Genomic DNA, 55161 nt, shown 5'->3' on the forward strand with positions numbered 1-55161 from the left:
GAAGGGCGCGCCCTTCCCCCGTGGGCGCGAACCCCCAGAGTAAGGTGAACAGAATGAAGAGGACCGTTCGTGGCTGAGTCGATGTCGCGGTTCCTGCTGCGCCTTGCCCCAATGATTTATGGGCCGACGCTGCTCTTCGCTCTTGGGCAGGGCGCGATCATCCCGCTCATTCCGACAATGGCTACGCAGCTCGGCGCTGACCTCGCGACGTCCGGCCTTGTCGCTTCCGCGCTGGTCGTCGGCCAACTCTGCGGGAACATTCCCGCAGGCTGGTTGGTCGCGAAGGTTGGTGAGCGCTTCGCGATGGTCATTGCGGGGGTGCTCGCGTTGGCCGGTGCGATCATGCTGCCGTTCGCTGGGAGCATCGCCGTGCTCACGGTTGCGATCTTCACCAACGGGTTTTGCGCCGCGGTCTTTGGGCTCGCACGGCACTCGTTTATGGCGTCGAACGTGCCGTTTCACTTCCGCGCTAGGGCGCTTGCGCTGCTTGGCGGGAGCTACCGGTTCGGGATCTTCCTCGGCCCGTTCATCGCGGCGCTACTGCTGTCGGCGACCGGTAGCGCGGCCGCCGTCATCTGGTTCCTTATCATCTGTGTCGCTGCGACGGTGCTGCTCGTGTGGCTCGGCCCTGATCCGGAGCGCGAGTACGGCGCTGGCGAGCGTCCCGCCGAAGCTGGGGGCACCGCAACTGCCGGCATGAGCCTCCCCGACGCTGAGGGTGCGCGCGAGGGCGTCTTCCGCACGATGGTGCGTTTTCGTTCGGTGCTTGCGCGCCTCGGGCTCGCAGCTTCGTCGCTCTCAGCCCTGCGTGCCGCACGGCAGGTCGTGCTGCCGCTGTGGGGAGTTGCCATCGGTCTTGACGCGCAGACCATCGCGCTGGTCGTCGGCATCTCAGGCGCCCTCGACTTTGCGCTGTTCTACGCGAGCGGCCAGGTCATGGACCGCTTCGGCAGGCTCTGGGCGGTGATGCCGTCGATGCTCATGATGAGCTTCAGTTTCCTCGCGCTCGCCCTCACCGGCGGCCTCAACTCTGCGACAACCTGGTTTGTTGTGCTTGCCGCGGTGATCGGCGTCGGCAATGGGCTGTCGAGTGGTCTCCTGATGACCCTCGGGGCCGACCTCGCGCCCAGGCAGAACCCCGCACCGTTCCTCGGCTCCTGGCGGACTCTCACCAGCGCGGGTGCGGCAGCCGCGCCACTCATCTTCTCGGGCCTTGCCGCCATCGCGCCGATCGCTGTCGCTACCGGCGCGATGGGCGCGATTGGTCTGCTCGGCACCGCAGCGTTTCTGCGTTGGATGCCGCGCAAGGGGAGTGAACGCTAGCGCGCGTAGTTCGCGTCAGGCACGTCGGTGACGAACATGTAGCCGGGGGCGTGGGTGAGTGCGAACGGCGGCTTCGACGCCATGATCGCGGCCTGCGGCGTGACTCCGCACGCCCAGAACACGGGAACCTCGCCGTCGCGCAGTTCGGGGGCGTCCCCGAATTCCGGTGCCAGCAGGTCGGTGATGCCGAGGCCAGCGGGGGATCCAATGTGCACCGGCGCGCCGTGCACTGCTGGATACCGCCCGGAGATTTGGACGGCGTCCGCGACGCGATCGGCCGCGATGGGGCGCATCGAGACGACGAGCTCCCCGCTCAGCCTGCCCGCCGGGACGCAATCGCGGTTTGTGCGGTACATCGGCACGTTCCTGCCGAGGGTTTGGTGGCGGATCTCGATTCCCGCGTCAACCAAGCCTGCCTCGAACGTGAAGCTGCACCCAATGAGGAACGACACAAGGTCGGGGTGCTCCTCCCATGCTGACGAGGCGTCACTGACCTCCTCGGTGAGCTCCCCGTGGCGCCACACTCGGTACTTGGGGATGTCGGTGCGGAGGTCTGAGCCAGGAGCGAGACGAGATTCGGTTGCCCCAGCGTCGAGCACTTCGAGTACCGGGCACGGTTGCGGGTTTCGCTGCGAGTAGAGCAGCACGTCGTATGCCCAGTCGGCTGGGACGGAGATGAGGTTTGCCTGTACGAGGCCGTGCGCCAGGCCACTCGTTGGCGCGATTACGCCGGCCCTCGCCGCTGCGCGAACTTCCCGTGCGCTGGCGAGCTGAGTGTCGGTTGCTGTGATGTGCTGCATGAGCGTCTCCTCCTTGAGAATGCTGTGGCTGTGTCCTGTGGTGTGCCGGCGGGCGTCGGCGTTGGGGCCGGTCCGGCGGGGCCTGCGCGCTGCGCGGCCCCGCCGCACCAGGCGGTTAGGGTTCGATCGTGCCGATGGTCTGGCTCGCTGCGAGCGCGGTTCCTGCCTGCGCTGCCTGCCTGAGCGTGCCTGCCTGTTGGGCTTTGACCGGGATTTCCATCTTCATGGCTTCGATGATGGCGACGGTCTCGCCGGCCGCGACAGTCGTACCATCGGTCACCTGCCACTTCGTGAGCGTACCGGCGAAGGGCGCGAGCAGAGTGAATTCGCCGGCGGTGTGCTCCGTGTCGCGTGCGGAGTCGTCGAGGCGAGCGCCGCCGCCTGCCCCTGCCCCTGCCGCAACGCTGGCGAGGAGGGCGTCTGGCAGGCCCAGCTCGACGCGCCGACCGTCGACTTCGATGGCGAGCCTGGTGAGGGTCGCTGTCTGCGGGGCCGCAATCGCCGGTGCTGGCGTGAAAGTGGCAGTGCACTCCTCTTCGATCCACCGCGTGTGCACGGAGAAGGTGCCGTCGGGTGCGGTGAACGCCGGATCGGTGACGATGTGGCGATCGAACGGGAGAACCGTCGCGACACCCTCGATCGCGAACTCCTGCAGCGCACGCCGCGAGCGGGCGATTGCTTCGTCGCGATCCTTGCCCCACACGATAAGTTTTGCGAGCATCGAGTCGAAGCTCCCCGGCACCGCGTACCCTGCGTAGACGCCGGAGTCGACGCGGATTCCCGCACCGCCTGGCTGCTCGAAGCGTGCGATGGTGCCGGGCGTCGGGAGGTAGCCGAGCGCAGGGTCCTCTGCGTTGATGCGGAACTCGATCGCGTGCCCAAACGTCGGAACCGTTTCGGGCACGGTCATCGGGTTCCCGGCGGCGATGCGGAACTGTTCCTGCACGAGATCGACGCCCGTGACCATCTCGGTCACGGGGTGCTCGACCTGGAGCCGCGTGTTCACCTCGAGGAAGGTCAGCGTGCCGTCCTCACCTAGGAGAAATTCGACGGTGCCGGCCCCGACGTAGCCCGCCGCGCCACAGACGTCGGCTGCTGCCGCCTCGATGCGCGCACGCGTTGCTTCGTCGATGAACGGCGCTGGCGCCTCCTCCACGAGTTTTTGGTTTCGGCGCTGCAGTGAGCAATCCCGGGTGCCGAGCACGACGATCCGCCCGTGTCGATCGCCGAGCACCTGGGCCTCGATGTGGCGCGGCCTGTCGAGGAAGCGCTCGACGAGGCAGTCGCCCTGGCCGAACGCTGCGGTAGCTTCGCGCACAGCCGACTCATACGCCTCGGCGATCTCGGCGCGGTCGCGCACGACACGCATTCCGCGCCCCCCGCCTCCGAAGATCGCTTTGATGACGATCGGCATCCCGTGCTTGTCTGCGAAGGCGATCGCTTCGTCGGCGCTGTGCACCGCGCCGGGTGTGCCCGGCACGAGCGGCGCGCCGACCTCGGCAGCGAGTGCGCGGGCTTTGGCCTTGTCGCCGAGCATTTCGATGGTCTCGGGGTCGGGCCCGATCCACTTCAGGCCGGCTGCGATGACCGCTGCCGCAAAGTCGGCGCGCTCGGAGAGGAAGCCGTATCCCGGGTGAATCGCGTCTGCACCTGCGTGCGCTGCTGCTGCGAGGAGTTTCGCGGTGTCGAGGTAGCTCTCTGTTGGGGTGACCCCGTTGAGTGCGTAGGCTTCGTCGGCGAGCCGCACGTGGAGAGCGTCGATGTCCTCGTCGGAGTACACGGCGACGCTCGCGATCCCGGCCTCGGCCGCCGCCCGGATGATCCGCACCGCGATTTCGCCACGGTTCGCGATCAGGATCTTCTTCAGCTTCACTTGCTCTTCTCCTGGGTGTGCGGCGGGGCTTCCGCCTGGTCGGGTGTTGTCGCAGCTGGTGGGGTCACTGGCACGAGTTTGACGAGAGTTCCTGGGGTGAGTTGCGCGGCGAGTTCGAGGTCGTCGTCGTGAACGACAGCGATGACCGGGTAGCCGCCGGTGAGCGGTCTGTCCGTGAGGAACAGTACGGGTTGGCCGTCAGGTGGGATCTGGAGCGAGCCGATCGCGACGCCCTCGCTCGGGAGTTCGCGCCCCACCCATGCGGCGTCCCTGGCAAGCGGCTGCCCCGCGAGGCGCACGCCAACACGGTCGCTGCGCGGCGACACCTCCCATTGGCCGGCTGTGAGCTGCTCGACCGCGTCGGTGAACCAGTTGTCGCGTGGCCCGAGGAGGACGCGAAGGTGGGTCGTTTCCCCGGCGCGTGGTAGCGCCTGCTCCGCGAGCGCAGCGGGCTCCGGTGCGCCGACGGCGCGTGTGGTCTCGTTCGCGTTCGCGACCGTGTCGCCGGCCGCGAGGGGTGCTGGGCCGAGCTGCGCGAGCGTGTCGCGAGAGCGGCTACCGAGGAACGGGGGTGCAGCGATGCCGCCGCGCAGCGCAAGCATGGTGCGGAGGCCACGTTCGGGTGCGCCGAGGGTGAGCTGCTCTCCCTCGCTCAGCCTGAACGGGGTGCCGTGCGGTGCTGGCCTGCTGCCGTGTTGGCCGGTGATCCGTCCGTGTCGTTGCGCCCCGGTGAGCGCGAGTACCGCGTCGGTGACGGCGACGGCGGCGAAGTCGCCGTGTCCGAGCTCGAGTGCGGCGGCCGCCGTGCGGTTGCCGACGAGGCGGTTCGCCTGGTGATAGGCCAGCGGGATCGCGGTGCCTGACTCGCCGACGCCCATGCCGGCGACGCCGCGTCGCCCGGCGTCCTCGATGAGTGTTTGCAGGCCGGGGCTAACGATCGTGAGCGTTGGGGTTCCGGCCGCGGCGGTGGTGCGCTCCTGGGGCGCTGCCGCCGCACGCGCGCGGATCTGCTCACGTTCGGCGACAAACCGCACCCGTTCGCCGGCGAGCAGCGCGGCTGGACGTTCCCTGTCCGAATCCCACATGCGTTCAGCTGTGGTTCCGATGAGCTGCCAGCCGCCCGGGCTTTCGCGGGGATAGACGCCCGAGAAGGCGCCTGCGAGGCCGACTGATCCGGCGAGGATGCGCGGTCGCGGGGTTGCCCGGCGAGGCACGTTGAGCGCTGGATCGCCGCCGGCGAGGTACGCGAAGCCCGGCGCGAACCCGGTGAACGCGACCGTGTACGTGGCCGCGGTGTGTCTCGTGATCACTTCGTCGATGCTCATGCCCGCGATGCTGGCGACCTCAGCGAGATCTTCTCCGGTGTAGCTCACGGCAACCGTGCGTTCTGGCGTTGCGGATCCGTCAGCGCGGACCGTTGCGTGCAGGTCTGCGAGCTGGCGCAGGCGCGGGCCGATGCTGAGGCCGCGTTTGGCCTCGCCGCCGCGGACGAGCACGGTCTCCGCTGCGGGTACGAGCTCGTCAACGGTGAGTTCCCCGAGCTCCGCCGCGATGCGCAGCGCCGCGAAGACCCCGAGCGCACGCTCGAGGTCGCCGCAGTCGATGAGCACGGCGGAGCTTCCCGCCTGGCGGATGCGGAGATCGTGAGTCATCTTGCGTTGTCCGCGCCGCTGAAGTTTTGGAGGGTGACCCCCGCACCGAGAAGGGCGGCGCGGACGGCGCGGGCCATGTTCACGGCGTCCGGGCTGTCGCCGTGAACGCAAATCGACTCGGCATGCACGGCGACCTCACTGCCGTCCCGTGCCGTCACTGTTCCGTGCTGGGCGAGGCGCAGCATGCGTTCTGCGACGAGATCCGGGTCGTGGAGCACAGCGCCGGGCTCGCTGCGGGACACGAGCGCGCCGGTTGGCTCGTACGCCCGGTCGGCGAAGGCCTCGGTCACCGCGCGCAGACCGGCGGCTCGCGCCTGCTCGACGAGCGGTGAGCCTGCGAGGCAGACGAGCGCGAACTCCGGGTTGATCTGCTTGATCGCGGAGATCACGGTTGCGGCTTCCGCCTCGTTGAACGCGATGCTGTTGTAGAGCGCACCGTGTGGCTTGACGTAGCGAACCTCGGTGCCCGCAGCGCGCGCGAGTCCTTGGAGAGCTCCGATCTGGTAGATCAGCCCCGCCTCGAGTTCGTCTGCGGGGAGGGTCATGGGGCGGCGCCCAAAACCCGCGAGGTCGGGGTAGGCGACGTGCGCACCTACCGCTACGCCGCGCGCCGCCGCGCCGCGGAGGGTGACGAAAGCAGTCTTCGGGTCGCCGGCGTGGAAGCCGCAGGCGATGTTTGCGCTGGTGACGGTTTCGAGCATGCTCTCGTCGTCGCCCATGCGCCAGGAACCGTAGTGTTCGCCCAGGTCACTGTTGAGATCGATCTGCATAATTGCTATCCCTTCTCTTTAGGTTGAGCGCCTACGCGCCGAGGAACTTGAAGATCGTGCTGAACGAGACGACCCCCATGTACCAGGTGAGTATGGTCATGAGCGTACCGAGCCAGAGCAGCCATGGGCTGATCCTGTGGCCGTGCAGGAGGTCGCGACGGAACCAGGCAATGTACATGAACACGGTGAAGCCGATGGGCAAGATGAGCCCGTTGAACCCGCCCGCGAAGACGAGAAGCGCGACGGGGGTTGTGCCGAGCAGGAGGTAGGCGGTGAGGCCTACAGCGATGAAGATCACGGTAGCCCAGCTTCGGCGACGGTGGTCGAGCTTCGCACTGAAGACGGTCATAAAGGACACCGATGTGAAGGCAGCGCCGATCACGCTCGAGAGTGCAGCAGCCCAGAGCACGAGGCCGAACGCACGCATGCCCCATTCGCCGGCAGCCGACTCGAATGCCTGCGCTGCAGGGTTTGCCGAGATGTCGAGCATCACGCCACTTGCGGTGACGCCGAGGAACGCGAGGAAGAGAACGTAGCGCATGACGCCGGTGACGGCGATGCCCATGAACGCTGAGCGGGTGACCTGCTTGATGTTCTCTGGGCCGGCGGTGCCGGAGTCGAGGAGCTTGTGTGCGCCGGCGTAGGTGATGTAGCCGCCAACGGTTCCGCCGACGATGGTCGTGATCGCGGCGAAGTTGATGCTGTCGGGCAGGACGGTCTGACGGAGCGCCTCGCCGACGGGCGGACTCGCGACGATCGCGACGGCGATGGTGAGGAGGATCATGACGATCCCGAGCACGATGATCGCCCGGTCCATGATGAGCCCCGCGCGGTGCGATAGGAAGATGCCGATCGCGAGGATGGCGCTGATCGCACCGCCAATCTTCGAGTCGAGGCCGAAGAGCGCGTTCAGGCCGAGCCCGGCGCCGGCGATGTTGCCGATGTTGAATACGAGGCCGCCGACGATCACGAGGACCGAAAGAATGAAGCCCGAGTAGGGGATTGCGGCGTTCGCGAGCTCCGCTGCCCGCTTCCCCGAGAGGGTGATGATCTGCCAAATGTTGGCCTGCACGATGAAGTCGATGAGGATCGACACGAGGATGCCGAAGGCGAAGGAGGCGCCGAGTGTCGCGGTGAAGGTCGCGGTTTGGGTGATGAAGCCGGGGCCGATGGCCGAGGTCGCCATGAGGAAGATCGCGCCGATGAGGGAGGCGCGGCGCGACTTCGCGAAGCCGACGGTTCCGCTGGCGACGGTCGCGGGGCCGGGGACTGTGACCCGCCCGCCTTCGTCCTGTTGGCTGTCTGGGGAGTGTTGCGTGCTCATTGTGGGGCCTTTCGCGTCGTTGCGGCTCGGAGGGGACAGGGTGTGGCCAACACGAGACTGACCGTTCCATCAGAATACTGGTTCAGTCGAACAATGCAAGTCAGATTGCTCAACAATCTTAGGCATAGTCCGTGCGCTTGCTACACTTCGAGCATGTCGTCAGTTCTTGGTTCGGCGCCCGCTGGCGAAGGCGGAGCAGTCGTCTCGCGGACGATGGAAGCTGCCGCGGAGATCAGGTCACGCATCTCGCACGGTGAGCTCAAGCCCGGCGACCGCGTGCCCGAGGCAAAGCTCGCCGAATCGCTCGGCGTCTCCAGAAACACGCTGCGCGAAGCGTTCCGCTCCTTGAATCAAGAGGGGCTCATCACCCAGGTGCCCAATCGCGGGGCGTACGTCGCGATCCCCAACATCAACACGATCATCGATATCTACCGCGTGCGCCGGCTCATCGAGTGCCAAGCGGTCGCCGATGCACTCCCACGCCACCCGGCATTCACCGACATGCGCAGCGCCGTCGAGGCGGCCCTGGAACAGCGTGACCTCGACGATTGGGCCGGGGTTGCTGGCTCGAACATTCGGTTCCACCGAGCAATCTTCGAGCTCGCGGACAGTCCACGGCTCAACCGACTGTACGTACAACTCACTACCGAGCTGCGGCTCGCATTCGGCCTCATCGATGACCCGGAGTACCTTCACGCACCGTTTCTCGAACGCAACCTGGAGATCCTCGAACTCATCGAAGCAGGAGAAACAGCGAAGGCGTCTGAGCTGTTGCGGGAATACCTATTCCTCGCCGAACGAATTCTGCTCGCAGGCTACGAGCGCCTCAGCACTACCTGAGCGCTTCCCGCCACCAGGCAAACTTGGCGGGAGCGGCAAACGGGGCGCGGCCGCGAGCGTCATGGGTTAGCTGTCGACGCGTTCGAGCAGCCAGGTGGCAATGTCGCTGTAGACCGCGTCGCGGTGCGTTTCGTTGAGGATCTCGTGGCGCGCGCCGGGGTAGATCTTCAGCGCGACGTCACGCACGCCGCGCGCCCGGTAGGCGTCGGCAAGACGGCGCAGGCCATCACCCCTGGAGAGCGGGTCATCGCCGCCGGAGACGATGAGGAGCGGGACGCCGCCCGCGAGCTTCTCCCCGGGAACACCGAACAGCCTGAGCCCGTCACTCAGGCCGAAGAGCTTGATGATGTTCGCCTCGAAGCACAGCGGATCCGCCAGGAAGGCAGCGGCGGTCGCCGGGTCACGGCTGAGCCACTCGAATCCGGTCGCCCCATCATCGGCCGCCCACTTCGCGTTGAGCTTGCCGCTCTCCATGTACCGCGGAGTTCGGTACGCGCTGCCCGAAAGCACAACGGCATCCCACTGGCGTGGGTGCTCGTTAATGATCCGCTGCGTCATGAGCGACCCCCACGAATGGCCGAACTGCGCGACCCGCATGCCCGGATGCTCCGCGCGGATGATGCCCGTGAGCTGCCGAATCGCCGCCTCGGCTGCCCGCAGGCCACCGGGGCCGAGCTTGCCAAGCAACGTCAGTTCGCCGCCGTGCTGCTTCCTCCCGGTTTCGCCGTGGCCGCGGTGGTCGTTCGCGTACACGACGAAGCCAGCCTCGGTAAGGAATCGCGCAAACGCCTCGTAACGGAGCGCGTGCTCGCCGATGCCGTGCGATATCTGGACCGCAGCGTGCGGTTCAGGTGTGGCTGCCGGGTTCGGTGCCCACGCGTATGCGCTGATCTCGATACCGTGCTCATCGGTGTAGGTGAAGTCGCGGCGTGCCGACGTGTGCTGGGCGTTCATAGCTCCATTGTCGCGCACTGCGCGCAAATATACTGGGGCAATGCGGCGATCGTTCCTGTGGGTTGCGCCTCTTGCTCTTGGGGCGCTACTCGCGGTGTCGGCGTGCACGCCAAGCGAGGCTGAGGGAGAAGAACTAGTGGCTGGAGACCTGCAGATCACGGCGTTCACGGTGCCCGGACCCGGCGCTGCAACCGGACACGGCGAGCACGCCGTTGGCTCCGCCACAGTCCCCGTTCGAGGGTATGAGCCGAGCGTTGGCGTGGACCCGTGGGCAACGCTGGTGTGGGCGCACGGCGGGTCCTTCGTGCGCGGCACGCTCGACTGGCCGGAAGCCGACTGGGTATCTCGCAGCTTCGCGGCCGCGGGGATCAGGGTGATTTCCGTTGATTACGTGCTCGCAAGCGACACGGTCAAGGCCCCAGCCCCGTCAAATGACGTCGCGGCGGTCGTTGCCTGGGCTGGAGCGGAGTACGACGGCCCGCTCGTCGTTGGCGGTGCAAGCGCGGGCGCGCACCTCGCAGTGCTTGCCACGCTTCACCAGCGTGACAGCGCTCCAACACAGGCCGCAGCAGCGCTGCTTCTGGAATACCCCACCCTCCACCGAGAGCAGCGGGCAGACCCGCGGATCGCTGACGCGGTGGCCGCGCTCCCGGAGGCACGTCGTTTCCGGGCAGACCGGATCGCCGAAATGTATGACTTCTATCTCGGTGAGGGCACCGCTGGAGCCGGCCCCGCGATCGTTGCAGGCGAGCTGCCGACGGAGCGGCTCGCATTGCTACCGCCGACCATCATGGTGAACGCCGACGCGGATGAGCTTCGAGCATCTGGAGAGGAGTTCGCTGAGCAGCTCAGGGCGGCAGGTGTCACTGTCGTGGAGGCTGTCGAGCCCGACACCGTGCACGGGTATCTCAACCGCCCTGACGAGTCGGAGACTGCGCGTGCCCAGGCGGCCGCCACGATCGAGCGCTTCGTCACCGAGCTGCGGGTGCTGCTCGAAGCCTGACCGTCTCCTAGAGCGCGGCGAGCGCGTCGATCTCGACGAGCATCTCAGGGTGCGGCAGGCCAACGAACACTGTCGTTCGGCACGGGAGGTTTCCGCTCGGCACGTTGGCGGAAATGAACTCGCCGTACGCCTCGTTCATCGCCGGGAACAGGCTCTGGTCCGTGAGGTAGACGCGAAACATGAGGACGTCCTCGACCGAGGCGTCGCCCGCTTCGAGGATCGCGCGGATGTTTTCGAGCGTGCGGAGCGTCTGCGCATGGACGTCGCCTGGAGCGATGTAGGTGTTCGTATCCGGGTCCATCGGGCCCTGCCCGGAGACCTGCAGCAGATTGCCTTTTCGGATGCCCTGCGAGAAGACGTGAGCGGGCGCTGGCGCCTGTGAGGTGCGGATAACGGTCGTGTGTGGCATGAGAATCCTTCTGGGTTAGCGGAGAATATCGGCGGTACGTGGGGCGAGATCGGTCGCGCGAGGGAGGCCCTCCCAGTCGCCGATGATCGTGACGGAGTGCGCCGCTACTCGACCGGCGAAGTCAAGTCGTTCCTGCGGGTCCGTCGCGTGCAGCACGCCGGAGAGGTAGCCGGCGGCGAAGGCGTCGCCCGCCCCAACCGGGTCTCGCTCGACGACGTGGGTGACGTTCTGATCGAACTCCCCTGTTTCGGCGACCGAGACGGCGCCGTCGGCGCCGCGCTTCACGACGACTTCCCGCGGGCCGAGCGCACGGATGCCGCGGGCAAGCTCGAGGTCGCGAGCAACGTCGACGGTATGCGCGGCAGCGGCATCGCCCTCGCTCCCGAGCAAGATGCGCGCCTCTGCGGTCGTCGCGAACACAATGTCGCTTGCGCCGTGAATTCGAGGAGGACCCGGCGGGCGTCGTCGGTGTCCCAGAGGCCTGCCCGGTAGTTGAGATCGAGGGAGATCGGCACGCCGGCGCTCTCCGCGCTCTCAACTGCGAGACGCATTGCGTCGCGCGGTTCCTGTCCGAGCGCGGCTGTGATCCCTGTCAGGTGGAGCAGCCTGGCGGCCCTGATCTCGTCAACGGGAATGTCGGCAGGGCTGAGCCGCGAGCCTGCGCTGTTCGCCCGCGCGTATTGGACGCGGAGCCTGTCGAACCCCTGCTGGCTGCGCACCATGAGGCCGGTGTGGCCTGGCCCGCTTAGGCCGAGCGTGCGAACGCCCTCGGCCTGCAACTCGCGTTCGATGAACTCACCGACGCTGTCGTTGCCGAGGCGGCCGACCCACGTCGTTGCGTGACCGAGGCGCGTGAGGCCGATAGCGACGTTCGTCTCCGCGCCCCCAAACGAGAGGTGGAACTGTGGATGCGACTCGAGGAGGAGCGATGCCTGGGCGGAGAACAGGCCCATCGTCTCGCCGAGGGTGACGGTGCGGCCAGAGGGGGGAATCATGAGAAATATAGTCCGATCAGTTCACGAATGCGGTGATCGTCGTCGATCACCGGAACAAGGCTCCACCTATCGAGGGTTGTGCATGGGTGGGAGATGCCTAGTTCGACGAGATCGCCAACGGCGATCTTGGTGGCGGCCTCGGGGTCGAAACGGATGAAGGCATGCTGATCTGCGAGATCGGTCACGGTTGCGTCAAACGCCCGAGCGTCGGTGCCGCTGCGCGAGCGCGCCCCCAAAACAACGGGCAGGCCCTGGTCGAAGCCGACGTCTCTGCGGCCGCACAGCAGCAGCGCGAAGCCGGGCTCGGGCACGCTGAGCACCGGTGCCCAGACGCTGATTGCCGGGGAGAAGCGCGGCCCGGCGGAGTTGCCGCGCGCAGCGGGGCTTACCCGCGAGTAGAGGCCGCTGTCGTGGGTGAGGTAGGCCCCGCTTCGCAGGATGACACGCTCGGCCGTAGCGCCGCCGGCGATGAGCCCCGCGAATGCCGCGTCGAAGTAAGCGCTGCCGCCGATGCTCACGAGCGGCTCGGCTGGGAGCAGTTCTGCGGCAGCAAGCTCGCCGAGCGAGGCAGCGAGGTTCGTAGCGAACACGGTGACAGCGGCTGCGATTTCGTCAGGCGAATCGCCGGGGAGCGTGCCCTCGTACGCCGTGAGCCCGAGCACCCGGACGCCGGGTGTTGCCGCCGCGGCGCGTGCGAGCCCGGCGAGTTCGACGTCGGTGCGGGTGCCGGTGCGGCCGCCGGCGTGCCCGACTTCGAGCATGACCGCGATCTCCCGCTTCCCGTCCGCAGTGCTCCTGTCGCGGAGCACCTCGAGGCCTGCCAGCGAATCGACAGTGACGACGCACTCGAAGTCGGCGTCGCGATCGAGCTCCGCACGGAGCCACTCGACGGCCGAGGGTTCGACGAGTTGGTTTGCGAGCAGCAGCCGCGAGATGCCACCGTCGCGGAAGACGCGCAGTTGGGCCGGCGTCGCTGCCGTTATCGCCCAGGCCCCGGCCCGCATCTGCTCGCGCGCGAGCTGCGGTGACATCGCCGTCTTGCCGTGCGGGGCGAGCTGTGCGCCGAGCGACCGCACATAGGCCATCATTGCGGCGATGTTCGCGTCAAGGGCTGGCCCGTTGAGGCTCAGCTGGGGAAACTCCCGGTCGGCTGCAAACAGCGACGAACCAACGAGGTCGTCGGGGGTGCCAGCGCGCGCGAGAGCGGGGCCGAGCCCTTTCACCAGGCTCAGCTGGTCGCGTGGAATCATGACGGGAGTCTCCGATCTTGCGGCAATGCGCCCATCCTTCTGGAGATGTCGGTTGCCGCAGCAATAACGAGTGGGACAAGTTCTGGGACTCGTTCGCGCGGCACGCGCGACACGGGGCCCGAAACGCTCACTGCGTGAGAGCAGCCGCCCGAGGCGTCGAAAATTGGGGCGGCGACGCAGCGAATACCGTCCTCGTTTTCGACGTCGTCGATCGCCCACCCCTGTTCGCGGATCGTTGCGAGTTCCGCGCGGAGGCCCGCGGCGGTGGTGATCGTCGTTGCGGTGCGCGCCGGCATCCCTGCGTCGATCACCGTCTGTATCGTCTCGTCGTCGGCGAAGGCGAGGATGCACTTCCCTACGCTCGTCGAGTACATGGGCTGCGTGTTGCCGACTCGCGAGATCATGCGCACGGCGTGTGGGCTGTCGACCTTGTCGATGTACACGACGCTGGGGGTCGCCGAACGTACGAGGTGCGCGGTCTCCATCGTGCTCTCGCTGAGTGTCGCGAGCGCCTCGTGCATGTCTCGATCTGGGCGCACGCCTGAGAGATAGGCCTGGCCAAGGCGCGCGGTTTCCCAACTCAAGCGGTACGAACCCGATCCCGGGGCCTGCTCGAGGAACGACGTCTCGAGCATTGGTTGGAGCAGTCGTGTCACCGTGCTCTTGTTGAGGTCGAGCTCGGTCGCGATCTGGGTGATGGTGCGGCCATCCCCATTGAGGTCGTCACCGAGAAGCTGGAGTATCGAGAGCGCGCGGCGAAGCGAGGCTGAATTGTTCCGCGGAGCGGAGTCTGAGGTCGTTGTCATGAGGTTGGTGTCCACATCGGTCGGCGGAGGCCGTGTCCCGGATAGCGGTCGGTCAGAGTTCCTTGGGAAAGCACCGGGACGCCGGCGATGAATACTTCCATGATGCCCCGTGCCGGCCGAGTGGGGGCGTCGTAGTCCGCGCCGTCCGCGATCTCATCGGGGTGCACGAGGCAAAAGTCGGCGATGGATCCGGGTCGTGCGCGACCGCGGTCGCCGAGGCTGAAGCGGGCGGCGGCGCGGTAGGACAGGTGGTCTGCGGCCTCGGCCCAGCTCCAGTCTCTCCAGTCGACCACGTGGCGCCGAAGCATACGGGCGAAGCTTCCCCAGCCCCTGGGATGCGGATGGGAGCCGAGGTAGATTCCGTCGGAGCCGCCGAGGTGGGCAGGATGGTTAGCGATTGCGCGCACATCCGCTATTTGATTGCTCGCCGGCTGTTGCACGATTGCGCCGACGCCGAGACCCGTTGCGAGAAGCAACTCGCAGACGAACTCGCCGAGTTCTTGCCCCGTAGCGGCAGCGGCAGCGGGTAGCAGCTGCCCCTCAACCCAGCGCCAGTCGGGGTGCGCCGCACTCGCGACCGTGACGCGCGAGAGGAGCTCTGCGATGCTGGGGAACCAGTCGCGTCTGAGCTCCTCGAGGGTTGCCCGATCGGCGAGCGCGGCGAGGGTTGCGGCGGGGCCGCCCTCCTGGAGGCGCGCGGGGAGCGCCAGCATTGTCAGGATCGTGTTCCCTCTTCTGTATGGGTACGAATCGAACGTGACGCTGATCCCGCTGTCAATGGCCTCGTCTATCGCGGGGAGCACGAGCGCCGCAGGAGCGTGCAGGTGCGAGATGTGGATCGGTGCTCCGGCTTCGCGTGCAAGCCCAAAGAACTCGGCGAGACCCTGAGGCGCAGACTGCTCGTAGCCCCTGAGATGGGCGACGAGGGGCGCGCCCGATGCTGCCGCGATGCCTGCGTAACGCAACAGCTCACGGCGGTCGGCGAACCCGTTCGGCACATACTCAAGCCCGAGGGAGATGCCGCAGGCGCCCGCATCCAGTGACGCGACCGCAAGTTCGGTGGCGGCCTCAAGCTGCGATTCTGTCAGCGGCTCGGCCGTGAAGCCGGCGACGGCGGAGCGGAGCGTGCCGGCCGGCAGCAGCATTGCCGCGTTAATCCGAGACTGCGAGGAAAAGTGGGTGAGCACATCGTCGACCGAGCAGTCTCCTGAGAGTGCGGGCGGAACCGGGCCGTTGATCGCCGAGAAGTAGCGTTCGTTCATGGGTGCCGATTCGGCGGTCGCCGGGGCGAAGGAAACACCGTCTTGGCCGATGATCGCTGTGGTAATGCCCTGACGAAGCAGGCCGAGTTCGGGGGTCTCGCGGCCGAGCGCGCCCTCCGCGTGGCTGTGTGCGTCGATGAACCCTGGCATCAGAATGCGGCCAGCGGCTGCGAGGGTGGCGAATCCCTGCGGCAGGGCGGCGTCGGGGGGAAGCACCTCGCGCACGACGCCCGCAGCGATGACAACGGTCGCTCTGTCGAGCCCGGTCATGCCCTCGCTGGGGATGAGCGCATCGCGGATGGCGAACGCGTCGTGCTGAGTCGGTGCCACTTTGCCCCTTTCACAATCTCGCCGACGGGCGGAGTGCCGTCGGCGTGTGTTCTCACTGTAGCCACAATCACCATAATTTTGCAATGCAACATACCTCGTTGCAATGCAGAAGATTTGCTGGTACCTTCACCATGAGCTTCAACAGTGGCTTCCAACGACGGAAGGAAATCCTCAATGCATAGTCCTCATCGCTCCCGCGCAGCTGCCGCTGCCGCGGGGCTTGGAATCGCGAGCCTCGCGCTCCTGACAGCGTGTAGCCCACCGAGTGCTGGCACGGGTGGTGGTGGCGACGCGTCGATCATCACCGTTGCCGAAACCACCGCGCCATCGTCACTCGACCCCCAGCGCTCGAGCATGTTCGCCGATCGCTTCGCGTGGCAGCTGAGCTACGAGTGCCTCATGACCACGAGCCCGGACGGCGAGGTGCAGCCGAGCCTCGCTACGGGTTACGAGCTTTCCGAAGACTCGCTCGAATACACCTTCACCCTCCGTGATGGCGTGAAGTTCTCCAACGGTGACACCCTCGACGCAGACGACGTTGTCTACACATTCGAGCGTCTCACCGAGAGCCCCGAGCGCATCGACATTGAACTCTTCCCGACGCTCTCACACGCTGAGAAGGTCGACGATATGACCGTGAAGTTTGTGCTCAAGAGCCCCGATGCTGGCTTTATCAACAATATGGGCAACCCGCTCGTGTGGGGCTGCTCGATCCTCAGCGCCGCGGCCGAGGGCGATAACCTCACGACCAACATGGTCGGCACGGGCCCGTGGACGCAGGTCGCGTACGAGCCCGAGACCAGCCTGGAGTTCGAACGCAATGAAGAGTACTGGGGTGAACAGGCCAAGTCTGAGGCGCTGAACATCCTCTACATGCCCAACATGGGCACGCAGGTGAGCAACCTCAAGGCAGGCAAGGTCGACATCGTATTCCCCGACCAGGGCGGCGTCGCAGACCTTGAGAAGGAAGGGTTCACAGTCACCAACGTGAATACCGACTCGACGATCTTCCTCCAGATCAACAACACGAAGGCGCCGTTCGATAACCCGAAGGTGTTGCAGGCGATGGCGCTCGCTTTCGACCGCCAGGAGCTCGCCGACAAGGCGTACGGCGGAGCCGCGCAGCCGAGCGGGTATCTCCCGCCGAGCCTCGCATGGGCGCCGAAGGTTGAGGACCTACCGAACCACACACAAGACCTCGAAAAGGCCAATGCGCTCATCAAGGAAGCCGGCTTCGAGAGTGGCGTTGACCTCAATCTCGTGTACATCAACGGGTACGACCCCGGCACGAACGACCTTCTCGCCGTGATGCAGGATCAGCTCGCCAAGGCAGGCTTCAACGTCGAGCTCGATCCGCTCGAGGCTGCCGCCTGGAGCGAGCGCCGGGGCGATCTCAATGCGTATGAGCTCAGCTGGAATGCTCAGTCGTACTACTCGAACCCCTACCAGTACGTCGCACCGGTTCCCGGGCGTCAGGGCGACGTGCCCGAGTCGCTGCAGACACTGATCGACAACGCGTGGAGCGCGTCGAGCGAGACCGAGTACCAGGAAGCGCTCAGCGCAATCGCGGTGCACGAAGCCGAGATCGTCTACCCGACGCTCACGCTGCTCGCACGCGATATGTTCGTGGCCCACGACGCCAAGGTGAAGGGCGTCGAGATTCCGTCGAGCCAGAGCCGCACCTTCCTCGCGCAGGTCACCAAGTAGCAGTCCAGCTGTGTGGGCCGGGTTTGCCCGGCCCACACGCCCAGAAAGGTTCGGCCGATGCTCGAGCTCAAGAACGTATCTATTTCCTATCGAGCTGGCACGAAACCGGCAGTGTCAGGCGTCTCGCTGTCGATCGCAGCCGGGGAACGCGTCGGGATTGTCGGAGAGTCCGGCTCGGGCAAGAGCACGCTCACGTCGGCCGTGCTGCGCTCACTTCCCAGCGGCACGCGAGTCGATGGAACGATCACCTACCGTGGCCAAGACATCGGCGCGATGAAAGCAACGCAGTTTCGGGAGCTGCGAAGCGATCAGATCGCCCGGATTCCCCAGGATCCACTTGCCAGCCTCAACCCGGTGATCCGCGTTGGCGACCAGCTTCGACACGTGATCCAAGCACACCGGAAGCTCTCGAAAGCCGCGTGTATTCCGCTGATTGAGGCCGGCCTCGCAGAGGTCGGAATTCCCGAGCCGAGTCTGAAGCGCCGTGCCTTCCCGCACGAACTCTCGGGCGGAATGCGCCAACGTGTACTGATCGCGATGTCGCTGATCAACGAACCCGACCTACTCATCGCGGACGAGCCAACGACGGCCCTAGACGTGACCGTGCAGGCCCAGATCCTCGACCTGCTACAGCGCGAACTTGATCAGCGTGGCATGTCGCTGCTCCTTATCACCCACGACATCGGCGTCGTTGCGGAAGTGTGTTCGCGAATCATCGTCATGCGCAACGGCGAGATCGTCGAAGACGGCCAGACCGTCGACCTCATGGCAAACCCGCAGCACCCATACACGCAGCAGCTCTTCGCCGCGGCGAGCATGCACGACGCGAACACCTCAGGAAAGACGGGGGCGGCACGATGAACGAAACCCAGCAGTTCGCGCTGCGTGCCAGCGGCATCAAGCGCACGTTCCAGCTGCCGAAAGAGCGTCTGTTCGGGCCGCGCCGAGTGCTTCGCGCCGTCGACGGTGTCGACCTGCATGTGGCTCCGGGGAAGACCCTCGGTATTGTCGGAGAGTCGGGCTGCGGCAAGTCCACGCTCGGGCGCGTGCTCATCGGCCTCGATCAGGCAGACGCTGGAACCATCGAATGGAATGGCGCCCCAGCTGGGGCGCACACTGGCACCGTTCAGGCAGTGTTCCAAGACCCCTCGAGCGCCCTCAACCCCAGACTGTCTATCGCCGACTCGATAGCCGAGGCGCTCCCAGCGCTGCGCGCCGCGGAGCGAGAGGCCCGCGTCGAAGAACTTATGGCGCTCGTCGATCTCGACCCGCAACTCATGCACCGATTTCCACACGAACTCTCCGGCGGTCAACAACAGCGCGTGTGCATCGCGCGCGCTGTCGCTTCAGACCCCGCGCTCATCCTGCTCGACGAGGCGGTGAGCTCGCTCGATGCGTCGCTCCAGATGCAGGTCATCCAGTTGCTGCGGAGCCTCCAAGAACGAACCGGTGCAGCGTTCATCTTTATCTCGCACGACCTCCGCGCCGTGCGGGGAGTGAGCGACTGGATTGCGGTCATGTACCTCGGTCAGATCGTTGAGCTTGCGCCGGCCGAGGAGTTCGACGACCAACTCCAGCACCCGTATTCGGTAGCGCTGCGCTCGGCCGAGCCCAGCCTTCCGAGCGACGAGTTTCGGCCGGAACGGATCATCCTTGAGGGCGACCCGCCGAGCGCGGTCGCCGAGCAGCAAGGCTGCAGCTTCGCATCGCGTTGCCCCGTCGCCCAGCCGCGCTGCCGCGAGCAGACGCCCGAGCTCGTCGCAACAGACAGCGGCAGGGCGGTGCGATGTCACTTCCCAGGCACACTGCAGCTCACCCGTCGCGCACCAGAGGGGGTCTCCGCGCCATGACGAAATACATTCTCGGCCGAATCGCGTCATCGCTCGGCGTGCTCTTCGTGCTCAGCGCGCTCATCTTCTTCGCAGGGCGGGGCCTCATCGAGGGCAACCCGGCAACGCTCATCGCAGGGTCGAAGGCAACACCGGAGCGCGTGGCAGAGCTCGAACACGAGCTCGGCCTCGACCGCCCCATCCTTGTCCAATACCTCGAATGGTTGTGGGGCGTTCTGCGCGGCGACTTCGGCACCTCGCCGTTCTCCGGGCTGCAGACGACGGAGGTGCTGCAGCAACAAGCGCCTGTCTCGTTTGAGCTCGCGATTCTCAGCTTGATCGTCGCCGTGCTCATCGGTGTGCCGCTCGGTGTGATCGCGGCGAAGCGCGCGGGCAGCCCAGTCGACGTGTCGATCCGCATCCCCATGATCCTGCTGTTCGCGATCCCCGGCTTTATCACGGGCACGATCGCGATCATCCTCGCCACGACGTTCCTCACGAACCTCTACTCGCCGACGTACATCCGTTTCGAAGATAGCCCGCTCGGCAATCTCCAAAGCATGATCCTGCCCGCTGTGGCGGTCGGGATCCCAACCGCGCCACTCATCATGCAGATGACCAGAGCATCGATGATTGAGATTCTGCACCAGCCATTCGTCGCGAGCGCGCGAGTGAACGGCCTCTCAGACAGGCTGGTCACCTACGGCTACGCGCTGCGGGCAGCCCTCCCGCCCATCCTCACCTTCATCGGTTTCACGTTCGGCGCTCTCATCGGCGGCCTGCTCATCGTCGAACAGATATTCAGCCTGCCTGGGCTTGGGCGCGGCATTCTGCAGTCGATTGGCACCCGCGATTTTGTGCAACTCAATGCCCAGGCGATGGTGCTCGCAGGGTCGTTCATCGCAGCGAACCTCATCGTTGACCTCCTCGTGCCCGCCCTCGACCGAAGGATTGCGCGCAAATGACCACGCAGCTCACAGACACCATCGTGAACACCCTGCCGCGCGCCAAACAGCGGCGAAGACTCTCGCGCGTCGGCATCATCGCCTTCGGCGTACTCGCCGCATTCATCCTGCTCGCGGTCATCGGCCCCTGGCTCGCACCGTTCGACCCGAACCAGATTAATGTCGGCGAGCGCCTGCTGCGGCCAACGGGCGAGTTTTTCTTCGGAACCGACGCCCTCGGCCGTGATCAGCTGTCACGAGTGCTTACCGCGATCCGCCCTGCGGTCATCGCGGCGTTCACCGCGACGCTCTTCGCGCTCGTTATCGGCACGGCCCTTGGTCTGATCGCGGGCTTCTGGGGCGGCAAGATCGACAGTCTTGTCTCGCGGATCATCGACTTCCTGTTCGCGATCCCCGAGTACCTTCTCGCGATCCTCGTACTTGCGATCCTCGGCCGTGGCCTGCTCAACGCTGCGATCGCCATTGGCATCGTATTCATACCCCGGTTCGCCCGGACGGTGCGCAGCGCAACCCAAGAGATCATGGCGCGCAACTACATTAGTGCGGCGCGACTGTGCGGCCGCGGGCAGGTCTCGATCATGCTGCGTCACGTGCTCCCGAACATCACCTCACCCCTGATCGTGATCGCGGCGATCAACCTCTCGATGTCGTCGGGTGCGTACGCTGCGCTCAGCTTCCTCGGGTTCGGGGTGCGCCCGCCGGAGCCAGACTTCGGCTCGATGATCTCCGACTCGCTGCAATACATCGGGAGTGACCCGTGGCTCATTGTGCCGCCGGCGCTCGTGTTCGTGACGTTCATTCTTGCGATCAACCTTGCAGGCGATGCGCTGCGCGACCTGCTCGACCCCAAATCCGTAAAGGCATAGGAACAGATGATGACCCAGTTGACGACTACCCAACTCGCTGCGGTACAGGCGGCGCTCGACGCTGAGGTGCCGCAGCTGCTAGCCGAGCACCGCGTGCCGGGTGTCGGGATCGGTGTTCGCATCGGCGACGCAGAGATCGCTAGCGGCTACGGTGTGACAAATCTCGAACACCCGCTGCCGGTCACAGGCGACACGATCTTTCAGGTCGGCTCAATCTCGAAGACGTTTGTCGGCGTCGTCGCCGCGCAGCTCGAGGCAGAGGGCCTGCTCGACATCGACGCGCCCGTCGCGCCACTGCTCGCGGGGCTCGGCGCACTCGACGAGCGCATCACCATGCGGCACCTCCTCACACACGGTTCAGGGATCGACGCGCAGTACATGATCGGTCGCGCACACGAACTCCTCGCGGAGCACGCCGACGACAGCATCCAGGCCTCGATTACTCACTACGCAGAGGACGAGCTGATGTTTGTTCCAGGCTCCGACTTCTCGTACTCCGGCCCGGGGTTCATGGTTGCGGGCGCCGTGATCGAGCGGATCACGGGCAAAGCCTGGGCCGATGTGCTGCGCGAGCGCGTGCTCCTGCCTGCTGGGATGGAGCAGACCTTCACCACGGCGGACGAAGCTATCACCCATCGGGTCGCTGCGCCGCACGACATCACAGAAGACGAGCCGCGCCTCGCACGGAATGAGGGGTGGCAGCTCGGCTGGCAGCTTCCCGGGTGGGACGTTCCAGGTGGGGGAGTGCTCAGCACACCGCGACAGCTCATGCGCTACTCGCAGTACGCGGCGGAAACCAATGACGCACTCGGGTTCACGCGCGTCCTCGCATCGCGCCAGGTTCCCGGTCTCGATGTCGGCTACGCCTGGATGATTGAGCCAAAGCGCGACAGGGCGGCCTTCGGCCACGACGGACTGACGATCGGCTACGCGAGCCGCTTCATGATGATTCCCGAGGATGCGCTCTCCTACGCGATCCTGTCGAACTCCGTTAAGGGGAAGCCGCTCGTGCGGGCGGTTGAGGGTGTCATCCTCGACGCGCTCTACGGGGTGCAACAGGCGAGCACGGTTCCTGCGTTCGACCCCGAGCAATTCAGCGAGCTCGTCGGCCTCTACGACTGCGGGTTTTACGGGCAGGTTAGGCTGCGGGTTCGAGACGACGGGCGGGCGTTCGAGATGATCTCGCTGCCAGCAAACCGCGGTGATGGGTCGTTTACGATCGACCCGATGTCGAGTCCTTGGCTGCTGCCGGTTGGTGAGGGGCTGCTCTCGGTCGACCCGGGGATCGATGACCCCGACCATTTGGTTCCGTATGTGCGCAACGCCGCCGGCGCAGTGACCGCCCTACGCATTGGTGAGCGTATCGCCCGCAAGGTGCTGTGACTGCCGTGCGCAACAAACACGAGACGCTCCGCGCGGTCAGCCTCGGGGGCATAGTCGCGGTGCTGCGCGCGAGCAGCGCTGAGCGCGCGATCGTTGCCGGGGAGGCACTCATCGACGCAGGTATTGGCGCTATCGAGGTGACCTTCACTGTGCCGGAGGCGCCGCGGGTGATTGCGGAGCTCGCCGCGTTCGCTGGGGATCGCGCGGTGATCGGCGCAGGCACTGTAACGGCGGTCGCGCAGGTCGACGCCGCGGTCGCGAACGGTGCGGAGTTTCTCGTCTCTCCCGGCCACGCTGCTGATGTCACCGCGCAGATCATCGACTCGGGTGCGCTCGCGATGATCGGCGCATTTACCGCCGGTGAGGTGCTCGCCGTGATGCGGGCTGGCGCCGACATAGTGAAGTTTTTCCCAGGTGGGATCGCTGGCCCCGCGGGTATCAGGGCGCTCAGCGGCCCTTATCCCGATGCGCGGTTCGTGCCGACGGGCGGGGTGAACCCTGGCAACCTTGGCGCCTGGTTCGAAGCCGGGGCAATCGCGGTCGGTGCCGGCTCGGAGCTCGCGCCGGCCGCCGCCGTTGAAACGGGAGACACGGGGGCTATTCAGGCGCGGGCGAGAGAGTTTCTTGCGGCTTTCTCTGAACTGGGCACGACCGTTGATGCGGCGCCGCCTGGCCACCCCTAGACTTGAGAAATGAGCGATTTCGTCTTGTCACTGCCGACCGATCCCGACCTGCGAGAGGCCGTCGGTGAGATCGACGGCGTCGAGATTGTCGAGTGGGACGTCGAAGGGCCGGCGCCTCGCCAGAGCATTGACATCGTCGTGCCGCCCTACTGGGGAGGCATCCGCAGGCTCGCGAACCTCGCCGAGATCGACGTGAAGCTCGTGCAGTGGCAGTCGATCGGCTTCAACGGGCTCGACCGCTACGTTCCCGCCGGCCTGCCAGTCGCAAACGCGACAAGCGTGCACGAAGCGTCGACAGCGGAGCTCGCACTCGGGCTGACGATCGCAGCGCAGCGTGGCCTGCCAGCATTCACGCGAGATGGTCTCGAAGGCAGGTGGGATCTGCGCACGTTCCCAAGCCTCGCCGACCGACGCGTACTCATCGTCGGTTACGGCGGGGTTGGCAAGGCAATCGAGGCGCGCCTTGCTGGCTTCGAGACGCAGATCACGCGGCTCGCGCGTTCGCCGCGCGACGAGCAGAACCTTGCGGGTGAGCCCGTGCATGTGCACGGTATCGACGAGTTGACGAACCTCCTTGCGGATACCGAGATCCTCATCGTCGGGTTGCCGTTGAGCGATGCAACGCGGGGCCTGTTTGACGCGGCGGCGCTTGCCGCGCTGCCGGACGACGCGCTCGTGGTGAACGTGGGGCGCGGGCCGCTTATCGACACGGACGCCCTCGTAGCCGAACTGACAGCGGGCAGGCTGCGCGCGGCGCTCGACGTCACAGACCCTGAGCCACTGCCCAGCGATCACCCGCTGTGGTCGCTGCCGAATGCGCTCATCACGCCCCACGTTGGCGGTGACTCGACCGCGATGCTGCCGCGGATGGTGGATCTGGTCCGCAGGCAGATCGCGCACCTGCGCGCCGGCGAGGCTCCGGAGAACATCGTGCTGGGGGAGTGGCCGGGAGCGTAACACTCCCAGTAGGGCGACGCGATCTTCGCGTCCCTGATCTACCGAGTTGATGCCGGTCTGCCTGTCGAGGCGGAGTCGGTAGACGCGGCCGCTTGCAATGCCTTGCAGATGCGCTCGACCGCGAGCCGTCGGCCACTCGCGAGGTCGATCCTAGTCGTGTGCCGACCGCCATTGCGCTAGCTGGGATTCGATCGTCGCAAGTGCTTCCAAAGGCGCCGAGGAGAATGTACTCACAGCCGTTGGCCGTCCCGCGACGTCGTGCAAGGACATGTCGTACATGAACTTGCCGCCACCCATGTCACGGAGCATGCCGCTCATGCGATAGTGCGGTGAGCAACCCTTGATTCCCAGCAGCCATCCCTGAGGTTCGAAGGACGATCTGGCCGCAGCGAGCGCGGCAAATGCATCAGCGCCGTACCCCTGGTGGGGAGACCATCAATGTCGACGGTCACTTTGTATACCTGTCCCGCCGGTTGGGAAACGTCTTCGGTGAGGCGCACGCTTGCTGGTCGCTCATGGGCGCCACGATATGCCCGCAAATCGGAGTAGACGGAGACCTCTTCTGTCATCTTCCTAGATCCTCCAAGGGCAGCCAAAGCGCACCGTCAGGTGTCCCGTTGATGAGAAAGCCTTCCGCCAGTGAGTTCTGTTCAATCAATTTGTTCCCCCGCGAGCGTCGCCGTCGCGGTGCCACCCGGCACAAAAGCGGGGGAACTGTAGAGCGAGAACGCGGGCGTGCCGCCTGAATGCATTGCGGGGGAGATCCGTTCTCTGGGAATGCTACTCAAGAGACCTTCCTTGGGTGTGGATCTTGGTGGGTTGTTGCGTGGGGCAGCTACTCGGTGGTTGGGGTGGGGTTGAAGAGGGGTTCCCAGTCACCAAACTGGGGGATATCGAACCAGTCGTGCGAGACGTCTACGCCACGCGATTCACGGGTCTCGACGTGCATCGGCTTGCCGAATCCTTGTGGGGTCATGATCTCCTCCTTCACGTAGCCGTCTGCTTCGAACTGCATCATTACCGCTCCGATGCTGTCTGTGAGGTTAAGGAAGCGTTCTTCTTCGGGGTAGGCGTACCAGGTGATCTGGGAGAGCATGATCTGGGTGGCGTTGCCGCTGTACGGTGTGGGATCTTTGTGATGCGGTTCGTAGTATCCGCCCCATATGTAGGATGCTTCAACGCGTCCATGGGCGTCCAATTTCTGCATTTTGAGGCCATTCGCCTGAGGGCACATCTGGATCAGCCCTGTTGGACGTCCGAGCTCCTCGTCAAAGCGGACGATGCCAAACCATTCCCCGTCCTGGCGCGCGTTCAGCTCGTAGCGGGCTTGAGCCTCGTCTGGGGTGAGCTCGTTGGTAAACAACCCCCACTGTTTGTTGGGGTTCTCTGGGCCGGCACCGATTTTGTCTGCGTAAATGTAACGATGCACGAGGCGTACTCCTTCTCAAGGAAGACGTGTGGCAACGAACGGTGTAGCGACTCTAATTGTAGATATGTCCGAGGACATCACGAATAAGCACTTGGGGATCGAGGTTTCGCGCGTGGTCGAGTATTGCTTGCGGGATCTCGCCACGCTGCACCGGAACCTCAAGAACAAGCCTCCCGTCAAGCTTCCCGCCGGAAGCTATCGGCGTATTTGGGGCGTATTTTGCGAGCATCTCATCGATATAGAGACGCGCGGTTTTCGGCGTAACATCCCAGAGCTGCGTATTCTTCCGCGACACGATCGCAACGTCAGGGACGTAGGAATCAAGAAACTTTCCGTTTCGGAGTGCTACCTCGTTCTGCGGGTAGCGGTGATGGTTTTGATAGTTGAACTCTTGCCACTCGGCCCGTACACGCCGCCAAGGCTCGATATCGGTGCGATCGAGAAGTTTGTTCAACCAGTCTGGGTTTCGTGAGCGCACGATGCTCTCACCGTTTCGGGTGGTGACTCTGACCGTAGATGAACCAGCCTTGCTCGCAGCAATTCCTGCGTCGATCGCGGCTGTTCCAGCTTTTGCTCCAGCCCGGGCCGCCCGACCGCCAGGGATCGCACTCAACCCAATCATCACGGCGAACTCAGCCCCAGACATCTCGCCTGCTGCGAACGCCATCACGTCGTCTGCAAGCAGCACCGCCCCCAGCACAGCAGCGGTCACGGCTGCGATGATCGCGATCGGTCCGGTCACTACGAACGCGGCAATCGCCGCGATAATCACGACTACGGTCGCGATGACCACGATGACTTGCCACCAGTCAGAGTTATTGATTTTCTCCCACCATGAATCAGCGGGAACTCCCGGGTCTCTTGCCGCGTCGATCAGTTTCGCGACACTGTTACTCGTGCTGGTGTAGCCGTCTTTTGCTTCCCACACCAAAGCTTTCGCAGCTTCCAGGCGAGCAGAAGCGTCAGAGACGCTTGACTGCCGCGCTGCAACACTTGAAGATGCGGAAGAGTCTTGTGTGCGGAGCCTGGGCTGCTTCGAGATCGGTGCGGGCCAGGCGAAAACGGCGCAGATGATGTCGTTGAACAATTGCAGCGAATGGAGTGCGATCAGGCCACGGGCACGTGGAGTACTCTCACCAACATCGAACTCGCAGGGGAGAATACTGGCGAAACACTCGACATCCGCGGGAGTAGGGGTCGTTGGGCGGGGCCCAATTGATGCTCAGGGGAGCTACGAGCACGTGGTGAAGTTCGACGATCCTCAACGCGTGCTGTCTCGAAATCACTTCGAGTTCGGTCTCACCTCCAACAACGAGTTCTGGGTGGCCGACCTCGGGGCCGCGAACGGAACATACGTCGTCGCACGCGGCGCACAACGGCTGCTCGCTGCCCACGAGCGCACGCGGCTCTTGCATGGTGACCAGCTGCTCTTCGGCGAGGTAGCGATGAGACTGCATATTATGCAGGCTCAGCAGGCCCCAACGCGTCGTCCCTGAGTGCGCTAAGCGAGAGCAGGATAGGCTTGAGGGGTGAATGCGCTGGCACGCGCACGACCGTAACCAAGATCCCCGTCTGCCCCTTGGAGTGAATAACACAATGGCTGAACAGTCCCGCCTCGATAAGGTCATCTCTCTCGCCCGCCACCGCGGCTTCGTCTTCCAAGCGGGTGAGATTTATGGCGGTTCTCGTTCCGCGTGGGATTACGGCCCTCTCGGCACTGCTCTCAAGGAGAACATCAAGCGCCAGTGGTGGAAGGCGATGGTCCAGCGCCGCGACGACGTTGTCGGCATCGATTCGAGCGTCATCCTCCCGAAGCGCGTCTGGGAAGCCTCCGGCCACGTCGAGGTCTTCAGTGATCCGCTCGTCGAGTGCCTCCAGTGCCACAAGCGCTACCGTGAAGACCACCTCATCGAGGCCTTCGAAGAGAAGAAGGGCCGCGCGCCGAAGGACGGACTGTCAGAGATCGTGTGTGTCGCCTGCGGCACCCGCGGCCAGTTCACCGAGCCGCGCGCCTTCTCCGGCCTGCTGAAGACCTACCTCGGGCCGGTCGACGACGAGGCTGGCCTCCACTACCTCCGCCCCGAGACCGCGCAGGGCATCTTCGTGAACTTCGCGAACGTGCTGCAGGCCGCACGCATGAAGCCGCCGTTCGGCATCGGCCAGATCGGCAAGAGCTTCCGCAACGAGATCACCCCGGGCAACTTCATCTTCCGCACCCGTGAGTTCGAGCAGATGGAGATGGAATTCTTCGTCGAGCCGGGAACCGACGAAGAGTGGCAGGAATACTGGATGAAGGAGCGGATGGACTGGTACGTCGGTCTCGGCATCGACGCCGACAACCTGCGCTTCTACGACCACCCAAAGGAGAAGCTCTCCCACTACTCGAAGCGTACCGCGGACATCGAGTACCGCTTCGGTTTCACGGGCAGCGAGTGGGGTGAGCTCGAGGGCATCGCGAACCGCACAAACTTCGACCTCTCGACCCACTCCGAGCACTCGGGCAAGGATCTCAGCTACTTCGATCAGACGAAGAACGAGCGCTGGATGCCCTACGTGATCGAGCCTGCCGCCGGCCTCACCCGCTCGCTCATGGCGTTCCTCGTCGACGCATACCGCGAGGAGGAGGTGCCGAACTCGAAGGGCGGCACCGATACCCGCACGATGCTTGCTCTTGACCCGCGCCTCGCGCCGGTGAAGGCAGCGGTGCTCCCGCTCAGCCGCAACGAAAACCTGTCGCCGCTCGCCCGCGAGATCGCGCAGGAACTCCGCGAGGACTGGAACATCGACTTCGATGATTCGGGCGCGATCGGCCGGCGCTACCGCCGCCAAGACGAGATCGGCACACCGTTCTGCGTCACTGTCGACTTCGATTCGCTCGACGACAACGCGGTGACCGTGCGCGAGCGCGACACGATGCAACAGGAGCGGGTACCCCGCGCCGAACTCCACGCCTACCTCGCAGAACGCCTCCGCGGCGCCTAACCAGGGAGCACGATGACGCAACCCCCGATCGACGGTCACACACCAAACACCGGAGGTTCGCAGCCCCCGGGTGCATCGGTCCCGCCAGCGGGGCCACTGCATCCGGGGGAACCCGGAGCGCCGGGCGAGACTGAGCTGCCCGTCCCCCCGGCGCAGCCGGGTCACGTCGCAGCACCAGGCCAGCCAGGCGAGTCGCTACCACCCGTGGTTCCCGTGCCGCCAGGCATGCCGGAGCCGCAGCCGGGTGCAGCGGTGCCTCCGGGCACACCGGCCCCGCCGCCCGCACCGGGCGGGGGAACGCCACCGCAGTGGGCCTGGGCACAGCCACAGCCGCAGTTCAAGCAGGTCGAGACCGAGCCACTCGAGTACCACAGGCTCTACCGCGGTGCCCCGAAGTTCGCGTGGTGGAAGCCACTCGTCGTGCTCCTGCTCGCGGCGAGCATCTACTTCGCAATGAACATTGCGTTTTCGCTTGCGCTCATGCCGCTGCTCGTGATCTTCGACCCGGACTACGTGAACGATGCGCTGTTCACGCAGATCTCTCCGATCCTTGACACGCAGCACCCGTGGTCGATCGTGCTCGGCCTCGGAAGCGTGGCACTCATGATTCCCGCGGTGCTGCTCGCGATGCTTTCACTCGGCATCCGCCCCACGGGGCGTGTGTGGTCGGTAGCGGGCAAGATCCGGTGGGGCCTGCTTGGTCGCACGACGGGTGCGGCGGTGATCGGCATCCTGGTGATGAACGGCGTCGGCATGCTCGTGGGTATCGCCATGGAGTCTTTCTCCCCAACCACCACCTCTGGCACAATTGCCGCCGAGGCTCCCGGTTTCAATGGCACGGCGGCGCTTGTTTCGTTCCTGCTGGTGCTCCTCCTCGTGCCGTTCCAGGCGGCGGCCGAGGAAGTCGTGTTCCGCGGCTTGTTCCTGCAGGTGCTCGGATCGTGGATGCGCTCACCGTGGCTCGCGATCGGAATATCTTCCGTGGTGTTCGCCATCATGCACATTTACGATATTTGGGGCATGGTCGTCGTTGGGCTGATGGGCCTGACCGCTGCCTGGGTCACTTGGAAGACGGGCGGCCTCGAGGCTGCAATTGCGATCCACATCATCAACAACATCGCTGCGTTCGCGTTCATGGCGGCGGGGGCAACTCCCGACACCGGGCAGGTGGAGAGTTCTGCCGGTCCAGAATCGATCATTGGCCAGGTCCTCGGCCTTGCCGTTTTCGCGTGGTTGGTTATGCGCATCTTCCGGAAGCACGGCTACGGCCGCGAACGTATTGACACGGTGTGGCGTCCGGTCGCTGTCGCTCAGCCAGGGCTCGGGCAAGCGTGAAACAGGCGCTCCTGCTCGGAGGCGGTGTAGCGGCGTTCGCCGCGGCGCTCGATCTCGCCGAAGTCGGTGTCGAGGTGTGGATCGCGGACACCGCGATTCGTGTCCCTGAGCGCGATGTGCGTGACCCAGGGGGAGAGGTGGCTGCGCTGCTCGGTGAGATCGCAGCTCCGCTCACGCCCGAAGCACACGGCACGCCAGGGGCAGCCCCGTCGACCGTGACACCCGCCCAGGTGTCACTGATCGCGCGTGATGGCGCGTGGCGCCCGCTACCCGAGTCTTCGGTCTGGGGGATACCGGCGGTACCCCTCTCGAGGGCTGCGCTCGCGCTGTTCGGCGCACCCGGCGCCTTCAGGGCCTACCTCGATCGACTCAAGCCCGTGCTCACGATCGGCAAAGAACCCAACCTCGGCAAGCTCGTCGATTCACGTGTCGGCCGCGCTGTGCGCGAGACCGCGGTCGATCCGCTCGTTCACGAACGCTTCGGCGTGCGCGCACACGATGCCGAGGTCGCGCTCGTCGAGCAGGGGCTGAATGAAGCGTTGACCCGCGCCGGGTCGCTCAGCGGCGGGGCGATGCAGCAGCAGGAAGCACACGTTGCACGTGAAACCGTCGTCGCCCCGGCCGCGGGGTGGCATGAGTTTGGTGAGCTCTTGGTGGCGCACCTCGAGCTCTACGGCGCAAAGCGGTTTACCAGTTCGGTGGTGTCATGCGAGCGGGCAAGTTCCCAAGGCGCGGGGTGGACAGTGACCGACGCTGAGGGCCGACGCCTGGCATTCGACGCCGTAATTGGCGACCTCGAGGACATCGCACGGGTTGCCGTGAACGCCTCCGGCGTCGCTGACGCCGGGCCGACAGAGGGTGTTGCGGGCCTGGTTGCAGCGCTTGCCTCACTGTTGCCGGCGACGACGCGGCAATATGCCGATATCGGCATTCAGGGGGAGAGTGCGCGGTCGGCGGATGGACATGCGCCAGCAGATGACAGGCTCCTCCTGCTCGAAACGGCGGAGGCAGGTACGTGGACGGCGCGCGTACTTGGCGGCGGCGTCAACGGGAGTGCGATCTGGCTTTCCGGCCCAGCCGGACCGGGGGACCTGCAGTTGCCTGCGCGGCTCCCTGCGGATTTGCTTACCGGCGCGATCGAGGCGGCCGGACTTGGTGACGTTGCCTCCGAGCCGGTCGTGCGCGTTCGTGCCGCTGCATTCGCGACACTTGCTGAGCGCGACGCTGCGGAGCTCGCACGGGCGGAGTGCGCAGCCGCCTACCCTGATCTGATTGTGGCGGGCGAGCAACTCCACGGGGGTGAGCTTGGAGAGGCCCTCGCTGAGGCGCGGCAGCGAGCGGTGGTCTTGCGTCGAAAGCTGACCGGGATCTCCGAATAGCTCCAGTTGGCGTTGATACCCTCGAGGGGTACGCTGTATATTTCCCAATAGGAATGTATAAGAGTCGGCCGCGAAGAGTAGGCTGTGAACAATACGGTCGGGAGGCACCACATGAGGGGCAAAGTAGGTTTCGTAGTCGGAGCCGCACTCGGGTACGTGTTGGGAACTCGTGCCGGGCGTGCTCGCTATGAGCAGATCAAGCGTGGCGCAATCGCTGTGTGGGAGACACCACTCGTGCAGCAGGGAGTGACCTCAGTGAAGGACACTGTCGGCGACCGCGTTGATGACGTGAAGGCCGCGGCCGCACGCGCAGCAAAGTCTGCGTTCGTCGCCGTAACGCAGCCGAAGCCCGAGCCAGCGCAGTCGCAGCGAACAGCAGCTGTGCCTGAACGCCCAACGGAGGAGACTTCGGCATGAGCCGCAAACGCGATGAGGCCGGCACCTTCGAGCTGATGGCCAGGCTTCCCCAACAGATCGTCTCGCTCGCGAAAATCGAGTACGAGAACGCGAAGCGGGAGGCCGTTGGCGCTGCGAAGAAGGCCGGCATCGGCGCCGTAGGTGTCGCTATCGCGCTGTTCTTCCTCTTCTTCACGCTGCAGGCGCTCGTCATCGCGGCGATCGCTGCGCTGGCGCTCGTGTGGCCGTGGTGGCTCGCTGCGCTCGTTGTCGCTGCTGCCTTGCTCCTGCTCGCAGCGGGAGCGCTATTCGCTGGATTCAAGCTCATCCGGCGCGGCAACCCGGTCCCGGAAGAGACGCTTGCGCGGGTCGGAGACGACGTAGCAGCGCTTGGAGACATCGGCGTGAACACTGAGTCGCACCCGCGACCTGCCGGAAGCGACAGCTCTCCGGAGCCGCGGGTATCGACCGCTTCGGCCGGCGCTCGTCAGGCGCGTAACGCCACGGAAACCTATGGATATGGAGGGGAGCGATGAGCCAACACGAGCAGCGCGCCCTCGGCATCGCCGAGGCACAGGTTGCGCGGGCGGAGCTCTACGACACCCTCGGGCAGTTGAGCGACCGGCTGAACTACGCGAAGCGCATCGATGATGCGACCGAGCGAGTCTCCGCGCGCATTCAGGAGGAGCGTCGCGAGCGGCCGCTCGTCTTCGTGGCGGGTGTCGTGGTTGTCGCCGCGACGGCAGGCGCAATCGTGTGGGCCCTCGCAAAGCGCGCGAGTAAGAATTTCCGCTGATCGCTCCCTTAGGCCATGCTGTTGGGGTGGCAACACGCGTAACGGGTCGGTTTCGATCGTGCCGATGCGGCCCTCAGTTTTGCGTCTTGACCGGCGCAGGGCGAGAATAGGTGAACACGCGGCTCCGAGCGGGCCGTATCTTTGAGAATCCGCGCTCAGCGCGGTTCTTGTTCGTTTCGAGTGATGTGGGGTGTATGTCGGATCAGGCTAAGCTGCTCGGCGGCCTCCGTGTGCTTGTTCCGCGCGGCGGGATTTGGGGTGACCTTGTGTCGCAGGCGCTGCGGGATCGTGGCGCACAGACCGTGATCGCGCCGCTCGTGGACTTTTCTCACACGAGCGAGGAAGACAAGCTTGTCGAGGCGCTGAAGGCGCTCGAATCCGGTGAGTTCGATTGGATGACGGCGACGAGCGCGACCGTCGCCGACGTGCTCAAGCACCACAATGCTGAGTTTCACGAGCGAACGAAGGTTGCGATCGTTGGCGAAGCGACCGCCGTCGCGTTCCGCGAGGCAGGCTATCCCGTCACGCTGACCCCCGACGAGGACAACAACACCACCTTCCAGCTTCTCAAGGAGTGGAATGAGATCGACTCGGGCGAGGTCTTGCGTGTCTTGACGCTCCGCTCGGACGTGGCAACGCCCGTTCTCACGATGGGCCTCATTGAGCGAGGCCACGATGTCACTCAGGTGCTCGCGTTTCGCACCATTGGAGTGCCGGCCTCCGTGCACATTCGCGAAGATATCGACTCGGGCCGCATCAATGCGATCCTCGTGGCTTCCGCGAAGATTGCTGAGGAAGTGCGCAAGCAGTTCCCGAAGCTGCCTGAGAACACCCTCGTCGTGTGTGTTGGGGAGAACACCCTTGCCGCGGCTGAGGAACTCGAGTTGTCCCGCAACGGCATCGACCGGCAGGCCGAGGTCGACGCCATCATCGAAGCGGTCGAGTCCGCAATCGATCACAGCGACATGTTGGACTGACCGTGGCTCGCGTTGAGGTGCACACGGACCGGGTGGTTATTCGCCTGACCGCTGCCGAAAAGACGGTCTCTCTCCGTCGCCGCGATATCGTGCTCGATCGTGCGGCGATCCGCTCCGCGGTCATCACAGAGGATCCGTGGGTGTGGATCCGCGGGATCCGCTCGCCAGGGGCCGGGCTGCCGCGCGGGCTCGCCTACGGAACCTGGCGCACGCGCGGGGGCAAGGATTTCGTGCTTGCAAGGCGCGGGCGCGAGGCCGTCGTGATCGATCTTGAGGTGCCAGAGAGCGCCGACGAGAACCGTGGCTGGATCGGCGAGTTCGACACGTTCTCTCGTGTGATCATCTCGACGGTGCACGCCGCAGACCTCGTGCGCGCACTCCGCCTCGACGGCGAAGCGTACGCGGCCGAGACTACGCAGTAGCCAGGGCCGCGCGCCCGCAGCGTCTACTCAGTCGTTGACGATGATGAGCTCTTCGACGCTCGCACGCGATCGCGGAGCGAGCTCGCGCTCCTTGAGCGCTTCGGCGAGCTGCTCCGGCACGCCAAGCTTGCCGATGGTCATCACGGAGACGACGCGCAGTTCTGCGCCGAGCTCAAACGCCTCGCTGATCTGAGCGGCGTCGAAGCCACCCATCTGGTGCACGTAGAGACCCTCCGAGTGCGCCTGCACGGAGAGGTGAGCGACAGCCTGCCCCAGGTCGTATTCGGCCCAGCGCAGCGGCTCACCGGTCTCGCTCGCCACGACGGCAACGTTCACAACCAGGGCTGAAGCAGCACCTGCCCACTGCGCGTTGAACCCGGCGAGTGCGCCCTCAATCTTGCCGAACGACTCGCTTCCGCGACGCGCAACGATGAAGCGCCACGGCTGGGTGTTGCTCGCGCTTGGCGACCAGCGTGCTGCCTCGAAGGCGCTGCGCAGTGCGTCCTCGGGGAGGGCGTGGTCGCTATCGAATGCCCTCGGGCTCCAGCGCTCAGAGAGCGTGCTGAGGATCGGGGTGCTGGTGGTTGCGTGCTTCGCAGACATGAATCTCCTGGATGAAACGAAAAGGGGGCGTTCGCCCTGCCAAGTGGATTGAACGCCCGATCCGGGCTGCGTATTCCAGCTAGCTGAAGTCGAGCGCATCCCTGGCAGCTGCCGTGATGATCTCCGTGAGCGTGTCGAGCACGGGTGAGTGCAGATTCCATCGCTGCCAGTAGAGCGGGAGTGCGAGCGATCGCTCTGGCAGCACCTCGACGAGGGTGCCGGAGGCGAGCGGCGCGGCGCACTGCAGCGCCGGCACCATGCCCCAGCCCATGCCGAGCTCGATGGCCGTCACGAACTCCGCGGACGAGGGGACGAAGTGCCGCGGCGGAATGCTCGGCTGCTCGGATACACCCGCGTACTCGCGGAGGAAGCGATCCTGAAACATGTCGTGCCTGTCGAAATCGATGCGCGGAGCAGCGGCGAGGAGCTCCGGCGTCACCCCGTCGGCGAAGTGCTGGCGGTAGAGCGCGGGGGAGGCGACCGGGTGATAACGATCCACCCCGATACGGGTCGAGACGCAGCCCGGGACTGGCTCGGGGGTCGCGGTGAGGGCCGCCATCGCGTCGCCGCTGCGGAGGCGCTCGGTCGAGACTGTCTCGTCTGCCCTGAGCACCTCGAATCGCGCGCCGGTCTCAGCGGCCGCGCGGGCGAGCGCGGGTACGAACCACGTCGCGAGCGAATCCGCGTTGATCACGAGCCGCACGAGCGAGCCGCGCGCGCTGCCCTGATCGAGCTCTGCTGAGACGTCCTCGACGACCTGCGCGATCTGCCTCGCCGCCCTGAGCACGGCTGCTCCTGTCGCGGTGACCGCGACCGGGCGACTGCGCATGAGCAGCACGGAGCCGGTTCGCTCCTCCATGTTCCGAAGCCGCTGGCTCACCGCGGAGGGTGAGACGTGGAGGAGCCGCGCTGCGCCCTCGAGGGAACCCTCGTCGACGACGGCGGCAAATGTTCTGAGGTGTTCGAGGGGGAGATCCACACCCCATATTAAGCACAGCTAATGCTCCGTGAGAAAGTTTCGTGTGGCTGTAGTAGCGGCGAGTGTCGCTGACGCCGTAGCGTCGTCTCCGTGATCCTTCCCTTTCTTGTCGGCCTCGGCAGCGGCCTCTCCCTGATCGTCGCGATCGGCGCACAGAACGCCTTTGTACTCCGGCAGGGGATTCGACGCGAGCATGTGCTGCCCGTCGTGCTCATCTGCGGCCTCACCGACGCCCTGCTGGAGACACTCGGCGTCGCGGGCATCGGCCTCGTGATCGAGCGCGCGCCCGTGCTGCTTGAGGTCGTGCGCTGGGGCGGCGTTGCGTTCCTCGTCTGGTATGCGTGGACAGCCGCGCGGCGTGCGGCGAGACCGGAGGCGCTCGTCGCCGCCGAGGGCGGGGAGCCGCGCTCGCTGAAGAGCGTCGTGCTCGCGTGCCTCGCGATCACCTACCTCAACCCGCACGTCTACCTCGACACGATGGTCCTCATGGGGTCGATCGGCAACGCCCAGGGAGACCCTGGGCGCTGGTGGTTTGCCGCGGGTGGTGCCATCGCGAGCATCGCGTGGTTCTTTGTGCTCGGTTACGGCGCTCGCGCGCTCACGAGGTTCTTTGCGACGCCGCGCTCGTGGCAGATCCTCGACGGTGTCGTGGCGGTCATCATGCTCGTCATCGCCGCGAGGCTCGCGTTTGGCGGCATCTGAGCCCTTGGCGTCCCGGGGGTCGCCTCACGCGCCTTGCGCCGCTGGGCGGGGCTGCTGCGTCAGGCTACGCAGTGATCAGGGCGAGGAGCTCGTCAACGTCTTCCTGGCTCGTGTCGAAGGCGCACATGAGCCGGTACAGTCCGGCCCGACTCGGCCACGCGCCGAACGCGAAGCGAGCCTGGGCGCGCTGCGCAACTTCGTCCGGAAGCTCAACGAAGACCGCGTTTGACTGCACGGGAAACGCGATCCGCACATCGGGGTTTGCGGCCTTATCGATCCCGGCGGCGAGCCTGGCGGCCATCGCGTTTGCGTGCGATGCGGATCGGAGCCACAGGTCGCCTCCGTAGAGGGCCTCCAGCTGCGCCGAAGCAAAGCGCATTTTCGAAGCGAGCTGCAGGTTGATCTTGCGCAGGTATTCCATTCCCGGCGTTGCATCTGGCCGCAATACGATCACGGCCTCCGCTGCGAGCGCACCGCTCTTCGTGCCTCCGAGGCTCAGCAGATCCGCCCCGGCGTCGCTCGACACCGCTGCGAGGCTGGTCTGCAGGTGAGCGGCAGCCGCGCCAAGACGGGAGCCATCAACGTGGAGCAGCATGTCACGCTCGTGGGCGTGGTCCGCGAGCTCACGTATCTCCGCTGGGGTGTAGCAGGTGCCAAGCTCAGAGCTTTGGGAAATAGTGACTGCGAGCGGCTGCGCGCGGTGTTTGCTGCCCCAGCCCCACGCCTCGCGGTCAACGAGTTCTGGGGTGAGCTTGCCGTCTGCTGTCGGCACAGCGAGCAGTTTGAGCCCGCCGGTCTTTTCGGGCGCGCCTGCCTCGTCGGTGTTGACGTGCGCCGTCGCGGCGCTAATGACCGCACCCCAGCGTGGCAGCGCGGCCTGTAGTGCGAGGACGTTTGCCCCGGAGCCGTTAAACACGGGGAATGCTTCTGCTTCGTCGCCGAAGAGTCGCTTCGCCGTCGCTTGGAACTTGAGCGTCCACTGGTCCCCGCCGTATGCGACGGTGTGGCCGACGTTCGCAGCAGCGATGGCGGCGAGCACCTCCGGGTGAATCCCGGCCCAGTTGTCTGAGGCGAAGGCGACTGGGTGCTTGGCTGTGTTCGTATCGGTCACCGTTTCAGCCTAGACCTGTTCGCCTTGGCTGGTGTCGCGGCTGCGCGCACTGCTGCTCGCGCGGTGGGCCGCGAGCAGCGAGGAACTCGGCGCCGCGGTGGTCGGGCAGCAGCGGCGCTTCAGCGTTTGCGCCAGTAGCCGCAGAACTTTACCTGAGCCTTCGGTACCGAGAGCTCGTTCACGAGGTGTTTGCGCCCGCCGCTCGCGAGGTGTTGCTCGCCGATGATGAACGCTTGGAATCCAGGGTCATCGAGGCCTTCTGAGCCAAGAGAGCGCAACGCGGCGAGCGCCTCCGCCCCTGGCCGTGAGGTCGCTGCCCGGGTTATCCAGTGCACGCGCACGCCGCTCGGGGCAGCGACGGGCTGCCGGTCGGAGGGGTCTGAGATTTCGATGATGGCGTCGCCTGTCGTGTCGGCGGGGAGGTCCCGAAGTACTCCGAGCACTGCCGGCAGAGCGGTCTCCTCTCCGGCGATGCGGACGTGCCGAGCGTTCTGCGCTGCAAAACCGCAGCCCTGGTCGATCAGCCCGACTGTCGCGCCGACGGGAAGCGACGCGGCCCAGGGGCCGGCGAAGCCCTCAGCGCCGTGTGCCACGAAGTCAATATCGAGCTCGCGCTGCTCGGGGCGGAAGTTGCGCACGGTGAGGCTGCGGATCACGGGCCGCGTCGCCTTCGGGAGCGTGAGGTAGCGGAGGTAGCCCTTCGTGTCGAAGCGGTCGGAGAGCTGGTCGAAGCGGGTGCCCTCGGCGATGGGGAGCGCAAGCCGCAGCCACTGGTCGAACCCGAGGTGGCGCCAGTCGGCGAGCGCGTCGCCGGTGACCGTGACCCGGACGAAGCTCTGCGAGATCCGCTCGGCGCGGCTGACTTCGGCGGTCACAAGGCCGGTCGTCGCGTGGTCTGCGCTGATGTTGGTCGACACCATTGGGGCTCTTTTCGCTCAGTGGGCTCTGCGGCTGGGAGTGGGGCTCGGGTGCGTGAAGCGGTGGGTGCTGTGGTGTTGCGGTGAGGCGCGCGAGCGGTGAAACTGGAGCAATCCCGGGGGAGGGGGAGGCCCAGTGTCGGTGCAAGCGGGTAGGTTCATCTCAGGCTAGATCGATTCATCTGATGATTCAAGGGGTGCGGGCCGGGTGTCCGTGGGGAAAGGGTGCACATGCTGCTGAATACGCTCCCGCTGCGGTGGGTGGAGGAGTCGGCGAATGCGCCTGCGGATCGGGGCGTCTGGTTCGCTCAAATCCCGGCGGTGAAGCAGCTGCTGGACGAGGGCTTGACGTTTGGTGCGCTCACGGTGCTCGTCGGGGAGAACGGTGCGGGCAAGTCCACCATTGTCGAGGCGATTGCCGCTGCATACGGGTTGAACCCGGAGGGCGGAACCCACAATGCGCGCCACTCGACGGTCGTGAGCGAGTCCCCGCTCAACGAGCACCTGCAGCTCGCCCGCGGTGCCGGGTCATCGCGGAAGGGCGTGTTTCTTCGGGCAGAGACGATGCATGGGCATTTCGGTTATCTCCACGCCATCGAGATGGAGGACGGTGGCCCGCGGGGCCTGCATAACTTCCAGAGTCATGGTGAGTCGTTCCTTGAGTTCGTGCAGGCGCGCGCATCGATGCCGGGCCTCTGGGTATTCGACGAGCCAGAGTCTGCGCTGTCGTTCACGAGCTCACTTGGGCTGCTCGCGCACATGGTGGCGATCGCCGAAAGTGGGGCGCAGGTCATCCTCTCGACGCACTCCCCGATCCTCGCGGCGGTGCCGGGTGCCGATATTTATGAGCTCGGGTCGTGGGGGATGCGCCGCAGCACCTACGACGATCTTGAGATGGTCGACAGCTGGCGGCGCTTCATGGCAGCGCCAGAGCGGTACCTCAGGCATCTCGAATAATTGGGGCCCGCCACCCGCTGCGGCTTGGCGGTTGGGACTGGCGGGATTTGCGGTTTCGTTCTAAACTTGAGTCATATCCACTCAAGTTTGCGATTCCGGGTGAGAAGCACACGAGTCGCACAGCCCGCTCATCACGAAAGGACATCATGCAGGCAAACTGGCAGCCGGCCGCAGAAGAAGGCAAGGAAAGTGCGCTCGAGCAGTTCGGCGTGAACCTCACCGAGGTAGCCCGCTCGGGCAAACTCGATCCCGTGATCGGGCGCGACAGCGAGATCCGACGCGTGAGCCAGGTGCTCACCAGGCGCACGAAGAACAATCCCGTGCTCATTGGTGAGCCAGGCGTTGGTAAGACCGCCGTCGTCGAGGGGCTCGCACAGCGCATCGTCGCGGGCGACGTGGCCGAGTCGCTCAAGGGTAAGGAGCTCATCTCGCTCGATATCTCCGCGCTCATCGCCGGCGCGAAGTACCGCGGCGAGTTCGAGGAGCGCATGAAGGCTGTGCTCGCCGAGATCAAGGAATCCGACGGCAAGATCATCACCTTCATCGATGAGCTGCACACGCTCATGGGTGCGGGCGGCGGTGAGTCCTCGGTCGCGGCCTCGCAGATGCTCAAGCCCATGCTCGCGCGCGGCGAGCTGCGCCTCATCGGGGCGACGACGCTCGACGAGTACCGCGAGTACATCGAGAAGGATGCGGCGCTCGAGCGGCGCTTCCAGCAGGTCTACGTTGGCGAGCCCTCGGTCGAGGACACGGTCGCGATCCTCCGCGGCCTCAAGGAGCGCTACGAGGCGCACCACAAGGTCACGATCGCAGACTCCGCGCTCGTCGCAGCCGCCTCGCTGTCGAACCGCTACATCACCGCCCGCCAGCTCCCAGATAAGGCGATCGACCTGATCGACGAGGCCGCGAGCAGGCTGCGCATGGAGATCGATTCCGCGCCGCTCGAAATCGACGAGCTGCGTCGCGCGGTCGACAGGCTCAAGCTCGAAGAGCTCGCACTGAAGAAGGAAAAGGACGAGGCCTCGAAGGAGCGCCTCGCGAAGCTCCGCGAGGATCTCGCCGAGAAGCAGACCGAGCTCGCAGGCCTCGAGGAGCGCTGGGAGAAGGAGCGCGCGACCCTGAACCGTGTCGGCGCGCTCCGCGAGAAGCTCGACCAGAAGCGCATGGACGCCGAGCGCGCGCAGCGCGAGGGCAACCTCGAGCGCGCCTCGAAGCTGCTGTACGGTGAGATCCCCGTCATCGAGAAGGAGCTCGCCGAGGCCGAGAACGCTGAGCTGCAGGGCACCACCGGCCCAGACGGCGAGCCGCGCATGGTGAACGAGCAGGTCACCGACGAGGACATCGCCGGCGTGGTCGCCGCGTGGACCGGGATCCCCGTCGGCCGCCTCATGCAGGGGGAGACCGAGAAGCTGCTCGCGCTCGAGCGCGAGCTTGCGAAGCGCGTCGTTGGGCAGCAGGAGGCTGCTGAAGCCGTCGCCGACGCAGTGCGGCGCACGCGCGCAGGGATCGCGGATCCGAACCGCCCCACAGGCTCGTTCCTCTTCCTCGGCCCGACCGGCGTTGGAAAGACGGAGCTCGCGAAAGCGCTCGCCGAGTTCCTCTTCGATGATGAGCACGCGATGGTGCGCATCGACATGAGCGAGTACGGCGAGAAGCACTCGGTGTCCAGGCTCGTCGGTGCCCCTCCAGGGTACGTCGGCTACGAGCAGGGCGGACAGCTCACGGAGGCCGTGCGCAGGCGCCCCTACTCGGTCGTGCTGCTCGACGAGGTCGAGAAGGCCCACCCCGAGGTGTTCGACGTGCTGCTGCAGGTGCTCGACGACGGCCGACTCACCGACGGTCAGGGGCGCACCGTGGACTTCCGCAACACGATCCTCATCCTCACCTCGAACCTCGGCAGCCAGTACCTCGTCGACCCCGACATGGCGTGGGCCGCCAAGGTTGACGCCGTGCACGAGACGGTGCGCCGCGCGTTCAAGCCCGAGTTCGTGAACCGGCTCGACGAGATCGTCATCTTCCACCCGCTCTCGGTCGAGGCGCTCGGCCAGATTGTCGAGATCTCGATCGATCGGCTCCAGGCCCGGCTTGCTGAGCGCAGGCTCACGCTCGCGGTTACTCCCGAGGCCAGGGCCTGGCTTGCACAGCGCGGCTACGACCCCGTGTACGGGGCGAGGCCGCTGCGCAGGCTCATGCAGCGGGAGATCGACGACAGGCTCGCGCGCGGCATCCTCGGCGGCGAGATTCGCGACGGCGACGTCGCCCGGATCGGCGTCGCCCCGGACGGCGAGGAGCTCGTGCTGCTGCCGGCCGGATAGGTCGAGCTGGGGTGCCCGGAACATCACATGGGGTGGCCGGGCGCCCCGCGCAGCCGACCGAACCGATCACCGAATATTCATCACAAAACGGTAACGGACTCCGGTAGGGTGGGTGCACCGCGTGACGCTGCGCGGCGTGAGGAGCACCAGTGATCCACCGAAAACTGCGCACAACCCCGGCGCCTGAACGCGCATTCGGGTGGCGCACCCCGCTCCTGTCAGGGGTGTTTGTGCTCGCGCTCACCGCAGCCCTTGGCTCCAACCCGTTCACCGCGAGCGCGAGCGCCCTGCAACTCCACGGCGCGCTCCACCGCAGCGAAACGTTCGGCATCATCTCGCACCGCGGGGCAGCCGCACTCGCGCCGGAGAACACGCTTGCCGCGATGCGCCTCGCATTCGAGCAGGGCGTCGATTTTGTTGAGGCCGATCTGCACCTCACCGCCGACGGAGTGCCGGTACTCATGCACGACCCGACCCTCGACCGCACCACAACAGGGGCGGGGCCGGTGTCTGCGCACTCGCTCGAGCAGCTGCGTGCGCTCGACGCAGGGTCCTGGTTTGGGCGGGACTTCGCGGGGGAGCCGATCCCAACGCTCGAGGAGTTTCTCGATGAGCTCGCGCCGACGAATAGTCGCGCACTCATCGAGCTCAAGGGATCCTGGAGCGACGAGCAGGTCGCGGGGGCCGTCGACATGCTGCGGGCACGGTACCTGGTCGACCGGGTCGCCTTCGAATCGTTCGAACTCGAAAACCTCGAGCGGCTCGCAGTGCTGGCCCCCGAGTACGCGCGGGTGATGCTCACGCGCGAGTGGGACCAGCCAACGCTCGATACCGCAGCCGCGCTCAACGTCTCCGCGATCGGCGCGAGGAGCAAGGTGTTCGAGGCGGACCTTGGGCTGGTCGAGGCCGCACGGGTGCTGGGGATCGGGACGATGGTCTACACACTCAACACGGAGCAGCAGTGGCGACAGGCGCGCTCGCAGGGAATCGACCTCGTCATCACGGACGATCCTGTAGCACTTGAAACATGGCGCGAAAATCTCAGCGGTGACGTGTAGCGTCGAAAGCGGTGCACACAGGCACCGCCGACGAAGGAGATACATGACGAAGAGCATACGTATTGGTAACTCTGAGCTGGCAGTCGCGCCACTCTCACTCGGGGCAAATGTATTCGGATGGACGGCCGACCGCGACGCATCATTCGACGTGCTCGACGCTTTCGTCGCAGGTGGCGGCAACTTTGTCGACACCGCCGATGGCTACTCGGCGTGGGTCCCTGGGAACTCTGGTGGAGAGTCCGAGACGATCATCGGCGAATGGCTGACAGCCCGCGGCGCCCGCGACGGGATCACCATTGCCACAAAGGTATCCACGCACCCGCAGTTTGCCGGGCTCTCGGCCGTGAACGTCCGCGCGGCAGCTGACGCCTCGCTAGCTCGCCTCCAGGCCGAGCACATCGATCTCTACTACGCACACTTCGACGACGCAGAGACCCCGCTCGAGGAGACCGTCGCGGTGTTCTCCGAGCTCGTCGACGCCGGAAAGATCCGCGCCGTCGGCGTCTCGAACTACAGCGCCGAGCGCGTCGCAGAGTGGTTCCGCATCGCGCGCGAGGGCGGCTACCACCTGCCGGTGGCGCTGCAGCCCCACTACAACCTGCTCGAACGAGACTTCGAAACGAACGGCCTCCAGGCTGTCGCGGCGGCGGAAAACCTCTCGGTGTTCCCCTACTTCGGTCTCGCGAAGGGGTTCCTCGCAGGAAAGTACCGTGACGAGGCGGCGGCCGGCGCCGCCGACGCGAGCCCGCGCGCCGGCCAGGCGCTGGACTACCTCGACGATCGCGGGCGCCGCGTGCTCGCAGCGCTTGACACCATTGCCGAGGCGCACGGCGTCGAGGTCGCGACCGTGTCGCTTGCTTGGCTGCGCCTGCAGCCGACCATTGGCGCGCCCATTGCCAGCGCGCGCACAACAGCGCAGCTGCCTGCGCTCCTCGCCTCAGTGACGCTCGATCTCAGCGAAGACGAGGTCGCGGCGCTCACCGCAGCAGGCGCGTAGCCGCTCCGCACCGTGCGGTGCGGCCTGCCGAAAGGTTAGGCCGTGCCGTACAGCCGGTCGCCAGCGTCGCCGAGACCAGGGACGATGTACGCGTTCTCGTCGAGACCCTCGTCGAGCGCTCCGAGAACGAGCGTGACGTTGCGGTCTCCCGCAGCCTTCTGCATCAGTTCGACGCCCTCCGGCGTGCCCAAGATACAGATCGCGGTGATGTCGTCTGCGCCGCGCGCAAACAGGAAATCGATCGCCGCGGCGAGCGAACCACCGGTCGCGAGCATCGGGTCGAGCACGAAGCACTGCCGCCCTGCGAGCGACTCGGGGAGGCGCTCAGCGTAGGTCGTCGGCTCAAGTGTTTCCTCGTCGCGGACCATGCCGAGGAACCCTACCTCGGCGGTGGGAACGAGCGTCACCATGCCCTCGAGCATGCCGAGACCAGCGCGCAGGATCGGCACGATCAGCGGCAGCGGTTCGCTCAGGCGCACACCCGTGGTCTTTGCCACAGGCGTCTGAATCTCGATGGGGTCGACGCGCACCTCCCGTGTCGCCTCGTAGGCCAGGAGCGTCATGAGCTCCTCAACCAGGAGGCGGAAGGTCGGCTGCGGCGTCTTCACGTCGCGCAGCACCGTCAGTTTGTGTGTGATCAGTGGGTGATCTGCCACGAAGACTCGCATACGCCTATTCTATTGCCGTGAGCACCATCCCTCCATCACCAGACGAGCTTCGCGCTTTGGCGATCGCCATGGCGGAGGCGCAGCGCGCCTTCGAAGAGGGTGAGATCCCCGTCGGCGCGGTCGTGCTCGGCCCAGACGGTGGGGTGATCTCGACGGGAAGAAATGCCAGGGAAACGAGTGCGGATCCGACGGGACACGCTGAGATCGTCGCGATCCGCGAGGCAGCTCGGCTGCGCAATGACCGCTTCCTCGATGGATGTACGCTCGTCGTGACGCTCGAGCCCTGTGTCATGTGCGCTGGCGTCATCCTCGCAGCTCGGCTACCCCGCGTGATCTTCGGCGCGTGGGACGAAAAAGCGGGGGCGGTCGGCAGCGTCTACGATCTGTTGCGCGACGGCCGCCTCCCGCACCCGGTCCCCGAGGTCGTCGCTGGAGTGCGCGCAGCCGAATGCGCTGCGCTCCTCGCCGACTTCTTTGCGACCCGCCGCTAGCGGCGAATCTCGCGGGCGGCGACCGCGACCGGCTCGGCGGTGAACGCCACCGACACCCGCTCGCCAGGCACAAACACCGCCTCGGCGCCGTGCTGCGACGCGAGCGTCGTGCCATCAGCAAGCTGCACAATTGTCCGTCTGATCGACCCGAGGAAACCACTCGAGACCACGACGGCGCCCGCAAGGATTCCCGGCTGCTCAGCGGTCGCTGTGCCAGCGTGCGCCGCGGTGAGCCGCACGTGCTCCGGCCGCACGTAAGCCGTGACCGCGGCGGCCTCGGCCGTCAGGTCACTGGCGGCAAGCGCGGGGATCGCGACGCCGTGCACGCGCACGACCCTGCCGTCCGGGTGCGAGTCGAGCACACCGTCCACCCGATTCGATAGGCCGACGAAGTCAGCGATGAACGGCGAAGCCGGGCGCCGGTAGAGTTCCTCGGGCGTGCCGAGCTGAGCGATCCTGCCTCCCTCCATGACCGCGACCCTGTCGGAGATCGCGAGGGCCTCCTCCTGGTCGTGAGTCACAAAGATCGTGCTGATGCCAAGCTCCGTTTGGATCGCGCGGATCTGCTCACGCAGCCGCACTCTGACCTTCGCGTCGAGCGCCGAGAGCGGCTCGTCCAGCAGCAGCGCCTGCGGCCGCGTCACCAGTGCGCGAGCGAGCGCCACACGCTGCTGCTGGCCGCCGGACAACTCGTGCGGGAACCGGTCGGCGAGGTGGCCGAGGCCGACAACCTCGAGCATCTCCGAGGCCCGCCGCGTACGCTCGCTGCGATCCACCCGGCGCATGTGCAACCCAAACTCGACATTCTTCGTGACGGAGAGATGCGGAAAAAGTGAATACTGCTGGAAGACCATCCCGATGTCGCGGCGGTTCACCGGCACATCCGTAACATCCTCGGCGCCGAGCAGCACACGCCCCCCAGAGACCTGCTCGAGGCCAGCAACACAGCGGAGCGCCGTCGTCTTCCCGCACCCAGACGGGCCGAGCAAGCAGACGAGCTCGCCAGCGGCGAGCTCAAGGCTGAAGTCGCGCAGCACGGTCGTTGCGCCGTACGACTTTGTGACGCCCTGGAGGGTGACTGGCGAACCTGCGAGTACGGGGCTAGCGGCCACGTGAGGCCTCCTTCGTTGAAGCGGTGCCGCGGCGGGTGCCACGGCGCTTGGGAGCGGCGTTCGTCGCGCTCACGATGAGGAGCAGCACAAACGCGCCGATGAGTGACAGAAGCGAAACGGCGACGGCGACAAACGGGTCCGACTGGGAGATCTGCAGCAGCGCGGTCTGCAGCGTCGTGCGATTCAAAAGCGATGACACCGTGAACTCACCGAGCACGATCGCGATCGTGATGAGCGAGGCAGCGAGGAGGCCGCGGCGCACCCCTGGCGCGATCACCCGGAGCAGCACCGTCGGCCACGATGCGCCGAGCGACCGTGCGGCTTCCGCGCGGACCTTCGCGTCCATCCCGGTGAGGTCTGCGACGATCGCGCGGTAGGCAAACGGGAGCACGAGCACGCCGTAGGCCAGCGCGAGCGTCCACTCGCCCGACCCGACCGCCTGACCAATCCCGCGGTAGATGGGGGCAAAGCCGACGACAAGCACGATCGCAGGGATCGCGATCGGTAGGACCGTGACGAGGTCGAGCGCGCGGTGCAGACGCGGATACCGCAGATGCACGAGCACAACGGTCGGGAAGAACAGGAGCAACACAATCGCGAGGGTGATCACCGCGAGCACGAGTGAGTTCTGAAGGCCGGTAAACAGCACCCGGTAGCTGCGCTCCTTCTCGGGATCAAAGAGCGACGCCCAGTGTCCGAGACCGTAGCCGCCTTCGACCGTGCGCAGGGTGAACTCGAGCATCGCAACGAGTGGCACGAGAAACACGACCCCGATCGCTGCGACAACGAGCCGCGCGACCGCCGGTGAGGGTCTACCCGGCACCCGCCCGCTCATCGCTGCCACCGTGCCGCGACAGCCATGAGCTTGCCGTAGCCGAGCATCACAACGGTCATCACGAGGATCATGCCGAGCGCGAGCACACCGGCGTTCGCGGCGAGCGAGCCGCCGGTTTCACTGATGAGCGCTGACCTGATCCGCAACGGAACAATTTGGGAGCCCTGACTGATGAGTGCAGCGGCCGTGGCGTATGAGGAGAACGCATTCGCAAAGAGCAGCAGCAGCGAACCGAGAAACGCCGGCGCGAGCACCGGGGCGCCGACGCGGCGCCAATAGCTGCCGCTCGAACCGCCGAGCGTCGCGACTGCCTCCGCCCAGCCCGGCCTGAGCGCGACGACCGCTGGGAGAAACGTGATGACCATGAGCGGAACCTGAAAGTACAGGTAGGGCAGGATGAGCCCGGGAAGCTCGTACAGCCACACCCCATCGGCGTGGATGTCGACCGCGAGGTGCTCGCGAAGCAGCGCGGTGATGAACCCTTGCGCGCCGATCGTCGCGATGAACGCGAACGCGAGCATGACGCCGCCAAACTGGGCGAGCACGGAACTCGCAGCGTCGATCACGCGGCGAAGCGGGCCATTCTCTGGGAGCGCGGCAAGCGCCCAGCACAGGAGCGCCCCGATCACCGCGCCGACGACTGCGGTGAGCGCGCTGAGCCAAATGCTCGCCCCAAATGCGCTGAGGGTTTCAGGCGCGGTGAGCACCGCAAGATGTGCCAGCGAGAAGCCATCCGGCCCGGTGAAGCCGCTCACGACTGCGAGCAGGGTCGGGATGAGGAGGAACACGAGCACGTATGCCGTGAAGGGGACAAGGCCGAGGGCCTGGAGGGCGCGTTTCATGAGCGTGCCGTGCACGAGAGAGGCCCGGTTACCGCGGCAACCGCGGCAACCGGGCCCGCTACTCGCTACTTGACGACGGCCGCCCAGCGCTCGGCGAGGAGCGCGTTCGCCGCGTCAACCTGATCCTGGTCTGGGGAGACCCAATCGGCGGAGTCCGTGCCGAACGTCGCCTGCTCGATGAGCTTCTCGTCGACGGTGCCCGCCTGCGTGAGGGCTTCGATGCGCACGGGGACGGCGTTCCCCTCGAGGAAGAGCGCCTGCGCCTCATCCGAGAAGATCCACTCCTGCCAGAGGCGTGCCGCTGCGGGGTTCGGGGCGTCCTTGTTGATCGCCTCGTTGTAGAACGACACGTAGACAGGCCCCGGGATAGTCGTGGTCTTCCAGCTGGGCTTGTCGGCCGCGGCAGCTGCGTTGTTGAACGACCAGTCGAGTACCACCGGGGTCTCGCCCGAAGCGATCGTGGCGGGTGTCGGGTCGAGTGTGAGGAAGTTGCCTGCGTCGCGAAGCTCCTGCGCGAAGTCAACGCCAGGGCCGAAATCGTCAACGCCGCCGCCGTTGAGCGCTGACAGCCAGCCCACTGCGGCGAAGGCCGCACCCGCCTGCGTCGGGTCGCCGTTGAGCGCAACCGCTCCCTTGAAGTCGGCGCCAAGCAGATCCGAGAGCGCCTTGGGCTCAGCGAACTTGTCTGCGTCGTAGCCGAGCGACATGATGCCGGAGTAGTTGTTCACCCAGAGCCCGGAGGCTTCCTTGTTTTCGGCGGGGATGTCGTCCCAGTTCTCTACCTGGTACGCGGCGAACTTGTCGGTGTTCGCGAGCGCGACGGCCGAGCCGAGGTCGAATACGTCCGGTGCGGTGTCCTGCCCCTTGAGGTTCTCCGCTGCCTGGATCTCTTCCGCGCTAGACGCGTTAGGGTTTGCCGAGTTTACGGTGATCCCGTACTTCTCCTCGAAGCCGGCAATGATCTCGCCGTAGTTCGCCCAGTCTTCCGGGAGGGCAACAACGTTGAGCTGCCCCTCTTCCTGCGCTGCGGCGACGAGTCCTTCGATCCCGCCGAAGTCCTCCGCGCTTGTCGCGGTTGCTGCGTCGGTGGCGGATCCCCCTCCCTCAGTGGCGGGAGCACCGGTCGAGCACGCCGCGAGCGTGCCGGTCAGCAGGAGGGCGCCGGCGGTGATGAGCGCCGGTCGCAAGAATGCGCGTGAAGTCACTGTGAACCTTTCATCTGTGCGACGGAGAGCTCACGGAAGGGCGTATGTGCCCACCCGCTCAAGCGCTCCCCGAGCTGACGGGTCAACACTAGAAAGGTCACGGAAACGGAAGACCGCCACCGGGTAGCCGCGCAGTGAACGCTCGGCAAAGCAGCCTGAACGCTGCGGCGCGTGCGTGCGCCCCCAGCCCGCGCCGCTAGAGCCCGCGCCGCTAGAGGCCGCGCCGCTAGAGCTCGCGCCGCTAGAGCTCGCGCCGCTAGAGCTCGCGCCGCTGCTTGCCAGTCACGCGCAGCCCAGAGGCGATGAGCCTGCGAACGAGTTCGCGGCCACCGACGTGTGTGGCCCCGGCAGCGACGAGAGCGGCGTGCATGTCCGCTGGCACGTCGTAGTGATCGATGTCGAAGCCGCGGCGCGGGATCCCGTTCTCGGCAGCGAAGGCGTGCAGCTCGGCGAGATTGTCATCGCTCACAAGATGCGCCCACAGCTTGCCGTGGGCGGGCCAGCTCGGGTCGTCGATGAGTACCATCTGTGCCGCGCGCGGTTAGTCGCTGGAGAGCATGACGATCGAGCTCGTCGTCGGTGTCGGCAGGTTCGGGTCGAGCCACACGTCCGGCTCGATGTAGATCACGCGTGCGGCGGGCACAGCCTCCCTGATGCGGCGCTCAGCGAGGTTGATGATGAGGGAGACTTCGCTCATCGTCGTGTTCGCCGGCAGAGAGACCTTCGCTCCGACCATCAACTCGTCCGGGCCGAGGTAGAGGGTCTTCATGTGGATGATCCGGTCGATTTCCTTCGCGTCTGCGAGGGCAAACTGAATCTTCTTCACGTCTTCCTCGGTCGCGCCCTCGCCCACCAGCAGGCTCTTCGTCTCGACACCGATCACGACGGCCACGGCAATGAGTAGCGCGCCAATGAGGATCGTTGCGGACGCGTCGAAGACAGTGTTCCCGGTCAGCGCGGTGAGCCCGACGCCGAGGAACGCGAAGACGAGGCCGACGAGCGCGGCAAAGTCTTCGAGGAGGATCACGGGGAGTTCGGGCGACTTCGAGCGCCGAATGAACGTCATCCACGTTGAGATGCCCTTGTGCGGGCGGCTTTCCTTGACCGCGGTGCGCAGCGAGAAGCTCTCCAGCACGATCGCGATTGCGAGCACGACGAGTGGCAGCCACCACATGGCGATGGTGTGGGGGTCACGAATCTTCGAGATGCCCTCCCAGATGGAGAACAGGCCACCAACGGTGAACAGGACGATCGCGACAATGAACGCGTAGATGTAGCGTTCCCTGCCGTACCCGAATGGGTGCTCGCGATCTGGTGCGCGACGCGACTTGCGGCCGCCGAGGAGGAGGAGCAGCTGGTTGCCTGAGTCCGCGAGCGAGTGCACGCCCTCCGCGAGCATCGCCGAGGATCCCGATAGTGCCCACGCGATGAACTTCGTTATGGCGATGCCGACGTTCGCGAGGAGCGCGGCGATGATTGCGCGCTTGCCACCTTCACTGCTCATGATGCCTCCTGGGTTGATGCCCTTCGGCCTCAAGTGTATGCGGCAGCGCATGCTTTTCCAGGGTGTCGCGCCGATGACACAGAAAGCGCGAAGACTATGCGCGGGAGAACCCCAATCTCGGGCAGACTGGAGTGCATGACGACGCAGCCCGAGAACATAGCCCTTCCAAGCACCGCAATGATCGGAGTCGGATCGATGGGGGGTGCGATCCTTGCCGGCCTTCGGAGCCCTGGGGTGGACATCGCGAAGCCCATCACCGTGACCACGAACTCCGCAGCAAGCGCGGCCGAGTTTGCAGACGCAGACGATGTTGTAGCCTACGCAGCGGAGACCGAGCCCGACGCGAACCGCATCGCGGTGCGCGACGCCGAGCTTGTGATGCTCGCGGTGAAGCCATGGATGATCGCGGACGTCGCCAGGGGCATTGCCGGCGACGTCGCGCCTGGCACCATCGTGGTGAGTGTCGCGGCAGGAGTCTCCTGCGCACAGATCGAAGCCGAGCTTCCCGAGGCCCAGGTGGTACGCGCAATGCCGAACACCCCATCGCACCTCGGCCGCGGCGTCACAGGCGTCGCAGGGGGCGCCTCGGCGTCGCCTGAAGCGGTCGACACCGTTCGCCGACTCTTCGAAACCGTCGGAGACGTGATCGTCGTGCGTGAGGATCAGATCAACGACGTCGCGGCAGTGTCCGGTTCGGGGCCAGCATACGTTTTCCTCTACGTCGAAGAAATGACGGCGGCCGCGATCCGCAGGGGGTTCACCCCTGAGCAGGCGCGCGTGCTCGTCAACGGGACGGTGTCTGGCTCGGCGGAGTTGCTCGTGCAGAGCGGCGAGGCACCCGGCCAGCTGCGACGCAACGTCACGAGCCCGAAGGGCACAACCGAACAGGCAGTCATCGTCTTGCAGGATGCCGGCTGGGGAGAGCTCTTCGACCGGGCGCTCGCCGCAAACGTGCGCCGTTCAGAAGAGCTCGAACGCGGCGAATAACCCCGAGCCGGGGGCGCGCGTGGGTACGGGCGCGGCGCCCCCCCCCCGGTAGCTCAGGAGTCCCCCCGGTAGCTCAGGAGTCCCCTCGGTAGCTCTGGGGTCCCCTTGGTAACTCTGGGATCCTCGCAAGTAAGGCCCAAAATCGCAGTTTCTTGCATCGTTACTGCAGATCACTGAGATATTGCCGCTGCGACGCGCGGGCGGCCAAAGCAGCCGCGCAGCGACGTGCGGGCGTCCCGCCGCGCACCTAGCCGATGGTCGCGAAGCGCTCCACGTCGGCCGCCGTGCCCGAAACGATAATGAGGTCGTGGGGGGAGATCACCGTCTCCTGCGTCGCGTGGGTGAACGGCTCACCCGGCGTCTTCACGCCGACCACGGTGACGCGGTATCTGGTTCGTACGCCGCTCTCGCGGAGGCTGCGTCCGCGCACCGAACGCGGCGGATACATCTTCGCGATGACGTAGTTGTCGTCGAACTGGATGAAGTCGAGCATCGACCCCGAGAGCAGGTGTGCGACGCGCTCGCCGGCCTCCCGCTCCGGGTAGATGACGTGGTTCACGCCGATCCGCTCAAGGATTTTTCCGTGCGAGTGCGAGATTGCCTTGGCCCAAATCTGGGGCACACCGAGGTCAACGAGGTTCGCGGCGATGAGCACGCTCGATTCGATCGAGGCACCGGTTGCGACGACCGCGATCTGAAACTCGTCCGCACCAATCTGCTGCAGCGCCTCGATCGAGCGGGCGTCGGCCTGCACCGCGTGCGTCACGCGATCGGACCACTTCTGCACGAGCTCGGCGTTGTTGTCGACGACGAGGACCTCTCGGTCTTGCCTGTCGAGCTGGCCGGCGGTCGAGGCGCCGAACCGGCCGAGCCCGATCACGATGACGGGGGCATCACTTCGAATATCAACCAACGATCGGCCTTTCCTCAGGGAATCTAAACAGTCGGGAGCGGCTCGTCGCCGCTACGGCAGCGGCGAGCGTGACGGTGCCGACACGGCCAGCCCACATCGTCGCAGCGAGTATGTATTTGCCGGGTTCTGGCAGCGCCTCAGACAGGCCGGTACTGAGCCCGCAAGTGCCGAAGGCGGAGATCACCTCAAAGAGTGTCTCATCGAGCGTCGTGCCGGCGATGTGCATGATCGCTGTTGTCGAGATGAGTACGATCGTCGCACCCCAGATGAGCACGGACACCGCGACGCGGAGCACCTCGGTCGGGATGCGCCTGCCGAACGCCTGCATGTCTTGGTAGCCGCGGGCCTCCGCGTACGCCGCGAGGAACAGCACCGCGATCGTTGTGACCTTGATGCCGCCGGCTGTCGACGCCGAACCGCCGCCGACGAACATGAGCATGTCGAGCACGAGGCGCGTCGAGCCGTTCATCTCCGATGGGTCGATGATGCCGAGGCCGCCTGAGCGGGTCATGATCGACATGTACCAGGCGTCAAAGAGCGTGCGGCCGACTGGTTCGGCGCCGAGCGTTGCCGGGTTGTTCCATTCGAGCGAGGTGATGAGCAGCCAGCCAAGAATGACGAAGATGAGCGTGGTCGCGAGCGTGAGCTTCGCGTGCAGGCCGAGGTGGCGGCGCTTCGGGGAGCCCTTCACCACATAGCGGTAGAGCGCAAAGATGACGGGGAATCCAATGCTGCCGAGGAACACACCGAGGGCGAGAACGGTGAGCAGATAGTAGTCGCCGAGATACGACTCGAGCCCGCCGGCGAGCGGCACGAACCCCGTGTTCGTGAACGCGGATGCCGCGAGGTAGAAGCCGTTCCACAGCGCGTGCCAGAAATCCATGCCGTCTGCCATGAGCCGCGGGGTGATGAGGAGGGTCAGCCCGGCCTCAATGACCAGCAGGCTGACCGCTACCGCGCCAAGGAGGCCGCCGATGTCGCCGAGGCCGACAGCCTGGCTCTCGGACGCGCCGCGCGCCGTCCGGTTCGGGTTCGTGTCGCTGGCGACGAGCAGGCGCTGCCTGAGTCCGAGCCTGCGGGTGACCGTCAGGCCGAGGAGGCTGGCGATCGTGAGCACGCCGACGCCGCCGATCTGAATGCCGAGCAGGATGACAATCTCACCGAACAGCGACCACTGGGTCGCCATGTCCACTGTCGAGAGCCCGGTGACGCAGATCGCTGATACGGCGGTGAAGAGTGCGTCAGCCAGTGGGGTGACGGTTCCCGTCGCGCTCGCGATGGGGAGCGCAAGCAGCGCCGTCCAGATCGCGACGAGGCTCGTGAAGACGAAGATCGCGAAGCGGGCCGGTGTGGTGTGGACGAGTGCATGGAACCATGACTGTCGATTGCCTTGGAACGGAGCCCTATTGGCTAGCGCGCTTGAGCTCACATCTCCTTCTTTCAGCGAACGGTGAGGGTGAATGTTGTCATGCTACACACTGGGCGGGATACCCTGGTGTCTATGCCAGACATTTTCGGAGTGATCGCGGACGCGACGAGACGTGACATCTTGCAGGTGCTGCTCGGACGCCACGTCGACGAAGCAGAGATGAGTGTCTCCGAAATCGTGAACCAGCTTGAGATCAGCCAGCCTACAGTTTCGAAGCACCTCAAGGTGCTTCGCGACGCAGAATTGGTCACGGTGCGTGAGGAGGGCCAACACCGGTTCTACTCGCTGAACGCTGAGCCGCTCGAAATGGTTGAGGATTTCGTGATCCCATTTCTCTCGGCCGGGTTCGATACAGAGGTGACCGTTGAATACCTCGACGGCAACGGATCCACCCTTACAGGGCCTGAGGGATTGCAGAACGGGGAGCCGGTTCTGCCCGAGGAAGCGACGGTCGCTGTGGAGCGAATCGGTCGCGCAGCGGCGGTCGCAGAGCACCGCGTGAAGGAGCTCGTAGCTCGGTTTAAGCTGCGAGAGTAGCTCGCGAGTTCGCGCGAGCCTCTCAGGCGTTGTAGACTGTTGATCTTGTGGGCCACGTTACGGTTAGGCCCCGTACGGCCCCTAGAGACGTGAGGTAACTGATGGGTTCAGTAATCAAGAAGCGCCGCAAGCGCATGTCGAAGAAGAAGCACCGCAAATTGCTTCGTAAGACGCGCCACCAGCGCCGCAACAAGAAGTAGTCACACCACCGCGCAAGCGGCAAGTGACAAAGGGCACCGAGCTTCGGCTCGGTGCCCTTTTCTGTTTCTTGGTTTACTCATGGCATGCACTTCGCGGCCCCAGGGTGTGCGCAAAGCACTTCGATGGGCGACGCCCGCAGGCCACGGCGGCCGTGCGCTAGCGGCCGAACTGCTGGAATTCGATCCAGTTTCCGAACTCGCACGCGAGGTGCCAGCGGTGCGCGCCCGCCATTCTTTTCCCAACGAGGCTTGGGAACTCGACGGTGTTCCACGACTCGAAGCCGCCCCCTGGCAGATTTCGGAACTGGTGGCGGACCCCGCCAATCGGCTGGCCGGCCGCGGTGCGCGCCACTCCCGCGATCTGTCGCGGGAAGTCTGGCGATGCCTGCGTGGTGAGCGACGAGATATCGCTGTAGTCGATGAAGAACTCAGTGGGGAGCGGGGATCCGCCCGTGGTCTCGATGACCTGCTGCCTTCCGAGTTCGTCTTCGCCGATGAAGAAATGGTCCGGGCACGCGGCGAGCATCGCATCGGAATCGGGTTCTGCCGACTCTGCGTTCATCCACTCGGCGAACTCTTCCGCTGAGCCCGTCGGTGACTGAACGCGGATAGTGCTCGCGATCCGCCTGCCGGCGGAGAGTTTCGTGGCAACCGCGATGCCTGCGTTGCTCAGTCGAATGCGCGGGGCGATGCGCTGCTGCAATGCCGCCGCGCCGATCGATCGCTTGAGGTCGAACAGGCGCGTGCGGAGCGCGTCAACGTCGCTGAGCTCTGCGCTGGTTGCTGGCGACCCGAGGAGTCGCAGCACGCGCTGCTGGCGGCCGAGTTCCCAGGCGAGCACGCGGTCTCGGTCTACTGGTTCCCCGTTGATGGTCGTGACGAGGGGGAGGTGCTGTGTCATCTGGCGTCCTTTCTGCTGCGAACAGGCTAGCCTTATTGCAAGTAAACTTGCAATAAGGCGTTCTAGAATTGGTGCCATGCGCTCCCAGCTGAACCCCACACCGGTCCCACGGCCAGGCGGTCGATCCGCGCGCATTCAAGAGCGGGTGTTCGCGGCCACCCTCTCGCAGCTCGCGACCGAGAGCCTCTCCACCATGAGCGT

At 65.7% G+C, this 55161-nt stretch carries 56 protein-coding genes and 1 pseudogene (1 of these 57 only partly in view); 30 read left to right on the forward strand and 27 right to left on the reverse strand.

What is annotated here, in order from left to right; translation table 11 throughout:
* Positions 1 to 81: 81 nt before the first annotated feature.
* Positions 82 to 1323, forward strand: a complete 1242-nt coding sequence (locus tag SD72_RS10620; RefSeq protein ID WP_042544502.1) for an MFS transporter — start codon at positions 82 to 84, stop codon at positions 1321 to 1323.
* Here the strand turns inward: SD72_RS10620 and SD72_RS10625 are convergent.
* From SD72_RS10625 to SD72_RS10645, 5 genes are all read right to left on the reverse strand, one after another.
* On the reverse strand, positions 1320 to 2123 hold the full coding sequence (locus tag SD72_RS10625; RefSeq protein WP_042544442.1) for a putative hydro-lyase: 804 nt from the start codon (positions 2121 to 2123) through the stop codon (positions 1320 to 1322). The genes SD72_RS10620 and SD72_RS10625 overlap by 4 nt on opposite strands.
* Before the next feature lie 115 nt (positions 2124 to 2238).
* On the reverse strand, positions 2239 to 3990 hold the full coding sequence (locus tag SD72_RS10630; RefSeq protein WP_042544503.1) for an acetyl/propionyl/methylcrotonyl-CoA carboxylase subunit alpha: 1752 nt from the start codon (positions 3988 to 3990) through the stop codon (positions 2239 to 2241).
* A gap of 2 nt (positions 3991 to 3992) precedes the next feature.
* Positions 3993 to 5648 (reverse strand): 5-oxoprolinase/urea amidolyase family protein, encoded by a 1656-nt coding sequence (locus tag SD72_RS10635; protein ID WP_042544443.1) that lies wholly within the window; start codon positions 5646 to 5648, stop codon positions 3993 to 3995.
* Entirely contained in the window at positions 5645 to 6421 is a 777-nt protein-coding gene (locus tag SD72_RS10640; RefSeq protein ID WP_157000544.1) for a LamB/YcsF family protein, read from the reverse strand. Before SD72_RS10640 ends, SD72_RS10635 begins: the two co-directional genes overlap by 4 nt.
* A 28-nt stretch (positions 6422 to 6449) precedes the next feature.
* Positions 6450 to 7742, reverse strand: a complete 1293-nt coding sequence (locus SD72_RS10645; protein ID WP_084767132.1) for an NRAMP family divalent metal transporter — start codon at positions 7740 to 7742, stop codon at positions 6450 to 6452.
* A 153-nt stretch (positions 7743 to 7895) separates the two neighbouring features.
* Here SD72_RS10645 and SD72_RS10650 point away from each other — a divergent pair, with 153 nt between their 5' ends.
* Positions 7896 to 8582, forward strand: a complete 687-nt coding sequence (locus tag SD72_RS10650; protein WP_198141941.1) for a GntR family transcriptional regulator — start codon at positions 7896 to 7898, stop codon at positions 8580 to 8582.
* Between the two features lie 66 nt (positions 8583 to 8648).
* On the opposite strand, the gene SD72_RS10655 is transcribed toward SD72_RS10650, so the two are convergent.
* Entirely contained in the window at positions 8649 to 9536 is an 888-nt protein-coding gene (locus SD72_RS10655; protein ID WP_042544445.1) for an alpha/beta fold hydrolase, read from the reverse strand.
* Between the two features lie 40 nt (positions 9537 to 9576).
* Here SD72_RS10655 and SD72_RS10660 point away from each other — a divergent pair, with 40 nt between their 5' ends.
* Positions 9577 to 10539: an alpha/beta hydrolase gene (locus SD72_RS10660; RefSeq protein WP_084767133.1), complete on the forward strand. Its 963-nt coding sequence runs from the start codon at positions 9577 to 9579 to the stop codon at positions 10537 to 10539.
* A 7-nt stretch (positions 10540 to 10546) separates the two neighbouring features.
* Here the strand turns inward: SD72_RS10660 and SD72_RS10665 are convergent, their stop codons facing one another.
* The 5 genes and pseudogenes from SD72_RS10665 to SD72_RS10685 all read right to left on the reverse strand — a co-directional run bounded on the left by SD72_RS10665 (position 10547) and on the right by SD72_RS10685 (position 15591).
* Positions 10547 to 10948 (reverse strand): RidA family protein, encoded by a 402-nt coding sequence (locus SD72_RS10665; protein WP_042544446.1) that lies wholly within the window; start codon positions 10946 to 10948, stop codon positions 10547 to 10549.
* A 15-nt stretch (positions 10949 to 10963) separates the two neighbouring features.
* A pseudogene (locus SD72_RS10670) lies at positions 10964 to 11943 on the reverse strand (sugar kinase).
* Positions 11940 to 13193, reverse strand: coding sequence for an alanine racemase (locus SD72_RS10675; RefSeq protein ID WP_042544447.1), 1254 nt, complete (start codon positions 13191 to 13193; stop codon positions 11940 to 11942). The pseudogene SD72_RS10670 and the gene SD72_RS10675 overlap by 4 nt, the downstream one beginning before the upstream one ends.
* Entirely contained in the window at positions 13190 to 13999 is an 810-nt protein-coding gene (locus SD72_RS10680) for an IclR family transcriptional regulator (RefSeq protein WP_042544507.1), read from the reverse strand. The genes SD72_RS10675 and SD72_RS10680 overlap by 4 nt, the downstream gene beginning before the upstream one ends.
* A complete protein-coding gene (locus SD72_RS10685; RefSeq protein ID WP_052492611.1) occupies positions 13996 to 15591 on the reverse strand; it encodes an N-acyl-D-amino-acid deacylase family protein in 1596 nt (531 codons plus the stop codon). The genes SD72_RS10680 and SD72_RS10685 overlap by 4 nt, the downstream gene beginning before the upstream one ends.
* Positions 15592 to 15765: 174 nt before the next feature.
* Here SD72_RS10685 and SD72_RS10690 point away from each other — a divergent pair, with 174 nt between their 5' ends.
* The 8 genes from SD72_RS10690 to SD72_RS10725 are packed head-to-tail and all read left to right on the forward strand — an operon-like array spanning position 15766 to position 23981.
* Complete coding sequence (locus SD72_RS10690; protein WP_042544448.1) at positions 15766 to 17298, forward strand: ABC transporter substrate-binding protein; 1533 nt, start codon at positions 15766 to 15768, stop codon at positions 17296 to 17298.
* A gap of 57 nt (positions 17299 to 17355) precedes the next feature.
* A complete protein-coding gene (locus SD72_RS10695) occupies positions 17356 to 18159 on the forward strand; it encodes an ABC transporter ATP-binding protein (protein WP_052492612.1) in 804 nt (267 codons plus the stop codon).
* Positions 18156 to 19148: an oligopeptide/dipeptide ABC transporter ATP-binding protein gene (locus tag SD72_RS10700; RefSeq protein ID WP_042544449.1), complete on the forward strand. Its 993-nt coding sequence runs from the start codon at positions 18156 to 18158 to the stop codon at positions 19146 to 19148. The genes SD72_RS10695 and SD72_RS10700 overlap by 4 nt, the downstream gene beginning before the upstream one ends.
* The gene (locus tag SD72_RS10705) at positions 19145 to 20092 is read left to right on the forward strand and encodes an ABC transporter permease (protein WP_042544450.1); all 948 of its coding nucleotides are present in this window, start codon (positions 19145 to 19147) and stop codon (positions 20090 to 20092) included. The genes SD72_RS10700 and SD72_RS10705 overlap by 4 nt, the downstream gene beginning before the upstream one ends.
* Positions 20089 to 20958 (forward strand): ABC transporter permease, encoded by an 870-nt coding sequence (locus SD72_RS10710; protein WP_052492613.1) that lies wholly within the window; start codon positions 20089 to 20091, stop codon positions 20956 to 20958. Before SD72_RS10705 ends, SD72_RS10710 begins: the two co-directional genes overlap by 4 nt.
* A 6-nt stretch (positions 20959 to 20964) precedes the next feature.
* Positions 20965 to 22341 (forward strand): serine hydrolase domain-containing protein, encoded by a 1377-nt coding sequence (locus SD72_RS10715; RefSeq protein WP_042544451.1) that lies wholly within the window; start codon positions 20965 to 20967, stop codon positions 22339 to 22341.
* 5 nt (positions 22342 to 22346) lie between these two features.
* Positions 22347 to 23024: a bifunctional 4-hydroxy-2-oxoglutarate aldolase/2-dehydro-3-deoxy-phosphogluconate aldolase gene (locus tag SD72_RS10720; protein WP_042544511.1), complete on the forward strand. Its 678-nt coding sequence runs from the start codon at positions 22347 to 22349 to the stop codon at positions 23022 to 23024.
* 9 nt (positions 23025 to 23033) lie between these two features.
* Entirely contained in the window at positions 23034 to 23981 is a 948-nt protein-coding gene (locus SD72_RS10725) for a 2-hydroxyacid dehydrogenase (protein WP_042544452.1), read from the forward strand.
* An 835-nt stretch (positions 23982 to 24816) separates the two neighbouring features.
* Here the strand turns inward: SD72_RS10725 and SD72_RS10730 are convergent.
* Complete coding sequence (locus tag SD72_RS10730; protein WP_042544453.1) at positions 24817 to 25410, reverse strand: hypothetical protein; 594 nt, start codon at positions 25408 to 25410, stop codon at positions 24817 to 24819.
* A gap of 52 nt (positions 25411 to 25462) precedes the next feature.
* The gene (locus tag SD72_RS16995; protein WP_157000546.1) at positions 25463 to 26341 is read right to left on the reverse strand and encodes a hypothetical protein; all 879 of its coding nucleotides are present in this window, start codon (positions 26339 to 26341) and stop codon (positions 25463 to 25465) included.
* Positions 26342 to 26483: 142 nt separating this feature from the next.
* Here SD72_RS16995 and SD72_RS17420 point away from each other — a divergent pair, with 142 nt between their 5' ends.
* From SD72_RS17420 to SD72_RS10780, 9 genes are all read left to right on the forward strand, one after another.
* The gene (locus tag SD72_RS17420) at positions 26484 to 26906 is read left to right on the forward strand and encodes an FHA domain-containing protein (protein ID WP_232299730.1); all 423 of its coding nucleotides are present in this window, start codon (positions 26484 to 26486) and stop codon (positions 26904 to 26906) included.
* 100 nt (positions 26907 to 27006) lie between these two features.
* Positions 27007 to 28392 (forward strand): glycine--tRNA ligase, encoded by a 1386-nt coding sequence (locus SD72_RS10745; RefSeq protein WP_042544455.1) that lies wholly within the window; start codon positions 27007 to 27009, stop codon positions 28390 to 28392.
* Between the two features lie 12 nt (positions 28393 to 28404).
* Positions 28405 to 29727, forward strand: coding sequence for a CPBP family glutamic-type intramembrane protease (locus SD72_RS10750; protein WP_232299728.1), 1323 nt, complete (start codon positions 28405 to 28407; stop codon positions 29725 to 29727).
* Positions 29724 to 31106 (forward strand): hypothetical protein, encoded by a 1383-nt coding sequence (locus SD72_RS10755; protein WP_042544457.1) that lies wholly within the window; start codon positions 29724 to 29726, stop codon positions 31104 to 31106. The genes SD72_RS10750 and SD72_RS10755 overlap by 4 nt, the downstream gene beginning before the upstream one ends.
* A 111-nt stretch (positions 31107 to 31217) precedes the next feature.
* Entirely contained in the window at positions 31218 to 31523 is a 306-nt protein-coding gene (locus SD72_RS10760) for a hypothetical protein (protein WP_042544458.1), read from the forward strand.
* Positions 31520 to 32038 carry a phage holin family protein gene (locus SD72_RS10765; protein WP_084767144.1) on the forward strand — a complete coding sequence of 173 codons (519 nt, stop codon included), beginning with the start codon at positions 31520 to 31522 and terminating at the stop codon, positions 32036 to 32038. Before SD72_RS10760 ends, SD72_RS10765 begins: the two co-directional genes overlap by 4 nt.
* Complete coding sequence (locus SD72_RS10770; RefSeq protein ID WP_042544459.1) at positions 32035 to 32298, forward strand: DUF3618 domain-containing protein; 264 nt, start codon at positions 32035 to 32037, stop codon at positions 32296 to 32298. The genes SD72_RS10765 and SD72_RS10770 overlap by 4 nt, the downstream gene beginning before the upstream one ends.
* Positions 32299 to 32492: 194 nt before the next feature.
* Positions 32493 to 33275, forward strand: coding sequence for a uroporphyrinogen-III synthase (locus SD72_RS10775; protein ID WP_042544460.1), 783 nt, complete (start codon positions 32493 to 32495; stop codon positions 33273 to 33275).
* Between the two features lie 2 nt (positions 33276 to 33277).
* Positions 33278 to 33697 (forward strand): hypothetical protein, encoded by a 420-nt coding sequence (locus SD72_RS10780; RefSeq protein ID WP_042544461.1) that lies wholly within the window; start codon positions 33278 to 33280, stop codon positions 33695 to 33697.
* 27 nt (positions 33698 to 33724) lie between these two features.
* Here SD72_RS10780 and SD72_RS10785 read toward each other — a convergent pair whose 3' ends face one another.
* Both SD72_RS10785 and SD72_RS10790 read right to left on the reverse strand, forming a co-directional pair.
* Complete coding sequence (locus SD72_RS10785; RefSeq protein ID WP_042544462.1) at positions 33725 to 34300, reverse strand: nitroreductase family protein; 576 nt, start codon at positions 34298 to 34300, stop codon at positions 33725 to 33727.
* A gap of 79 nt (positions 34301 to 34379) precedes the next feature.
* The gene (locus tag SD72_RS10790) at positions 34380 to 35279 is read right to left on the reverse strand and encodes a LysR family transcriptional regulator ArgP (protein WP_042544463.1); all 900 of its coding nucleotides are present in this window, start codon (positions 35277 to 35279) and stop codon (positions 34380 to 34382) included.
* A gap of 90 nt (positions 35280 to 35369) precedes the next feature.
* Here SD72_RS10790 and lysE point away from each other — a divergent pair, with 90 nt between their 5' ends.
* Positions 35370 to 35981, forward strand: coding sequence for an L-lysine exporter (lysE, locus tag SD72_RS10795; RefSeq protein ID WP_042544464.1), 612 nt, complete (start codon positions 35370 to 35372; stop codon positions 35979 to 35981).
* A gap of 64 nt (positions 35982 to 36045) precedes the next feature.
* Here lysE and SD72_RS10800 read toward each other — a convergent pair whose 3' ends face one another.
* Positions 36046 to 37092 carry a threonine aldolase family protein gene (locus tag SD72_RS10800; protein WP_042544465.1) on the reverse strand — a complete coding sequence of 349 codons (1047 nt, stop codon included), beginning with the start codon at positions 37090 to 37092 and terminating at the stop codon, positions 36046 to 36048.
* Between the two features lie 119 nt (positions 37093 to 37211).
* On the reverse strand, positions 37212 to 38012 hold the full coding sequence (locus SD72_RS10805; RefSeq protein ID WP_042544466.1) for a siderophore-interacting protein: 801 nt from the start codon (positions 38010 to 38012) through the stop codon (positions 37212 to 37214).
* 228 nt (positions 38013 to 38240) lie between these two features.
* Between SD72_RS10805 and SD72_RS10810 the strand changes: the two genes are divergently transcribed.
* The 4 genes from SD72_RS10810 (at position 38241) to SD72_RS10825 (ending at position 43336) form a co-directional block, all read left to right on the forward strand.
* Positions 38241 to 38966 carry an AAA family ATPase gene (locus SD72_RS10810; protein ID WP_042544467.1) on the forward strand — a complete coding sequence of 242 codons (726 nt, stop codon included), beginning with the start codon at positions 38241 to 38243 and terminating at the stop codon, positions 38964 to 38966.
* A gap of 146 nt (positions 38967 to 39112) precedes the next feature.
* The gene (locus SD72_RS10815; protein WP_084767146.1) at positions 39113 to 41281 is read left to right on the forward strand and encodes an ATP-dependent Clp protease ATP-binding subunit; all 2169 of its coding nucleotides are present in this window, start codon (positions 39113 to 39115) and stop codon (positions 41279 to 41281) included.
* A gap of 149 nt (positions 41282 to 41430) precedes the next feature.
* Complete coding sequence (locus SD72_RS10820) at positions 41431 to 42339, forward strand: glycerophosphodiester phosphodiesterase (protein ID WP_052492615.1); 909 nt, start codon at positions 41431 to 41433, stop codon at positions 42337 to 42339.
* 43 nt (positions 42340 to 42382) lie between these two features.
* Positions 42383 to 43336, forward strand: a complete 954-nt coding sequence (locus SD72_RS10825) for an aldo/keto reductase (protein WP_042544468.1) — start codon at positions 42383 to 42385, stop codon at positions 43334 to 43336.
* A 35-nt stretch (positions 43337 to 43371) separates the two neighbouring features.
* Here the strand turns inward: SD72_RS10825 and upp are convergent, their stop codons facing one another.
* Positions 43372 to 44004: a uracil phosphoribosyltransferase gene (upp, locus tag SD72_RS10830; RefSeq protein WP_042544469.1), complete on the reverse strand. Its 633-nt coding sequence runs from the start codon at positions 44002 to 44004 to the stop codon at positions 43372 to 43374.
* A gap of 56 nt (positions 44005 to 44060) precedes the next feature.
* Here upp and SD72_RS10835 point away from each other — a divergent pair, with 56 nt between their 5' ends.
* Positions 44061 to 44495: a nucleoside deaminase gene (locus SD72_RS10835; protein WP_084767148.1), complete on the forward strand. Its 435-nt coding sequence runs from the start codon at positions 44061 to 44063 to the stop codon at positions 44493 to 44495.
* Here the strand turns inward: SD72_RS10835 and SD72_RS10840 are convergent.
* The 6 genes from SD72_RS10840 to SD72_RS10865 form a co-directional block, all read right to left on the reverse strand.
* Positions 44492 to 45607, reverse strand: coding sequence for an ABC transporter ATP-binding protein (locus tag SD72_RS10840; RefSeq protein WP_157000547.1), 1116 nt, complete (start codon positions 45605 to 45607; stop codon positions 44492 to 44494). The two genes, SD72_RS10835 and SD72_RS10840, sit on opposite strands and share 4 nt — an antisense overlap.
* Entirely contained in the window at positions 45597 to 46442 is an 846-nt protein-coding gene (locus SD72_RS10845; RefSeq protein ID WP_042544516.1) for an ABC transporter permease, read from the reverse strand. The genes SD72_RS10840 and SD72_RS10845 overlap by 11 nt, the downstream gene beginning before the upstream one ends.
* Positions 46439 to 47284: an ABC transporter permease gene (locus SD72_RS10850; protein WP_042544472.1), complete on the reverse strand. Its 846-nt coding sequence runs from the start codon at positions 47282 to 47284 to the stop codon at positions 46439 to 46441. Before SD72_RS10850 ends, SD72_RS10845 begins: the two co-directional genes overlap by 4 nt.
* A 65-nt stretch (positions 47285 to 47349) precedes the next feature.
* Positions 47350 to 48489: an ABC transporter substrate-binding protein gene (locus SD72_RS10855; RefSeq protein ID WP_084767149.1), complete on the reverse strand. Its 1140-nt coding sequence runs from the start codon at positions 48487 to 48489 to the stop codon at positions 47350 to 47352.
* A 256-nt stretch (positions 48490 to 48745) separates the two neighbouring features.
* Positions 48746 to 49015 (reverse strand): DUF4031 domain-containing protein, encoded by a 270-nt coding sequence (locus SD72_RS10860; RefSeq protein ID WP_042544473.1) that lies wholly within the window; start codon positions 49013 to 49015, stop codon positions 48746 to 48748.
* Positions 49016 to 49030: 15 nt separating this feature from the next.
* On the reverse strand, positions 49031 to 49993 hold the full coding sequence (locus tag SD72_RS10865; RefSeq protein ID WP_042544474.1) for a cation diffusion facilitator family transporter: 963 nt from the start codon (positions 49991 to 49993) through the stop codon (positions 49031 to 49033).
* A 135-nt stretch (positions 49994 to 50128) separates the two neighbouring features.
* Between SD72_RS10865 and proC the strand changes: the two genes are divergently transcribed.
* Positions 50129 to 50980: a pyrroline-5-carboxylate reductase gene (gene proC / locus SD72_RS10870; protein WP_042544475.1), complete on the forward strand. Its 852-nt coding sequence runs from the start codon at positions 50129 to 50131 to the stop codon at positions 50978 to 50980.
* A 247-nt stretch (positions 50981 to 51227) separates the two neighbouring features.
* On the opposite strand, the gene SD72_RS10875 is transcribed toward proC, so the two are convergent.
* Positions 51228 to 51893, reverse strand: coding sequence for a potassium channel family protein (locus SD72_RS10875; RefSeq protein WP_042544476.1), 666 nt, complete (start codon positions 51891 to 51893; stop codon positions 51228 to 51230).
* Positions 51886 to 53226 carry a TrkH family potassium uptake protein gene (locus SD72_RS10880; RefSeq protein WP_042544518.1) on the reverse strand — a complete coding sequence of 447 codons (1341 nt, stop codon included), beginning with the start codon at positions 53224 to 53226 and terminating at the stop codon, positions 51886 to 51888. The genes SD72_RS10875 and SD72_RS10880 overlap by 8 nt, the downstream gene beginning before the upstream one ends.
* Before the next feature lie 168 nt (positions 53227 to 53394).
* Here SD72_RS10880 and SD72_RS10885 point away from each other — a divergent pair, with 168 nt between their 5' ends.
* A complete protein-coding gene (locus SD72_RS10885; RefSeq protein ID WP_042544477.1) occupies positions 53395 to 53859 on the forward strand; it encodes an ArsR/SmtB family transcription factor in 465 nt (154 codons plus the stop codon).
* 101 nt (positions 53860 to 53960) lie between these two features.
* Entirely contained in the window at positions 53961 to 54059 is a 99-nt protein-coding gene (locus SD72_RS17425) for a 30S ribosomal protein bS22 (protein ID WP_005504750.1), read from the forward strand.
* 157 nt (positions 54060 to 54216) lie between these two features.
* On the opposite strand, the gene SD72_RS17985 is transcribed toward SD72_RS17425, so the two are convergent.
* Positions 54217 to 54960, reverse strand: coding sequence for a hypothetical protein (locus SD72_RS17985; RefSeq protein WP_042544478.1), 744 nt, complete (start codon positions 54958 to 54960; stop codon positions 54217 to 54219).
* A 76-nt stretch (positions 54961 to 55036) separates the two neighbouring features.
* Between SD72_RS17985 and SD72_RS17430 the strand changes: the two genes are divergently transcribed.
* Positions 55037 to 55161: the start of a TetR/AcrR family transcriptional regulator gene (locus SD72_RS17430; protein ID WP_198141943.1), read on the forward strand. 517 nt of this gene lie beyond the right edge of the window; only the first 125 of its 642 coding nucleotides appear in the window; its start codon is at positions 55037 to 55039; the stop codon falls past the right edge of the window.

This window comes from Leucobacter komagatae (genome assembly GCF_000834055.1).
GTDB classification, from domain to species: domain Bacteria; phylum Actinomycetota; class Actinomycetes; order Actinomycetales; family Microbacteriaceae; genus Leucobacter; species Leucobacter komagatae_A.

What these genes read in the sequence shown, in the direction of transcription:
- SD72_RS10710 (WP_052492613.1), top strand. Translation starts at nt 20,089, where the DNA reads ATGACCACGCAGCTCACAGACACCATCGTGAACACCCTGCCGCGCGCC.
- SD72_RS10745 (WP_042544455.1), top strand. Translation starts at nt 27,007, where the DNA reads ATGGCTGAACAGTCCCGCCTCGATAAGGTCATCTCTCTCGCCCGCCAC.
- SD72_RS10690 (WP_042544448.1), top strand. Translation starts at nt 15,766, where the DNA reads ATGCATAGTCCTCATCGCTCCCGCGCAGCTGCCGCTGCCGCGGGGCTT.
- SD72_RS10715 (WP_042544451.1), top strand. Translation starts at nt 20,965, where the DNA reads ATGATGACCCAGTTGACGACTACCCAACTCGCTGCGGTACAGGCGGCG.
- SD72_RS10825 (WP_042544468.1), top strand. Translation starts at nt 42,383, where the DNA reads ATGACGAAGAGCATACGTATTGGTAACTCTGAGCTGGCAGTCGCGCCA.
- SD72_RS10645 (WP_084767132.1), bottom strand. Translation starts at nt 7,742, where the DNA reads ATGAGCACGCAACACTCCCCAGACAGCCAACAGGACGAAGGCGGGCGG.
- SD72_RS10865 (WP_042544474.1), bottom strand. Translation starts at nt 49,993, where the DNA reads ATGAGCAGTGAAGGTGGCAAGCGCGCAATCATCGCCGCGCTCCTCGCG.
- SD72_RS10700 (WP_042544449.1), top strand. Translation starts at nt 18,156, where the DNA reads ATGAACGAAACCCAGCAGTTCGCGCTGCGTGCCAGCGGCATCAAGCGC.
- SD72_RS10660 (WP_084767133.1), top strand. Translation starts at nt 9,577, where the DNA reads ATGCGGCGATCGTTCCTGTGGGTTGCGCCTCTTGCTCTTGGGGCGCTA.
- proC (WP_042544475.1), top strand. Translation starts at nt 50,129, where the DNA reads ATGACGACGCAGCCCGAGAACATAGCCCTTCCAAGCACCGCAATGATC.
- SD72_RS10860 (WP_042544473.1), bottom strand. Translation starts at nt 49,015, where the DNA reads ATGGTACTCATCGACGACCCGAGCTGGCCCGCCCACGGCAAGCTGTGG.
- SD72_RS17985 (WP_042544478.1), bottom strand. Translation starts at nt 54,960, where the DNA reads ATGACACAGCACCTCCCCCTCGTCACGACCATCAACGGGGAACCAGTA.
- SD72_RS10650 (WP_198141941.1), top strand. Translation starts at nt 7,896, where the DNA reads ATGTCGTCAGTTCTTGGTTCGGCGCCCGCTGGCGAAGGCGGAGCAGTC.
- SD72_RS10620 (WP_042544502.1), top strand. Translation starts at nt 82, where the DNA reads ATGTCGCGGTTCCTGCTGCGCCTTGCCCCAATGATTTATGGGCCGACG.
- SD72_RS10625 (WP_042544442.1), bottom strand. Translation starts at nt 2,123, where the DNA reads ATGCAGCACATCACAGCAACCGACACTCAGCTCGCCAGCGCACGGGAA.
- SD72_RS10695 (WP_052492612.1), top strand. Translation starts at nt 17,356, where the DNA reads ATGCTCGAGCTCAAGAACGTATCTATTTCCTATCGAGCTGGCACGAAA.
- SD72_RS10760 (WP_042544458.1), top strand. Translation starts at nt 31,218, where the DNA reads ATGAGGGGCAAAGTAGGTTTCGTAGTCGGAGCCGCACTCGGGTACGTG.
- SD72_RS10785 (WP_042544462.1), bottom strand. Translation starts at nt 34,300, where the DNA reads ATGTCTGCGAAGCACGCAACCACCAGCACCCCGATCCTCAGCACGCTC.
- SD72_RS10810 (WP_042544467.1), top strand. Translation starts at nt 38,241, where the DNA reads ATGCTGCTGAATACGCTCCCGCTGCGGTGGGTGGAGGAGTCGGCGAAT.
- SD72_RS10750 (WP_232299728.1), top strand. Translation starts at nt 28,405, where the DNA reads ATGACGCAACCCCCGATCGACGGTCACACACCAAACACCGGAGGTTCG.
- SD72_RS17425 (WP_005504750.1), top strand. Translation starts at nt 53,961, where the DNA reads ATGGGTTCAGTAATCAAGAAGCGCCGCAAGCGCATGTCGAAGAAGAAG.
- SD72_RS10845 (WP_042544516.1), bottom strand. Translation starts at nt 46,442, where the DNA reads ATGAGCGGGCGGGTGCCGGGTAGACCCTCACCGGCGGTCGCGCGGCTC.
- SD72_RS10665 (WP_042544446.1), bottom strand. Translation starts at nt 10,948, where the DNA reads ATGCCACACACGACCGTTATCCGCACCTCACAGGCGCCAGCGCCCGCT.
- SD72_RS10655 (WP_042544445.1), bottom strand. Translation starts at nt 9,536, where the DNA reads ATGAACGCCCAGCACACGTCGGCACGCCGCGACTTCACCTACACCGAT.
- SD72_RS10705 (WP_042544450.1), top strand. Translation starts at nt 19,145, where the DNA reads ATGACGAAATACATTCTCGGCCGAATCGCGTCATCGCTCGGCGTGCTC.
- SD72_RS17420 (WP_232299730.1), top strand. Translation starts at nt 26,484, where the DNA reads ATGTCGTTGAACAATTGCAGCGAATGGAGTGCGATCAGGCCACGGGCA.
- SD72_RS10725 (WP_042544452.1), top strand. Translation starts at nt 23,034, where the DNA reads ATGAGCGATTTCGTCTTGTCACTGCCGACCGATCCCGACCTGCGAGAG.
- SD72_RS10805 (WP_042544466.1), bottom strand. Translation starts at nt 38,012, where the DNA reads ATGGTGTCGACCAACATCAGCGCAGACCACGCGACGACCGGCCTTGTG.
- SD72_RS10635 (WP_042544443.1), bottom strand. Translation starts at nt 5,648, where the DNA reads ATGACTCACGATCTCCGCATCCGCCAGGCGGGAAGCTCCGCCGTGCTC.
- SD72_RS10680 (WP_042544507.1), bottom strand. Translation starts at nt 13,999, where the DNA reads ATGACAACGACCTCAGACTCCGCTCCGCGGAACAATTCAGCCTCGCTT.
- SD72_RS10765 (WP_084767144.1), top strand. Translation starts at nt 31,520, where the DNA reads ATGAGCCGCAAACGCGATGAGGCCGGCACCTTCGAGCTGATGGCCAGG.
- SD72_RS10770 (WP_042544459.1), top strand. Translation starts at nt 32,035, where the DNA reads ATGAGCCAACACGAGCAGCGCGCCCTCGGCATCGCCGAGGCACAGGTT.
- SD72_RS10850 (WP_042544472.1), bottom strand. Translation starts at nt 47,284, where the DNA reads ATGAAACGCGCCCTCCAGGCCCTCGGCCTTGTCCCCTTCACGGCATAC.
- SD72_RS10775 (WP_042544460.1), top strand. Translation starts at nt 32,493, where the DNA reads ATGTCGGATCAGGCTAAGCTGCTCGGCGGCCTCCGTGTGCTTGTTCCG.
- upp (WP_042544469.1), bottom strand. Translation starts at nt 44,004, where the DNA reads ATGCGAGTCTTCGTGGCAGATCACCCACTGATCACACACAAACTGACG.
- SD72_RS10885 (WP_042544477.1), top strand. Translation starts at nt 53,395, where the DNA reads ATGCCAGACATTTTCGGAGTGATCGCGGACGCGACGAGACGTGACATC.
- SD72_RS10675 (WP_042544447.1), bottom strand. Translation starts at nt 13,193, where the DNA reads ATGATTCCACGCGACCAGCTGAGCCTGGTGAAAGGGCTCGGCCCCGCT.
- SD72_RS10815 (WP_084767146.1), top strand. Translation starts at nt 39,113, where the DNA reads ATGCAGGCAAACTGGCAGCCGGCCGCAGAAGAAGGCAAGGAAAGTGCG.